Source organism: Methylobacterium sp. J-070, assembly GCF_022829385.1.
Lineage (GTDB): Bacteria > Pseudomonadota > Alphaproteobacteria > Rhizobiales > Beijerinckiaceae > Methylobacterium.
This window is the reverse complement of the sequence record NZ_JAKSXX010000290.1, coordinates 57,035-113,059: the sequence shown is the minus strand read 5'-3', so window position 1 is coordinate 113,059 and position 56,025 is coordinate 57,035. Positions and strand designations below refer to the sequence as shown.

The following is a 56,025-nucleotide window of genomic DNA, read 5'->3' as shown; positions in this document are numbered from 1 at the left end:
AAGTCGAACCTGACCTTCGAGGGCGCGGGCTCGTTCGGGCCGTTCTCGCCCGGCGGCCGCAACCTGCATTTCGGCGTGCGCGAGCACGCCATGGGCTCGATCGTCAACGGCCTCGGGCTCAGCGGCTTGCGCGCCTACGGCGCCACCTTCCTGGTGTTCGCCGACTACATGCGCCCGCCGATCCGCCTGGCCTCGCTGATGGAACTGCCGATCTTCCACATCTTCACGCACGATTCGATCGGCGTGGGCGAGGACGGGCCGACCCACCAGCCGGTGGAGCAGCTGCTGTCGCTGCGCTGCATCCCGGGTCTCGTCACCCTGCGGCCCGCCGACGCCAACGAGGTCGCCGAGGCCTACCGGGTGATCTTCTCGTTGAAGGACCAGCCGGCGGTGCTCGCCCTCTCGCGCCAGCCCCTGCCGACCCTCGACCGCACCCGGTACGGCGCGGCCTCGGGAACCGCCAAGGGCGGCTACGTACTGGCCGACGGCGACGGCACCCCCGACGTCATCCTGCTGGCCTCCGGGTCCGAGGTGCAGCTCTGCGTTGGCGCCTACGAGGCACTGAAGGCCGACGGCGTGAACGCCCGGGTGGTGTCGATGCCGTCCTGGGAGCTGTTCGAGCGCCAGGACGCGGCCTACCGCGACTCGGTGCTGCCGCCCGCCATCAAGGCGCGGGTCGCCGTGGAGCAGGGCAGCGTGATCGGCTGGGACCGCTACGCGGGCACCGAGGGGGCGATCATCGGGATGAACACGTTCGGGGCTTCGGCGCCGATCAAGGACCTGCAGACCAAGTTCGGCTTCACCCCCGAGAAGGTCCTGGAGGCCGCCAGGGCGCAGGTGGCCAAGCACAAGCGGTGATGGCGGATGCGCGACGGTGCCCCTCCCCCCTCTGCGGGGGAGGAGAGCGCCCGGTACGTAGCGATACGCGAGACGAGGAACCGACATGAACGCGCTCAAGGCCCTGCACGCCGAACAGGATCAGGCGGTCTGGCTCGACTTCGTGGCCCGCGGCTTCGTCCAGAAGGGCGAATTGAAGCAGCTTGTGGAGCGGGATGGCCTGCGGGGCGTCACCTCCAACCCGTCGATCTTCGAGAAGGCGATCGGCCACTCGGAAGAGTACGACGAGGGCCTGAAGGCCATGCAGGCACACGGCGACAGCCGCGTCATCGACCTCTACGAAGGCCTGGCGATCGCCGACATCCAGGCGGCCGCCGACGTGCTGCGCCCGGTCTACGACGCGAGCGACGGCGCCGACGGCTACGTCAGCCTCGAGGTCTCGCCCTACCTCGCCCTCGACACCGACGAGACCCTCGCCGAGGCCCGGCGCCTGCACAGGGCGGTCGCGCGCGACAACCTGATGGTGAAGGTGCCCGCCACCCCCGAGGGCATCCCGGCGATCCGGCAGCTCACCAGCGAGGGCATCTCGATCAACGTCACCCTGCTGTTCTCGCAGGAGGCCTACGAGGCGGTGGCCCGCGCCTTCATCGACGGCCTGGACGCCCGGGCGAGGGCCGGCCACGACGTGTCGAAGATCGCCAGCGTGGCGAGCTTCTTCATCAGCCGGATCGACGTCCTGGTCGACAAGCTGCTGGACGAGAAGATCGCACAGGCCAACGACCCCGACGAGAAGATCGCCCTGGAGCAGCTGAAGGGCAAGGTGGCCATCGCCAACGCCAAGCTCGCCTACCAGCGCTACAAGCGCATCTTTTCCGAGGCCAAGTGGACGGCGCTCGCCGAGAAGGGCGCCAAGGCGCAGCGGCTGCTCTGGGCCTCCACGGGCGTCAAGAACAAGGCCTATTCCGACGTCCTCTACGTCGAGGAGCTGATCGGCCCGAACACCGTCAACACGATGCCGCCCGCCACCATGGACGCGTTCCGCGACCACGGCGTGGTGCGCGCCACGATCGAGGAGGACGTGCCGGGCGCCGAGGCCGTGATGGCGCGGCTCGCCCGGACCGGCATCGACATCGAGACGGTGGCCCGGCAGCTGGTGAAGGAGGGCGTCCAGCTCTTCATCGACGCGGCCGACAGCCTGCTCGGCGCGGTCGCGGGCAAGCGCGCCGCGCTGCTCGGGCACCGGCTGGACGGCCAGAGCCTCGTCATGGACGACACCCTCGCCACCGAGGCGAAGAAGACCGTCGAGGCGTGGCGCGCGAGCGGTTCGATCCGCCGGCTCTGGGCGGGCGACGCCTCGGTCTGGTCCGGCCACGACGAGGCGAACTGGCTCGGCTGGCTGCATATCGTCGAGGAGGAGCTGGAGAAGGCCGCCGACTACGCCGCCTTCGCCGAGTGGGTGAAGGCGGAAGGGTTCACCGATGCCGTGGTGCTGGGCATGGGCGGGTCGAGCCTCGGCCCGGAGGTTCTGAGCCTGACCTACGGCCAGCGCGAGGGCTTCCCGAGACTGCAGATCCTCGACTCGACCCATCCGGACCAGGTGCGCGCCCTGGAGGCGAGCATCGACCTGGCGAAGACGGTGTTCATCGTCGCGTCGAAGTCGGGCTCGACGCTGGAGCCCAACGTGTTCCGCGACTACTTCCTGGCCCGCGCCAAACAGGTGCTCGGCGACCGGGCGGGCGACCACTTCGTGGCGGTCACCGACCCGGGTTCCGACATGGAGCGCGCCGCGAAGGCGGACCGGTTCAAGAAAATCTTCTACGGGGTGAAGCAGATCGGCGGCCGCTACTCGGTGCTGTCGGCCTTCGGCCTCGTCCCGGCCGCCGCCATGGGCCTCGACGTCAAGGCGCTGCTGGAGACGGCCCGGATCATGGTCCGCTCCTGCGGTCCCGCCGTGCCGCCGGCCCAGAACCCCGGCGTGCTGCTCGGGACGGCGATGGGCGCGGCGGCGCTGGCCGGGCGCGACAAGGTCACGATCGTGGCGTCTCCCGCGATCGGGAGCTTCGGCGCCTGGGCCGAGCAGCTGATCGCGGAATCGACCGGCAAGCAGGGCAAGGGCCTCGTGCCGGTGGACGGGGAGCCGGTCGGCGTCCCGGCGGTCTACGGCCGCGACCGGTTCTTCATCTATCTCCGCCTCGACGGCCATGCCGAGGCGGCGCAGGACGAGGCGTTGCGGGCCCTGGAGCGGGATGGCCACCCCATCGCCCGCATCACCCTCGATTCCATCGAGCAGCTGCCGCAGGAATTCTACCGGCTGGAGATGGCCACCGCGGTGGCGGGCGCGGTGCTCGGCATCAACCCGTTCGATCAGCCCGATGTCGAGGCCAGCAAGGTCGAGACCAAGAAGCTGTTCGCGGAGGCGGAGCGCGACGGCGCCCTCCCGGCCGAGACGCCCCTCTACGAGGATGAGCAGGTCGCCCTCTACGCGGATCCGAGGAACGCCGAGGGGCTCAAGCCGGCATCGGAGGGGCTCGAGGCCGCCGTCAAGGCACAGGTCGCCCGGCTGAGGGACGGCGACTATCTCGGGCTCCTCGCCTACGTGCCGCGCAACGGGCGGACGGCCGGGATCCTCCAAGAGGGGCGGATCGCCGTGCGGGACGCCAGGAAGGTGGCGACCTGCCTGGAATTCGGGCCGCGGTTCCTGCACTCCACCGGTCAGGCCTACAAGGGCGGCCCGGACACCGGCGTGTTCCTGCAGATCACCGCGGAGCCGTCGCAGGACCTGGCGATCCCCGGCCGGACGCTGGGCTTCGCCACCGTGGTGGCGGCGCAGGCCCGGGGCGACTTCGCCGTGCTCGCCGAGCGCGGCCGGCGGGCGCTGCGGGTGCACCTCAAGGGGGATCTCGAGGCGGGGCTGAAGCGCGTCGCGGCGGCGCTGAAGGCGGCGGTTGCGTAGGTGCGGTAAGCGGGCCAGCCCCCCCTGTCCCGGGCGCACGCAGCGTCAGCGGAATGCGACCCGGGATCCGGCACAGGAAGACACGAAGCGTGCGCAGACTTCGAACTATGCCGCTTTCGCGGCGCCCGGTGTGGTTCGTCCCGGACCACCGTCCTCGACGTTCCAGGTGTCCGGGTAAGCGTTGCGTTTCGAGGGTTAGCCGTCGGTGAAGCCGTAGAACCTCCACCCCCTCCGCGGGGTCGATCGAAGGAAGAGCAGCGATGCAACTCGGCATGATCGGTCTCGGCCGGATGGGCGGCAACATCGTCCGGCGCCTCCTGCGCGATGGGCACACCGCCGTGGCGTTCGACCAGAACCCGGCGGCGGTCGCGGCCCTGGTCGAGGCCGGCGCAGTCGGCGCATCGAGCCTGGAGGATCTGGTCGCCAAGCTGGAGGCGCCGCGCTCCGCCTGGGTGATGCTGCCGGCGGGCGCGATCACCGAGCAGGCGGTCGAGACCCTGAGCGGTCTGATGCAGCCCGGCGACTGCGTCATCGACGGCGGCAACTCCTTCTACGGCGACGATGTCCGCCGTGGCATCGCCCTGAAGGCAAAGGGCCTGCACTACGTGGATGTCGGCACCTCGGGGGGCGTCTGGGGGCTGGAGCGCGGCTACTGCATGATGATCGGCGGCGATACCGAGACCGTCGACCGGCTCGACCCGATCTTCAAGACCCTGGCGCCCGGCATCGGCGACATCCCGAAGACCCCGAACCGGGATGGCCGCGACCCGCGCGCCGAGCAGGGCTACATCCATGCCGGGCCGACCGGCGCGGGCCATTTCGTCAAGATGGTCCATAACGGGATCGAGTACGGCCTGATGCAGGCCTACGCGGAGGGGTTCGACATCCTCCGCCACGCCAATTCCGAGGCGCTGCCGGCCGAGCGCCGCTTCGACCTGAACATGGGCGACATCGCCGAGGTCTGGCGGCGCGGCAGCGTCGTCTCGTCCTGGCTCCTCGACCTGACCGCCCAGGCGCTGGCGGGCGACGAGCAACTCACAGACTTCTCCGGCTACGTGGAGGATTCGGGCGAGGGCCGCTGGACCATCAACGCCGCCATCGAGGAGAGCGTCCCGGCCACGGTCCTGTCGGCCGCCCTCTATCGCCGCTTCCGCTCCCGGGAGCACGAGAGCTACGCCGACAAGCTGCTCTCCGCGATGCGCAAGGGCTTCGGCGGTCACCAGGAGCCGAAGGCCTAGGAACGCCCGCATGAGCCTTCCCACCGGTACCCATGTGCTGCCCGACATGGAGGCGGTCGCCCGGGAGGCGGCCGAACGGCTGATCGTGGCCTGCGGCGAGAACCGGTCCGAGCGGATCGCGATCTGCCTGTCGGGCGGCTCGACCCCGAAGACGCTCTACGGCCTCCTCGCCGGACCGGACTACGCGACCCGCGTGCCGTGGGAGCGGGTCCATTGGTTCTTCGGCGACGACCGGGTGGTCCCCTGGGACGACGCGCGCAGCAACGTGCGCATGGTCCGCGAGGCCTTCGGCCACGGCTCGCGGATCCCCGCGACCCACCTCCACTTCATCCCCTCCGACGAGGGCGCGGAGGCGGGCGCCCGGGCCTACGAGCGCACCCTCCTCGACTACTACGGCGGCGACACCCTGGTGCCCGATCGGCCGCTCTTCGACCTCGTGCTCCTCGGCCTCGGAGAGGACGGGCACACCGCCTCGCTGTTCCCCGGCAAGCCGGCGTCCGACGAGACCCGGAGGCTGGTCGCGCCCGTGCCGGAGGCCGGCCTCGCGCCGTTCGTGCCGCGGATCACCCTGACGTTCCCGGCCCTCGCCTCGTCCCGGCACGTCCTGTTCCTGGTGACGGGCGCGGGCAAGCGCGCGGCCCTCGCCCGCCTCGCCGCCGGGGACGACCTCCCGGCCGGCCGGGTGACGGGCGCGGGCAAGGTCGCGTGGCTGCTCGACGAGGCCGCGGCCGGCTGAGGGCGCCGCGCGCATTAGGGTCCGGCGAGATCGGCGTGGTAGGCAAGGGGAGCACCGCGCCGGTCGGACTCACCGCGTCGCGGCAGCGGCTTGTCGCCACCTGAGCCAGATGCACGCGGGCACCCTCGTCCTCTATACCGACCAGCCCACCCGCCGCACCGACCTCCTGCGCGCGCTTGAGCCGATCGCACCGTGCCTGGTGCTGCGTGCCGCCGAGCCGGCGCCTTCCGTCCCGTGCATCGCCCTCGTCGCCGACCTCGACCTGCTTCAGCCCTCGCCGTTCACCGGCCTGCGCATGCTGATCGCCGCGACGCCGGCGCTGCCGCGGATCTTCCTGATGCGGAGCATGGGCGCGCGCAGCCTGTCCGCGGCGCGCGGCCTCGGGGCGCGGCTCTGCCTGCCCGCCGATACGCCGCCCGCCACCGTGGTCGAGGCGCTGCGGGCGGAGCTTCGACCCCCGGCGCCGACGCGAGGGCCGAGCCCGGCCGTGCCCGGCGCGCCGCAGGTCGCCCGGGCGGCCGACCGGGCCGGCGCCGTCATCGCCACACTCCTCGATTCCGCGCGCACCTCCGGAACCGTCGACGCCGCCCTGATCGACGAGAGCCTCGATCCGATCCTCGGCGCGATCGGCGTCGCCGGTCTGAACGCGTGGCTCGAGACCGTCCGGGCCTACGACGACGCCACCTACCAGCATTGTCTGCTGGTGGCCGGCCTCGCCGCGACCTTCGCGATCGACCTCGGCTTCTCGGCCTCGGACCGCCAGTTGCTCGTTCGGGCCGCCCTGGTCCACGACGTCGGAAAGGCCAAGATCCCGCTGGAGATCCTGAACAAGCCCGGGCCGCTCGATCCCGCGGAACGGGCGGTGATGTGCGAGCACGCGGCCCTGGGGCACGCGATCCTGGTCAAGGCCGGCGGGTTCGACGAGACCGTGCTCGGGGTCGTGCGCCACCATCACGAGATGCTCGACGGCTCGGGCTATCCGGACGGGCTGAAGGGTGCCGCCATCACCGACACCGTCCGGCTGATCACCGTCTGCGACGTCTACGCGGCCCTGGTGGAGCGCCGCCCCTATCGCCCGCCCCTGCCGGCGGTCGAAGCCATGCGGATCCTCCACGGCATGGAGGGCAAGCTCGACGGTGACCTCGTGCGCGCGTTCGCACGTTCGGTCGCGGGGTCCTGATCGCGCCGGGTCCCGGCGTACGGCGCTTCCGACTCGCCTGACGTTGCGCGTCGACGCAGGAACGCCGGCATCGTTTTCGTAGGATGGCCAAGGGGCGCAATGGAATTCGGTCTGCGGCCGCATCGGAGCAATTGGTTTGCGCGCCGCGGGCGATTGGGCGTCGCGTTCGCAACCGGATGCCGGTGCGGACGCGCTACGCTGCGGGCAGCCTGATGAAGGGCGTTCGCGGAGCCCGTCGATGTCGCAGCTGTTCGTTCCGGCCGAAACCGCGGCGCTGATGGCGGACCTGGCCGTATCCGCCCGCCGCTCGCCCGACGCCTATCTCGCCGCCGCCCGGGCGACGCTGAACCGGATCCTCTCCCGCCCGGACCTGCTCGACCCGTCACGGCTGTCAGCCCGGAATCCGGGCCTCAGCCGCAACCTGCTGTTCGGCACGGGGGAGATCAGCGTGTGGGCGATGGTGTGGAGCCCCGGCACGGTCACGCCGGTGCACGATCATCATTGCTCGTGCTGCTTCGGCCTGCTGCGCGGCGCGTTGCGCGAGACCTGGTACCGCCCGATCAGCGACACGCACGCGGTGCCGACCCTGGATGCCGTGCGGGAGGCGGGCTTCGTGGCCTGCATGCTGCCGTCCGGCCCGAACCTGCACCGGATCGCCAATGACAGGCCGGAGGAGGCCGTCTCGATCCACGTCTACGGCTACGATCACCGCACCCAGGATACCTCGATCCATCGGACCTATGAGGTGGCTGCGGGCTGAGCCGCGGCGGACCGCCGGCCCTGCCGGTCCGTGCCCGCGAGGCGATCCGGCCTCACGCCATGTACAGTGTCGGCACGGCGGTCGTGTACTTCATCTCCTCCATGGCGATGGAGGAGGACAGGTTCGAGAATTCGAGCTTGGCGATGAGGCGCTGGTAGAGGGCGTCGTAGGCCTCGATGTCGGGCACCACGATGCGCAGCAGGTAATCGACCTCGCCGGTCAGGCGCCACGCCTCGACGATCTCCGGGAAGCCGGCGACGACCCGGCGGAACGCGTCGGTCCAGTCGGCGGCGTGGCGTGGCGCCTTCACGGCCACGAACACCGTGGTCGACACGTTGACCTTGCGCCGGTCCACCAGGGCGACCCGGCGCCGGATGACGCCCGACGCCTCCAGCTTCTTCACCCGGCGCCAGCAGGGCGCCGCGCTGACGCCGACCCGCTCGGCGAGTTCGGCCACCGGGAGCGTCGCGTCCTGCTGGAGGACGTCCAGGATCTTCCGGTCCACCGCGTCCATAGCGTCGATGCTCCCGCCCGAGACCTGAGGCCGGGCTACAGGACGAAATGCTTGGAGAGCTTGAGCCCCTGGGCCTGATAGTTGGAGCCGGCGCCGGCCCCGTAGAGCGTCTCGGGGAGGTCGAGCATGCGTTCGTACACGAGGCGGCCGACGATCTGGCCGTCCTCCAGCAGGAACGGCACGTCGCGCGAGCGCACCTCCAGCACGGCCCGGGCCCCGGCACCGCCGGCCCCGGCATAGCCGAAACCGGGATCGAAGAAGCCGGCGTAGTGCACCCGGAACTCTCCCACCAGGGGGTCGAACGGCACCATCTCGGCGGCGTGATCGGGCGGGACCTGCACCGCCTCCTTCGAGGCCAGGATGTAGAACTGGCCGGGATCGAGGATCAGGCTGCCCGATCCGTCGGCCGGCAGAGGCTCCCAGAAATCGGCGGCCCGATGCCGGCCCGGGGCGTCAACATCGACGAGGCCGGTATGGCGCTTGGCCCGGTAGCCGACCAGCCCGTCGAAGCCGGCAAGGTCCACCGAGACCGCCACGCCACCCTGGAAGGACGGGATGCCGACATCGACCAGGGCCGAGCGGGCGTGGAGCAGGCCGAGTTCGGTCTCGGTCAGCCGCGGCGTCCCCCGGCGGAAGCGGATCTGCGACAGGCGCGAGCCCGTGCGGACGAGGACCGGGAACGTGCGCGGCGAGATCTCCGCATAGAGCGGCCCGGTATAGCCGGGCTCGACCTGATCGAAGGCCTCGCCGCGATCGGTGATCACCCGGGTGAAGACGTCGATGCGCCCGGTGGAACTCTTCGGGTTCGCCGCCGCCGCCAGGTCGCCCGGCAGGGTCAGGCTCTCCTGGAGTTCGGCGATGTAGACGCAGCCCGTTTCCAGGACCGCGCCGGGGCGCAGGTCGATCGCGTGCAGCGACAGCCGGGCGACGCAGGCCTGAACCGTGCGCCCGGCGCCGGGCAGGAAGCTCGTGCGCACCCGATAGGCCGTGTCGCCCAGGCGCAGATCGAGGCTCGCGGGCTGGATCTGGTCGGCCGCGAAGGCGCGCGCGGTACGGATGACGCCCGCCCGCGCCAGCGCGGCGATCGCTTGGCCCGGCAGGATGCCGCCGCGGCTCTCCGCGCCCGAATCGGCTTTTCCCGTGCCTGCGCCCGCGTTCATCGCGCCCTGACTCCCTCGTGCCCCGCCGGCCGGACCGCGCCAGCCGCCGTTTTCCGACGAGACTGGCTAATGGCGGCTTAACCCGTTCGATCGGCCCCTCCTGGGGCAGGTCCTGCGCCGCCGCGGCGGACCGCGCGACCGGGGCCGCGCGAGGTAGTCCGCCGCAATTGACGGCGATTCCGCAGGCTACTACCACCGCCCCTGACGCGCGTGAGGTTCGGTTCTGGCGAATCGCGCTGTCCGATGAAGGGCCTAACAGGGCGATGTACAAGGCCGAGACTCGGGGAATAAGCGTGACGGTTCAGTCTCGCTTCGTCGAGGAGGAATCCTCACCGAACGAGAGCCGTTACTTCTTCGCCTACACGGTCGAAATCGTGAACAACGGCAGCGAGCAGGTGCAGCTCCGCTCGCGCCACTGGCGCATCATCGACGGCCACGGCGCCTGCCAGGAGGTGCGCGGAACCGGCGTGGTCGGCAAGCAGCCGGTGCTGGAGCCGGGCGAGTCCTTCTGCTACACGAGCGGCTGCCCGCTCAACACGCCCGACGGCCTGATGGCCGGCAGCTACACCATGGCGACGGTGGCCGGCGAAAGCTTCGAGGCCGAGATCCCCGCCTTCTCCCTCGACAGCCCGCACGTCCGCCGCAGCCTGCACTGAGGTCCCGGCATCCGGGGTCTCGCCCTGGAGGAAGTCATGTCCGCGACCGGCGAGCGGTTGAGCCCGCTCGACATGCTCGCCCGCCTCGTGTCCTTCGACACCGAGAGCGACAAGTCCAACCTCACGCTGATCGAGTCCGTCCGCGACTACCTGGACGGCTGGGGCGTTCCCTACCTGCACCTTCCGAACGCGGCCGGCGACAAGGCCGCAATCCTCGCCACGGTCGGCCCGATGGTCGACGGCGGCGTGGTGCTCTCCGGCCATACCGACGTGGTCCCGGTCGCCGGGCAGGCCTGGACCGGCGACCCGTTCACCCTGCGCGTCGCCGATGGCCGGGCCTACGGGCGCGGCGCCGTCGACATGAAGGGCTTCGACGCCCTGGCGCTGGCGCTCGTGCCGGCGATGCTGGACGCCGACCTGAAGCGGCCGATCCACATCCTGCTCTCCTACGACGAGGAGACCACCTGCCTGGGGTCGATGGACGGCATCGCCCGCTTCGGCGCGGACCTGCCGCGGCCGGGCGCCGTGATCGTCGGCGAGCCCACCGGCATGGAGGTGGCGGACGCCCACAAGAGCATCGTCACCTGCCTCACCACCGTCCACGGCCGCGAGGCCCATTCCGCCCGGCCCGCCCTCGGGGCGAACGCGGTGGCGGCGGCGTGCGAGCTGGTCGCCGGACTCAACCGGATCGCCGACCTGATGATTGAGCGCGGCGACCGCTCCGGCCGGTTCGATCCGGCCGCCACCACCGTGCACGTGGGGACGATCCACGGCGGCACCGCCCGCAACATCCTGGCCAAGGAGTGCCGGTTCCACTGGGAGTACCGCGGCCTGCCGGACCTCGACCCCGCCGAGATCCCGCGGCTCTTCGCGGCCGAGGTCGCGCGCGTCACCCGCGAGCGACTGAACCGCTACGGCGATTTCGGCCGCATCGAGACGCTGGAGGAGGTGGACATCCCGGGCCTCGCCCCCGAGCCGGGATCCGCCGCCGAGGGGCTCTGCCTGCGGCTCGCCGGACGCAACCACACCGTGGCGGTGCCCTACGCAACTGAGGCCGGGCGGTTCCAGGCGGCGGGCATCCCGACCGTGGTCTGCGGGCCCGGCGACATCGCCCAGGCCCACCAGCCCGACGAGTTCATCACCCTCGACGCCCTCGGCCAGGGTGAGCAGTTCCTGCGCAACCTGATCGAGGCATGTGCGTCATGAACGCGATCACCGGAATCACCATCAAGCTGCGGCCGCTGGAGCGGGAGGACCTGCGCTTCGTCCACCAGCTCAACAACAACGACAGCATCATGCGCTACTGGTTCGAGGAGGCCTACGAATCCTTCGCCGAACTCCAGCAGCTCTACGAGCGCAACATCCACAATCAGACCGAGCGCCGCTTCATCGTGGCCGATCCCGGCGGCGAGCCGGCCGGGCTGATCGAGCTCGTCGAGATCAACCACCTGCACCGGCGCTGCGAATTCCAGATCGCGATCCACCCGAGCTTCCAGGGGCGCGGCTACGCCTGGCAGGCCACCCGGATCGCCATGGATTACGCCTTCAGCGTGCTGAACATCCACAAGCTCTACCTGCACGTCGACCGCGACAACGCCCGGGCGGTGCGCATCTACGAGCGCTGCGGCTTCCACCCCGAGGGCGTCCTGAGGGACGAGTTCTTCGTGAACGGGCGCTACCGCGACGCCGTGCGCATGTGCCTGTTCCAGCCCGACTACCTGAAGGCCCGGGGCGGGGCCGGCGACATCGCCGAGCCGGTGCTCAAGGTGTGAGGGAGGAGCCCCGAGAGGCCCCTCCCCCGCTGGTTGCAGCCGTTCAGTTGCGGCCGGCACCCGGCTGACCGCCGGCGCGGCCGCCACCCTGGCCGCCCATGGCGCCGTTGCCGCCGGCCGCGCCACCCTGCATGCCGCCGCGCTCGGCGCCGCCCGTCCGGCCGCCCTCTGCGCCGGACTTCATGCCACCCTGCGGGTTGCCGCGATCCGAGGCGTTGCGGATGCCGTCCTGCTGCTTGCCGCGCATGTCGCTGTTGCGCATCCCGTCCTGCTGACCGTCACGGCCGGCCGTCCGGTCCTTGGTGCGGTCGTTGCCGCGCTCCATCCGGCCCTCGTTACGCGACGCGTCGCGAATGCCGTCACGACCGTTCCGCTTGTCGAAATGCGCGCCGGCGCGCTGCTCGGAGCGGAAGCTCGCGCTGACGGCGCCGCCGCCGCTCAGGCGCCGGTACTCGTCGGAGCCGTAGCGAACCCGCTGACCGCGGATCGTCACGAAGCGCTGCTCCTGCACGGAGACGAGCTGTCGGTATTCCGGGGAGCCGTACAGGACCCGGTGCCCGCGGATGACGACGTAGCGCTCGCGCGGTCCGGTCTCGCGGACGCTCACCAGGCGGCGATACTCAGGCGATCCATAGAGCACGCGCTGGCCGCGGATCACGACGTAGCGCTCGCGCGGACCGTGGGTCTCGGTGACGATCAGGCGGCGGTACTCGGGGGAACCGTAGACCACCCGGCGGCCGCCGATGAAGACATAGCGACCTTCGCGGCGGAGGCCGCCCTCGACGCGGCCGCCACGGATATCGGTACGGCTGCTGACGTCGGTCCGCCCACGGATCTCGGTCCGATCGCCGTGACGGTCGCCGCGCTCGGCGCGCTCACCACGGGCGCCGTTCCGGTCGCCGCGCTCGTTCCGCTCGGCGCGGGCGCCATCGCGCGTCTGGTCACGATCGCCGCGCGCGGCGTCGGCCCGGCCGCGATCCTGGGCCATCCGGCCCTCGCCACCGGCATCGCGACCCTGGGCCGACCGCCCGGCCTCACCGCCGCGTCCCGGAGCCGCCTGGCCGCCACCCTGCATGCCGCCGCGCTCGCCGCCGCCGGCCTTCATGCCGGATTCGGCGCCGCCCTGACCGGCGCGGCCGCCCATCCCGGGACCGCGCTCGGCACCCCCCTGCTGCTGCGCATAGGCCGAGGTGCTGATCAGCAGCGCGGCCAACCCAATCGACAATCTCCGCATGGCGAAACCTCCGCATGTTAAATCTGCCGAGGAACGTCGAAGATCGGGAAACGGTTCAGCCTGCGCCGGCCAAAAATTCACGCAACGAATACCTGCATTCGTACGTTTCGCGAGAAGAAGCTTGGCCGTATGGCGACATGAACACCGGGCGCGCGGGTCCCCGGCCCGTGTTCTACTGGCTCGGCTGCCCGGCGATCTCGGCCTCGACCTCCTGGGGATCGAGGTCGTAGCGCCGGGAGCAGAATTCGCAGGTGATGACGATGCGCCCGTCATCCGCCACCATGTCGCGCCGCTCCTGCGGGGCGAACGAGCGGATCATGCCCATCACGCGCTCGCGCGAGCAGCGGCAGGTCTCGCGGACCGGCTGCCGATCGAACACCCGCACCCCGCGCTCGTGGAACAAGCGATAGAGCAGGCGCTCGCTCGACACGTTGGGATCGACCAGCTCGTGATCCTCGATCGTGCCGACCAGGGACCTCGCCTCGACCCAGGCATCGTCCTCCGGGGCCGAACCCGAGAGATGCGCGTGCCCCTCCGGGATGTCGCCCGGGGGAAGGTCGGCGAGGCGGGCCCGGTCCACCGACTGGGGCAGGAACTGCACGAGCAGGCCGCCGGCCCGCCAATGGCCCGCCCCCTCCTCCACGGCTTCGGCCACCGCGAGGCGCACCTGCGTGGGGATCTGCTCCGACTGGCGGAAATACTGGTGCGCGGCCTCCTCCAGGCCCTGGCCTTCGAGGGCGACGACACCCTGATAGCGGCTGGCGGCGGTGCCCTGGTCGATGGTCATGGCCAAGTGGCCGGTCCCGATCAGGGCGGCGTCCATGAGCGGTCCGGAGCCGAGGGCGGCCACCCGCTCCGGGTCGAAGCGCGCGGTGGCGCGCAGGCGGTCCGGCGCCTCGAAATCGACCACGATCATCGTCACCGGACCGTCGGTCTTGGTCTGGAGCTGGAACCGGCCCTCGAACTTCAGCGAGGAGCCGAGCAGCACCGTGAGCGCCGCAGCCTCGCCGAGGAGCCGCGCCACCGGATCCGGGTAGCCGTGGCGGCGCAGGATCGTGTCGACGGCGGGGCCGAGGCGGACGATGCGCCCGCGCACGTCCAGCGCCTCCACGGCGAAGGGCAGCACGGCATCGTCCGTCCCGGCGTGGCCGTTGCCCCCGGGCTGGTGCTGCGGCTGGGACGGCGAGTGTGTTCCTGAGGTCATGCCCTCTCCGATCGATGCGTCCGGCGCCCGGGACGATCCGCCTCCGGATCAGGCAGCCGGCCCGGATTGGCGGGTGGCCGTCCTCCGGGCCGATCGGTCGGAGTCAGGGAGCCGACCATGCCGGAGCGATCGGATCCCTCACCCTGCCCAAGCCCGTGCGGACGACGCGGCGCCCAGCAAACCGCCGTCGCCGGGATGCCGCCTGTCGGCCGCCGTGATGGGGAGGCGGGCGGCGTGGGTCGCCCGCTGCCGTCTATATGGTGCGCCGACGCCTTCGGCGCGAGGGTGGCGGCCGGAGCGGATCAGAGCCCGCTCGCGCGCAGGCACCAGGCCAGGATCCCTTTCTGCGCGTGCAGGCGGTTCTCGGCCTCGTCGAACACCACGGAGCGCGGGCCGTCCATCACCTCGGCCGTGACCTCCTCGCCCCGGTGGGCCGGCAGACAATGCATGAAGATCGCGTCGGGCTTTGCCGCCGCCATCAGCTTGGCGTTGACTTGGTAGGGGTTGAGCAGGTTGTGCCGGTGGGCCTCGTCTTCGTCGCCCATCGAGACCCAGCAATCGGTCACCACGGCGTCGACGCCCTCCACGGCCGCGAACGCATCGGTGGTGACGTGGATGTCGGCGCCTTCCTGCCGCGCCCAGGCGAGCAGGGCGGGCGGCGGCGCGAGCTCGGGCGGGCTCGCGACGTTCAGGGTGAAGTCGAGCCGCGCGGCCGCGTGGACCCAGCTCGCCAGCACGTTATTGGAATCGCCGGACCACGCCACCTTTCGGCCCCGGATCGGCCCGCGGTGCTGCTCGAAGGTCAGCACGTCGGCCATGATCTGGCACGGGTGGGAGACCTTGGTGAGGGCGTTGATCACCGGGACGGTGGCGTATTCCGCCAACTCCAGCATCTGACCGTGGTCCAGGATGCGGATCATGATGGCGTCGACGAAGCGGGACAGCACCTGCGCGGTGTCGCCGATGGTCTCGCCGCGGCCGAGCTGCATCTCGGAGCCGGTGAGCATCAGGGTCTCGCCGCCGAGTTCGCGCATGGCCAGGTCGAAGGACACGCGGGTGCGGGTCGAAGGCCGGTCGAACACCATCGCCAGCGTCTTGCCCGTGAGCGGGCGCTCGGCGGCCCGTTCGCCCTTGCGGCGGCGCGCCTTGATGGCGGCGCTGACATCCAGGACCTGGCGCAGATCCGCACCCGAGAAGTCCTTGAGGTCGAGGAAATGGCGAGGGCCGGCACCGTTCAGGTGCCTGGCCGGGGCCTGCGGCCGGCCGTCAATCTGGGCTTTCATTGCGTCACAATAATTAGAGTCTGCTCAACGATCACCTGATCATGAACCACACTCTACCTCCTAAATGGGCTTTTCCGTCTGACACGGCAGAATCGACCGTATCCGGAAACGCTTCGGGCCGCCCGGCGCGGGGGCGGCGGGCGGTGTCGGTGTCTGTGCGGAATCGGCTCTACTCGGCCGCGCCGCGCACGGCCTCGAAGGTCGACGCGGCCGCGTCCAGGCACCGGACCGCCTCGTCGATCTCGGTCTCGCCGATGGTCAGCGGCGGCAGCAGGCGGACGATGTTGTCGCCCGCCGGAATCACCAGGAGATGCGCGTCCCGGGCGGCTGCGGCGAAATCGGTGTTCGGGACGCCGAGCCTGAGGCCGATCATCAGCCCTTCGCCGCGGATCTCCTCGAAGACGTGCGGGTGCCGATCACGAAGGGCCGCGAGCTTCTGCTTGAGCAGCAGGCCCGACCGGGCGACGCGGTCGAGGAAGCCGTCGGCCAGCACCACGTCCAGCACGGCGTTGCCCACCGCCATGGCGAGCGGGTTGCCGCCGAAGGTGGTGCCGTGGGTGCCGGCGGTCATGCCGCGGGCGGCCTCGCGGGTGGCGAGGCAGGCGCCGAGGGGGAAGCCGCCGCCGATGCCCTTGGCGGCGCTCATGATGTCCGGGGTGATGCCGGCCCATTCATGGGCGAACAGCCGTCCGGTGCGGCCGATCCCGGTCTGGACCTCATCCATGATCAGCAGCAGGTCCTGGGCGTCGCAGAGTTCGCGCAAGCGCCGCAGATCCGCGTGGGGGATGACCCGCACGCCCCCCTCGCCCTGGATCGGCTCGATCATCAGCGCCGCGGTCTCCGGCCCGATCGCCGCCTCCAGCGCCGCCCAGTCGCCGGCCGGCACCTGATCGAACCCCTCGACCTTCGGGCCGAAGCCCTCGATGTATTTCTGCTGGCCGCCGGCCGCCAGCGTGGCCAGCGTCCGCCCGTGGAAGGCGCCCGCGAAGGTCACGATCCGGTAGCGCTCGGGATGGCCGCCGGCCGCGTGATATTTGCGGGCGATCTTGATCGCCGCCTCGTTGGCCTCCGCGCCCGAGTTGCAGAAGAACACAACCTCGGCGAACGTCGCGTCGACGAGGCGCTGCCCGAGGCGCTCGCCGCCCGGGATCTGGAACAGGTTCGAGGTGTGCCAGATGCGATTTGCCTGCTCGGTGAGGGCGCCGACGAGGTGCGGGTGCGCGTGACCGAGGGCGTTCACCGCGATGCCGGCGCCGAAGTCGAGATAGCGCTCGCCGCGCTCCGTCACGAGCCACGCGCCCTCGCCGCGCTCGAAGGCGAGCGGCGCGCGAACGTAGGTCGGCAGAAGGGCTGACGTCACGGGTCCCATCTCCGTTTTCTCGCAGTGGCCCGGAGCAAGCGTTAGCCGGCTCCAAATGAAAGTGCCGCCTCAGTGATGGGCGGCACGCGCGCGATTACTATGAAACAGCCCGCTCCTGTCAACGTTTCGATAATCAGCGGGCACGCGCGGCAGGTCTGCGCGATGCTCGGGAACGCCTGTCTTCTACTCCCGTCGGGCGGTCGTTCCCCCTTGCGCCGCGGGGGGCGGCCGTGCTCCAGCATCGGCGGATTCGACGAACCTGGGAGACCGCGATGAGCACGATCAAGGAGCGCCTTTCGGCGCTGGGCCTGGCCCTGCCCAAGGCGGCGGCCCCGGTCGCCAACTACGTGCCGTTCGTGCGCAGCGGCAACCTCGTGGTCATCTCCGGACAGGTCTGCTTCGGTCCGGACGGCACCATCGCGCCCGAGCACAAGGGCAAGGTCGGCGGCGGCGTGTCGGCGGAAGCCGGCAAGGCGGCGGCCCGCCTCTGCGCGCTCAACGTCCTCGCCCAGCTCGATGCCGCGGTGGGCGATCTCGACCGCGCCGTCGTCCAGTGCGTGAGGCTCGGCGGCTTCATCAATGCGGCGCCGGGCTTCTCGGCGGTGGCCGGGGTGATGAACGGCGCCTCCGACCTGATGGTCGAGCTGCTCGACGACCGCGGGCGCCACGCCCGTTCCACCGTCGGCGTCGCGGAATTGCCCCTCGACGCCGCCGTCGAGGTCGAGGCGATGTTCGAGGTCCGCTGACCGTGGCCGCGCCCGACTGGCTCACCGCGCGCCCGATCGCCCATCGCGGGCTGCATGACCGCGCGGCGGGCCGGCCGGAGAACACCCTGGCGGCGGCCCGGGCGGCGGTCGCCGGCGGCTTCGCCATCGAGTGCGACGTCCAGGCGAGCGCCGACGGCGAGGCCATGGTGTTCCACGACGCCGCCCTCGGCCGGCTGACGGCGGCGCGCGAGGCGGTGGCCGACACATCCGCCGCCGTGCTCGGGACGCTTGCCGTGGCGGGGAGCGCGGAGACGATCCCGACCCTGCCGGCCTTCCTGGCGGCGGTGGCCGGGGCGGTGCCCGTGGTGATCGAGGTGAAGTCCCGCTACGACGGCGACCTGCGCCTCGCCACCCGCGCCGCCGAAGTCGCCGCATCCTACGGCGGGCCGGTGGCGCTGAAGTCCTTCGACCCGCAGGTGGTCGCGGCCCTGCGCGACCTGTGCCCGGCGATCCCGCGGGGGATCGTGGCGGAGACCACCCAGGACGACCCGGCCTACGCGGTCCTGCCGCCGAGTGCGCGCCTCGCCCTGTCCAACCTCCTGCACTTCGCCGAGACCCGGCCCGACTTCCTGTCCTGGCGGGTGGACGATCTGCCCTGCGCGCCGACCTACCTGTGCCGCCTGCTTGGACGGATCCCCGTGATGGCCTGGACCGTGCGGACCGCGGAGCAGCGCGCCCGGGCAGGCGCGCATGCGGACCAGATGGTGTTCGAGGGGTTCGTGCCGTAAGTTTTCCTACGATTCGTCCGATTCGAACGCGTCCGATGAAAGCCGTCCTGCCCGATCCGACAGACTTGCGCCCCCGGTCGGTCCAGCTCTGCTGGGGGGCGGCCGCGACCGACCGGAACTGGGAGCAGGGTCGAACGGCGTTGCCGAACGGCATCCTTGACCGCGAGACGGTGGCGGCAAAGCGGGTGCTTGCGGCTCACGTCACGGCTGTGTGAGATCACTGACGTCCGGGCCGGTCTGACAAGGCCTCCTGCCCTGCCGCGCGCATCCGCCCGCTTGCTCCTGCCCGGGCAGGGATTAGACTCGTTCCCATGAAGCAAGCACCCGGGCCGACGCCGGAAACCCCCACGCTCACCGTGCGGGCGCTGCCCGGACTGAAAGAGATCGGCGCTGCAGACTGGGATGCCTGCGCCTTCTCCCCCGAAACCCTGGCGGGCGGCGACGAGACCCACAATCCGTTCGTGTCGCACGCCTTCCTGTCGGCGCTGGAGGATTCGGGCTGCGTCTCGCGCAAGACCGGCTGGCTGCCGCTCCACGTCTCGGTGGAGCGCGACGGCGAGCGGCTCGGCGTCGTCCCCTGCTACCTGAAATCCCACAGCCAGGGCGAGTACGTGTTCGACCACGGCTGGGCCGACGCCTACGAGCGCGCCGGCGGCGCCTATTACCCGAAGCTCCAGGTCAGCGTGCCGTTCACCCCGGTGACCGGCCCGCGTTTCCTGATCGCGCCGGGCGCCGATCCGGACGAGGCCACCGCCGGCCTCGTCGCCGGCCTGCGGGCGCTGCGGGGCGAGACCAAGGCCTCCTCGATCCACGTCACGTTCATGCGCGTCGCCGAGTGGGACCGGGCGGGGGATGCGGGCTTCCTGCAGCGCACCGACCAGCAGTTCCACTGGGAGAACGACGGCTACGCGACCTTCGACGACTTCCTGGCCGCCCTCGCCTCGCGCAAGCGCAAGACCATCCGCAAGGAGCGGCGCGACGCGCTCGGCCCCGGCATCACCGTGGAGCACCTGACCGGGGCGGACATCACCGAGGCCCATTGGGACGCGTTCTACGCCTTCTACGTGGATACGGGCTCGCGGAAATGGGGCCGCCCCTACCTCAACCGGCGGTTCTTCTCGCTCCTGTCCGAGCGCATGGCCGACCGGGTCCTGCTGATCATGGCCCGCCGGGCGGGCGCCTACATCGCCGGCGCGATCAACCTGATCGGCGATACGGCCCTCTACGGCCGCAACTGGGGCTGTATCGAGGACCACCCGTTCCTGCACTTCGAGGTCTGCTACTACCAGGCGATCGATTTCGCGATCGCCCGGGGGCTGAAGCGCGTCGAGGCCGGGGCCCAGGGGGAGCACAAGCTCGCCCGGGGCTACCGGCCGGTGCTGATGCACTCGGCCCACGACATCGCCGACCCGGCGCTCCGGCGCGCCGTGGCCGACTACTTGCAGCGTGAGCGCGCCCACGTCGCCGAGGCCGTGGACGTCCTCGACACGCTGACGCCGTTCCGGCGGGCGGATCCCGCCTGCGGCGGCGCGACCCTTTCCGAGACCCAACCCCCCGAGAGTTCCGAGACATGAGCCCGATCGACCGCATCTCGACCTATGCCGATGAGCTGACGGCCCTGCGCCGCGACCTGCATGCGCATCCGGAACTCGGCTTCGAGGAGGTGCGCACCGCCGGCATCGTCGCCGACCTGCTGGAAAAGTTCGGCTGCGAGGTCCATCGCGGCATCGGCGGCACCGGGGTGGTGGGTCTGCTCAAGGGCCGGACCGACAACGGACGGCGGATCGGCCTGCGCGCCGACATGGACGCCCTGCCGATCGAGGAAGAGACCAACCTCCCCTACCGCTCGACCTATGCCGGCAAGATGCACGCCTGCGGCCATGACGGCCACACCACGATGCTGCTCGGCGCCGCCCGCTACCTCGCGGAGACCCGGGACTTCGACGGCACGGCGGTGTTCGTGTTCCAGCCCGCCGAGGAGGGCCGCGGCGGCGCCCGGGCCATGCTGAAGGATGGGCTGTTCGAGAAGTTCCCCTGCGACGAGATCTACGGCCTGCATAACCAGCCCGGCGGCGGCGCGGGCACGATCAAGCTGCGGCCCGGACCGATCATGGCGGCGGCCGACTTCTTCGACATCCGCATCCGCGGCAAGGGCATCCATGCCGCCCAGCCCCACCGGGGGGTCGACCCGATCGTGGTCGCCACCGGACTGGCTCAAGCGCTGCAATCGATCGTCTCGCGCAACGCAGACCCGCTCAAGTCGATCGTTCTGTCGATCACCCGGATCGAGGCGGGCTCCGCCTACAACGTGATCCCGGAGACGGCGCATCTGGCCGGCACGATCCGCACCTTCGACAAGGAGATGCGCCTCCTCGCCGGCACCCGCATGCGCGAACTCGCGGCGGGTTTCGGCGCCGCCTACGGCGCCGAGGTCACGGTCGATCTGCAGGACGTGTTCTCGGTGCTGGAGAACGCCCCCGAACAGGCCGCCGCCGCCACGGAGATCGCCACCGAGCTGCTCGGCGCCGACAAGGTCGAGGCGAATGTCGTCCCGAAGATGGGCAGCGAGGATTTCGCCGACATGACCATGGTCGTGCCGGGGGCCTATGTCTGGCTCGGCGCGGCCCCTGGGCCGGGCCTGCACAATGCCGGCTACAACTTCGACGACTCGATCATCCCGGTCGGCAGCGCGTTCCTCGCCCGCATGGTCGAGCGCCGCACGGCCGCCTGATCCGCCCGGGGCTGGCCGCCTCGGCGTTCAGCCCGCGGCGGCGACCCGGGCCCGCAGGGCCGCGATCGCCCGGGCGAAGAGTGCGGGCTCGTCGAGGGCCCGCGCCAGGACGATCGCCCCCTGAATCTGGGCGACGATCTCCTCCGCCAGGGCGACGCTCGCCCCGGCGTCCCGGCCCGACCGCCCGAGGGCATCGGCGAGGGCCGCCACCCAGCGCGCGAAGTAGCTCCGCACCGCCCCGGCGAAGCGGTCGCGCTCCGAGCCGAGCGCCACGACGCCCACGAGACAGACCCGCCGGCCGGAGCGGAAATAGGCCTCGACGGCATCGAACATGACGGAGACGGCCTCCACCGGGCGTTCCGCATCCCGGAGCGGCGCGTACAGGTTGGCCTCGAACCACCCGTCGATCTCCGCGAGGACGCAGGCCGCCATCTCGGCCTTCCCGCCCGGGAAGGCGTGATACAGGCTGCCCTTACCCAATCCCGTCGCCCGGCTGATCAGCGACAGGCTGGCGCCCTCATAGCCGTGCGCGCGGAACACCTCCGCGAGCGCCGGCAGGATCCCCGCGCGCTCCGCCGTGTCGGCCACGGCCTCAGAGGCCGAGGTCGCTCAAGCCCGGATGATCGTCGGGCCGCCGGCCCAGCGGCCAGTGGAACTTCCGCTCGGAGGCCGCGATCGGCAGGTCGTTGATGCTGGCGATCCGGCGCCGCATCAGGCCGTGCCCGTCGAACTCCCAGTTCTCGTTGCCGTAGGAGCGGTACCAGCGCCCGTCGGCATCGTGCCATTCGTAGGCGAAGCGCACGGCGATCCGGTCGCCCCCGAAGGTCCAGAGCTCCTTGATCAGCCGATAGTCCAGCTCCTGTGACCACTTGCGCTGGAGGAACGCCACGATGGCCGCGCGGCCGGCGAGGAATTCGCTGCGGTTCCGCCAGACGCTGTCGGGCGTGTAGGCCAGCGACACCCGCTCGGGATCGCGCCCGTTCCACGCATCCTCGGCCATGCGGGCCTTCTGGGCGGCGGTCTCGGCGGTGAAGGGCGGAAGCGGCGGGCGGTCCGTCATGGCGCAGGTCCTGAAAGGGTTTGTACCGATCGGTACAGGATTGCCCACATCTGGGGTGCCAGGTCAAGGGCGCGGCGCTGTCGCGGAGTCCCGGGCGGTCCGTGTCGACACGCCATCGGATCGATGCGAGTCTCCGCGCTTCGTGCCGCGATCCAACGTGCGCCGAAGGGGGAGTCCATGTCGCCGGAAATACGGGAATCGCGCGCGGCCCTCATCCTGCTGGCCGCCTCGGTGGGGGCGGTGCTGATCTTCGGCGCCTTCACCTTGCTGACGCAGCTCGGGTGACGCGCGACAGCCGCAACCGCGCCTGCAGGGTCAGGACGCCCTGGCCTCGGAGCGTTCCGTCCACCTCGACCCCGCGGAGCGCGGGCCGGTGTTGCGCAGCGTGGCGGCGAGCGCACGGTTGGCCACAGCCGGTTCCGGCAGTCGTTCCGGCCACGATGCACAGCCTGAAGTGGCGTCGTCGTCCGGTTTATTCCCTCAGCTGAGTCCATCCCGTGCGATCCCTGGATCGGGTTCCGGACCGCACTTCAGATCGCGACCACCGGGCGCATCAGCCCGATCCCGGCGGGATCGAAGGCGGCGCTCTTCACGATCGCGTAGACAGGGCGCCCCGTCGCCAGGTCGAGTTCGCGGACTGCCGCGGCGGTCAGCCGGGCCACGATGCGCGCCCCGCGGCAATCGATCTCCACAGCCATCTCGGCTCCCGCTTGGGTCAATCCGCAGACAGTGCCGGACAGGACGTTGCGGGCACTGAGCCCCCGGGGCGGCTCGATCGCCACCAGCACGTCGCGCGCCGGGATCCGCACCCGCAACCGCGTTCCGGGCGGCCACGACAACCCCGGCACCTGCAGCCGCCCGGCGGCGCCGGTCAGGTGGGTCAGACCCGTTTGCGGGTCTGTCGCCGCGACGACCATGTCGAGGAGCGCGCCGGCCTCGGCCTCGTGCACCGGCACCAGGTCGGCCCGGCGCAGGATCGCCTCCGCGGGTCCGGCGGCGGCCACGCGCCCCGTCTCCAGCACCACCACGGTCGTGGCCAGACGCGCGACCTCCGAGACCGCGTGGCTGACATAGACGATCGGCACGCCGGCCTCGTCGCGCAGCCGCTCGATATAGGGGAGGATCTCGGCCTTGCGGGCGTCGTCCAGCGCCGCCAGCGGCTCGTCCATCAGCAGCAGGCGCGGACCGGCGAGCAGCGCGCGCCCGATCGCGACCCTCTGGCGCTCGCCCCCCGACAGGCCCACCGGCTGCCGATCGAGGAGGTGGCCGATGCCGAGCATGCCCGTCACCGCGTCGAGGGTCTCCGGATCGCGGGGCCGGCGCGCGAAGGCGCGGCCGTACCTGAGATTTCCCCGCACGCTGAGATGCGGGAACAGCCGCGCGTCTTGGAACACCACGCCGACCCGTCGCCGGTGGGGCGGCAGGAAGATCCGCGCTGCGGTATCGATCAGCACCATGCCGTCGGCGACGATCCGGCCGCGGTCGGGCCGGGCCAGCCCGGCGATGAGGTCGATCAGCGTCGTCTTGCCGGAGCCGGAGCGCCCGAACAGGGCGGTCAGGCCCGGACCGGCCTCGAAGGCGGCATCGAGCGCGAAGGCGCCCCGCCGCAGTTGCACGTCGACTTGGATGCTCACGCGGCGGCTCTCGGCGGGCTTCGCGGCCGGGCCCTGCGGTCCTGCGTCGGGAGCCTGGCTCCGCCCGAGGATCCGGACGGATGCCGCGCCGGCCCGTCGCCGCGCGCCGGCTTCGGGCTACAGAGGACGCGGCGCATCCCGGCGCCGGCTCGGATGCGCCCGCGATGATCACGGTCCACCACTTGGAGAACAGCCGCTCGCAGCGCGTGCTGTGGCTGCTGGAGGAACTCGGCCTCCCTTACCGGGTGCAGCGCTACGACCGCGATCCGCGCACGCTGCGCGCGCCTCCGGACCTCCTGGCGGTCCATCCGCTCGGCAAATCGCCCGTCATCGCCGACGCGGAGACGGTGGTCGCCGAGACCGGCGCGATCGTGACCCATCTGACCGCGCGGGCAGGCGGCGTGCTGGTGCCCGCGCCGGGCACGGAGGCGCATGCGCGTTACACCTATTGGTTGCACTACGCCGAGGGTTCGGCGATGCCGCCGCTGCTGCTCAAGCTGATCTTCTCCCGCCTGGCGCCGGGCAGCCCCTGGCTGCTGCGTCCCCTGGTCGGCCGGATCGCCGAGCGGGTGCTTCAAGGCTTCGTCGACCCCGACCTGCGCCGGCACGCGGCCTTCTGGGAGTCGGAACTCGCCGGCCGACCTTACTTCTGCGGGCCGGCGTTCACCGCCGCCGACATCATGATGAGCTTCCCGCTGGAGGCCTTCGCGGCGCGCGGCACCGGACCGGGGCCGCAGGTCGAGGCGTGGCTGGCGCGCGTCCAGGCCCGTCCGGCCTACCGGCGCGCCCTGCAGACGGGCGGTCCCTACGCGTATGCGTGAGGGCGCAACCGGGTGCGGGTCGGCGATCGTCACTCAGCCCGTCCCTAGCCGCCGTCCGGCCCGGGCGGCCAGGAACTCAGACACCAGGAGCGCCGTCACCGACACGGCGACCGAGATCAGGGTCAGGCGCAGGGCCGGACTCTCCCCGCCGGGAACCTGGGTCAGGGTGTAGATTGCCGAGGGCAGCGTCTGGGTCTCGCCCGGGATGTTCGACACGAAGGTGATGGTCGCGCCGAACTCGCCCATCGCCTTGGCGAAGGCCAGCACGGCGCCGGCGATGCAGCCGGGCAGGCTCAGCGGCAGCGTGACGGTGAGGAACACGGCAATGGGTCTCGCCCCCAGCGTCGCGGCGGCCTGCTCCAGCCGCCGATCCACCGCCTCGATCGACAGACGCATCGCCCGCACCATCAGGGGGAAACCCATGACCGCGCAGGCGAGCGCCGCGCCGGTCCATCGGAACGAGAACACGATCCCGATCTCCGCGAGGGCGGCGCCGAGCGTGCCGCGCCGGCCGAGGACCAGCAGCAGCAGGTAGCCGGTCACCACGGGGGGCAGGATCAGCGGCAGGTGGACGAGCCCGTCGAGGAGCGCGCGGCCGGGAAACCGCCGCCGGGCCAGGAGCCATGCGACGGCGAGGCCGGGACCGAGGCTCGCGAGCGTCGCCACGATGGCGACGCGCAGGCTCAGGGTGACGGCGGTCCACTCCTCCGGGGTCAGCCCGAGCACGGCCGCGCCCGCCGCTACTGGCTGGCGCCCGGGGTCCCGACCACCGTGAAGCCCTGACGTTCGAAGGCGGCCCGGGCGCCGGGACAGCGCAGATAGGTCAGGAGGGCGGCGGCGTCCGGGTTGCGGGAATCCTTCGTCACGGCCGCCGGATAGACGATCGGCGGGTGGCTGTCGGCCGGGAAGGTCGCCACCACGTGGACGCTCGGATTGGCGGCTGCGTCCGTGGCGTAGACGATGCCGAGCGGCGCCTCGCCGCGGGCGACGAGCAGCAGGGCCGCGCGCACGTTCTCGGCCTGTGCCACCTGACCCTTCACCGCCTCCCAGGCGCCGAGCTTCTCCAGGGCAGCCTTGCCGTACTTGCCGGCCGGGACGGCGTCGATCGTCGCCATCGCGAGTTTGCCGCCGCCGAGCCTTTGTGCCAGCGTCGTGCCCAGGTTCGGCGCCAGGGCGATCTGCGGGTCCGCATTCGCGTTGCTCGGGCCCGGGGCAATCAGCACCAGGGCGTTCCGCAGGAGGTCGGTGCGCGAGCCGGGCTTCAGCAGCCCTGCCCGCTCGACGTAGTCCATCCAGGCCTGATCCGCCGAGATGAACAGGTCTGCCGGCGCCCCCGCGTCGATCTGCCTGGCCAGCGCGTTCGAGCCCGCATAGGCGATGCGGGCGGTCTTGCCGGTCTCCTTCGTCCAGGCGGACGTGGCGTCGTCGAGGGCGTTCTTCAGACTGGCCGCGGCGAACACGAGCACCGCATCCTCAGCGGCCGCCGACCGGAGGGCGGGGATGACCGCCAGGGCCGCGAAGACGAGCGCTGTCAGGATCCGGCGGGGCAGGCGCATGATAGGGTCGATCCCTGTCGCGACCCGCTATATCCGATCGGGTACGACGGCGATCATAGGCATCGCCGCCGCATCGGCCAAGTCAGCCCCGCCCGGCGATCGGGCAGCCCCGCGGACTCAGGCGCTCTGGCTCTCGCTGCGCTCCGGCGGCGCCGTCTCGGCGCGGTGCAGACGGCTCAGGAGGACGAGGAGATGGCCCGGCAGGGGACCGTCCGGCGTCGGACCGCCGAAGATCCGCTCGCGGGGCCGGGACCGGGCCGGGACGCCGTTGACGACCACGGGCCCATTTGGGCTGGAACGCCTGGACTTGGTCACGCTGTACGCACCCTGCTCAATCGCAAATCACGTCGAAAGCCGGCAAAACGCCGCGCCGGGGAGCGGGTTCCGCGCCAAGCGGCGGGGGCATGATTAACGTGTGGACACCGTGCCGCATTCGTATGCGGCCGCCGCCACGAATCGCGCCCGGCGTCCCCGGGACACCGGCGCCCTCACCAGGTCCGGATGTCGCGCCGGTCGGCGATCTCGGCATCCGGCAGGTCGGTCATGTCGGCCGCGACCAGGAGGGCCCAGAGCACGGCGGCACCCGTCGTCATGAGCGCGACGACGACGCTGAAGAGGAGAGGCGAGTTCATGGTGCACTGTCGTCTGTCAAAACAGGCGCGCCCCTGCATGAAGAACGGCGCGCCTGAGTTGAGGGTCTGGCCTTTGGGAAGCCGAGACTGTTTAAGCACACGTCGTCCGGCTGAACACTGACTAAATTCGGTCTCCCAACAAGTCGCCCCGGCTGTGTCCGGCCGGCAACAAACGGCCGTGCCGCCCGGCGGCCGGCGCGTCCGGGGACGGGGCGCCCGGATTTTTCGCGGCGGCCCCCTGTGACGCGGCGCGCGCGGGCGTTACAGCCCGGTCCCATGCTCGAAGGCCTGCCGCCCCACCGCCCGTCCCACGTCCTGTGCCTGCTGACCGACGAACGCTCGGCCCGGGCGATGACCGACCTTCTGGGCGAGATGTTCGATCCCATGGAGACCGCGGTCGCGGCCTTCGAGGATGCGGACGGACGGACTTGGCGGCTCGAGGCCTATTTCTCCGACGCCCCCGACGAGGACTACATCCGCGCGCTGATCCGGCCGGTGATCGGCGACGCGGCCGACGCCGCGGAGTTCCGCACGATCGCGCAGCAGGACTGGGTGCGGACCTCGCTGGAGGGCCTGAAGCCGGTGCGCGCGGGGCGCTTCCTCGTGCACGGCGCGCATGATCGCGACGCCGTACGCGCCAACGACCTGCCCATCGCGATCGAGGCGGCTCTGGCTTTCGGGACCGGCCACCACGGGACGACGCTGGGCTGCCTCCAGGCGCTGGTGGGGGAGTTGAAACGGCGGCGCCCCGCCCATGTGCTGGATGTCGGCACGGGCACCGGCATCCTCGCCTTCGCGGCCGCCAAGGCGCTGCGGCAGCCGGTGGTGGCGGGGGACCTCGATGCCGAGGCGGTGCGCACCGCCCACGAGAACGCCCGGGCGAACGGCCTCGGTCCGTATCTCAGGCTCTATCAGGGGCCCGGCGTGCGTCACCGGCTCGCGGACCGGCCGCGCCATTTCGATCTGGTCTTCGCCAACATCCTGGCGCGGCCCCTTCGGCTCCTGGCGCCGACGCTGGCCCGGGTGGTCGCGTCCGAGGGCGTGCTGGTGCTGTCGGGCCTGATCGAGCGCGACGTGCCGGGCGTGCTCTCGGCCTATCGCCTTCAGGGGTTCTCGCTGGTCCGGCGCGGGGTGATCGAGGGCTGGGTCGCCCTGGTCCTGATGCGCGGCGGTGCGGCCCAGCGCCCCCGGCGTTGAGGGACCGCCCCGCCGAACCGGCCCCGTGCCGGCGCGTTATCATGGCATGAGCCAGTTGTCGCTCCACGATCCGCCATCGGACCCCATCGCGGAGGGCGCCCGCGCCCGGGCGCAGGGCCGGCCCAAGGATGCCTGCCCTTACCCGGCGGGGTCGGCTGCCCGAACGGCGTGGCTGGAGGGCTACGACGGCGCGCCGTTCGATCGCGCCCCGGACCATCCGTTCACGAACGGCTGACCGTCGAGCGCCGCGAACCCGTCCGGTCCGGCGGATACGCGCACGCGCCGTCTGGCGGAACGGCCGCGTGCCTGCGGTCGCGACGCGGCACTAGTCCACCGTGCGGACCCGCCCGGATGGACGCGACCGGCCCACCTCGACCCGAGGCGCCGATGGGGTCGGATCGGCCTGTGCCACCGGGGCGCCCAACGCCGCCATCAGCACGCGCAGGCCGTCGATCCACTCCTCGAGTTCCGCGAGCGACACGAAACCGTCCCGCCTGACGACGGTATCGGGTTCGATCGTCACGACGGCATCGAAGCGGCCGTCCGGTCCGTCGCTGATGCGGTAGGAGACGCGGCGTGGCATCGTTAAGGAATAGACCCTCTTCGGCGGCGTGATAAGATTGGGCGCGATTTCTTCACCCTAAAATTATGGCCTGCCCCGAGGATGCCTGCGCGGTTGCGAGCCGGAGCCGGCGGGCGCTACGCTCGCGGCATGACCGACCCGACCCCTTCCCGCTCGCGCCGCCGCTTCCAGACCTTCGACGACCCGGGACACCGCAAGGGGGCGGAGCGGATCGAGGCCCTGCGCGCCGCTCTGCGCGAGACCGGGCTCGACGGCTTCGTCGTGCCCCGGGCGGACGAGCATCAATCCGAGTACGTGACGGCGGATGCGGAGCGGCTGGCCTGGCTCACCGGCTTCACCGGCTCGGCCGGAACCGCGGTGATCCTGATGGACTCCGCCGCCCTGATCGTCGATGGCCGCTACACCCTGCAGGCGCCCGAGCAGGTCGAAACCGGCCTCGTCACGGTGGTGCCGCTGGCCGAGACCACGCCGGAGGCCTGGATCGGCGCCAACCTCAAGCGCGACCAAGTGCTCGGCTACGACCCCTGGCTGCACACGCCGGACGGGCTCGCGCGCCTGGAGCGCGCGGCCACGAAGGCCGGGGGCTCGGTCCGGGCGGTACCCAACCTCGTCGACGCGGTCTGGGCCGGGCGCCCGAAGCCGCCTGCCGGCCCCGTGGTCGTCCATGCGGACGCCCTCGCGGGCGAAACGGTGGCGGACAAGCTCGCCCGGGTGCGGGCGGCCCTGGCCGAGGGCGGCTGCGATGCCCTGGTGATCTCGGACCCACACAACCTGGCCTGGGCCTTCAACCTGCGCGGTTCCGATGTGGGGCATACCCCTCTGGCGCTCGGCTACGCGGTCCTGCCGCGCGCGGGCGCGGCGCGGCTGTTCCTGGTCTCGTCGAACGTCGATCCGGCCCTGCGCGACGCCCTCGCCCCGGTCGCCGAGATCCTGCCCCGCGGGGGGCTCGACGACGGCCTGGCGTCCCTGGCGAGCGTGCGGGTCCGCCTCGATGCGGCGACCGGCGCCGCGGCGCTGAAGGAGAAGGTCGAGGCGGCCGGCGGTACCGCCGATGTCGGCAAGGACCCGATCACCGGGATGAAGGCGGTAAAGAACGCCGCCGAGATCGCCGGGGCGCGCGCCGCCCACATCCGCGACGGCGCCAGCGTCGTGCGGTTCCTCGCATGGCTCGACGCCGCGACGGCGTCCGGGACGCTCACCGAGATCGCCGCCGTGGAGGCGCTGGAGGACTTTCGCGCCGCCGGCGGGGACCTGCGCGACGTGTCGTTCCCGACGATCTCGGGATCGGGCCCGAACGGGGCGATCGTTCACTACCGGGTGACCCGGGCCAGCGATCGGACCGTGCGGCCCGGCGACGTGTTCCTGATCGACTCCGGCGCGCAATATCCGGACGGCACCACCGACATCACCCGCACGGTCGCGGTGGGCGGCCCAGAGGCCGCCGCGGAGGCCGCCGTGCGCGACCGCTTCACCCGCGTGCTGAAGGGCCACGTCGCCATCGCCCGGGCGGTGTTCCCGGCGGGCACGACCGGCGCACAGATCGACGCCTTCGCGCGGGCGCCGCTGTGGCAGGCGGGCCTCGATTTCGATCACGGCACCGGCCACGGCGTCGGCGCCTTCCTGTCGGTGCACGAGGGCCCGCAGCGGATCGCCAAGACCGGCACGGTGGCACTGGAACCCGGGATGATCCTGTCGAACGAACCGGGCTACTACGCCCGCGGCGCCTACGGGATCCGGATCGAGAACCTCGTTCTGGTGGAGCCCCGCGCCATCGCTGGCGGCGAGCGCCCGATGCTCGGTTTCGAGACCCTGACCCTCGCCCCCTACGACCGGCGGCTGATCCAGCCGGATCTGCTCGACCCCGGCGAGCGGGCTTGGATCGACGCTTACCACGCGCGGGTGCGCACGACCCTGGCCCCCGGGCTCGACGCCGGGACGCGGGAATGGCTGGAGCGCGCGACGGCGCCGCTCCCGGATTGAGGCCCGACCACCCGGGTCTCCGGCGCCGCGCTGATCCGCGCAGGACACGGCCCGGATCAGCGCGCTATAGGTTTCGACCGGCACAGGCCGCTCCCGGCCTGAAGCACCGTGCGTGAAACCGCGACCGCCCCGGGCGCGAAGGGACAGCATGATCCGACGCCTCGCCATCCCGATCCTGGCGCTCGCCGCGAGCCTCTCGGCCGCGGCGGCGCAGGGTGTTTCGCAGGGGTTCCGCACGCCGCCGGACCTCGTGCGGTCGAGCCTCGTCGCCGAGCCGGCCGCCGTGGCGGGGGCGCAGCCCTTCACGCTGGCCGTGCGGATGGAGATGAAGCCCGGCTGGCACGTCTATTGGCGCAATCCCGGGGATTCGGGCCTCCCGCCGGAGGTGACCTGGACGCTGCCCGCGGGTTTCAGCGCCGGGGCGATCCGGTGGCCGGCGCCCGAGCGCATCCCGATCGCCACGCTGATGAACTACGGCTACGAGGGCGAGGTCACGCTCCTCGTGCCGGTCACGCCGCCGCCGAGCCTCGATCCCGCCGAGCCGGTGCAGATCCGGGCGAAGCTCACCTTTCTCGTCTGCGAGACCGAGTGCGTGCCCGGCTCGGCCGACCTCGCCCTTACCCTGCCGGTGGGGGAGCCCAAGCCCGACGCGGCCCGGGCCGCGCTGTTCGCTCGCGCCCGCGCCGCCCTGCCCGCCCCGGCGCCGTGGCCGCTGCACGTCGCCAGCCAGGGCGACACCCTGCGGCTCGACTTCGCCGCGACCGGCCTCCAACCCGAGTCGATCCGCAACGCCGCCTACTTCCCCTATGCCGAGACCGTGATCGACAACGCCGCGGCGCAGCCGATGTCGATCGACGGGACCGGCCTGCACCTCACCCTCGCCCGGGGCAGCCCGACCGATGCGGTCCCCGACACGCTGCCCGGCGTGCTCACGTACGACGCGGTGAGCGCGGCCGGGACCCGCCGCCTCGCCTTCGCGTACGGCGACGAGCCGGCATCCGCGGCGGCCGCATCGGGTCCGCCCGCACCCGTGCCGGTCCCCCAGGCGGTCGCCCCCGACCTCGACACGCTGACCCTCGCGACCGCCGCGGCCTTCGCCTTCCTCGGCGGGCTGATCCTCAACCTGATGCCGTGCGTCTTCCCGGTCCTGTCCATCAAGGTCCTCGGGCTCGTGCGGCATGCGGGCGAGAGCCCGGCCCGGCTGCGGCTGCACGGCTTCGCCTACACGGCCGGGGTGCTGGCGAGCTTCCTGGGGCTGGCCGCGGCCCTGATCGCCCTGAAGAGCGGCGGTGCGGCCATCGGCTGGGGCTTCCAGCTGCAATCGCCCCTGGTGGTCGCGGGGCTCGCCTACCTGCTGTTCGCGATGGGCCTCAGCCTGTCCGGCGTGGTCCATGTCGGCGGCCGGCTCGCCGGTGTCGGCGACGGGCTCGCCCGGCGCACGGGCCTCGGCGGCTCCTTCTTCACGGGCGTGCTCGCAACCCTCGTGGCGACCCCGTGCACGGCGCCGTTCATGGGCTCGGCGGTGGGCTTCGCGCTGACCCAGAGTGCCGGCGTGGCGCTCGCCGTCTTCGCGAGCCTCGGACTCGGGCTCGCCCTGCCCTTCCTGGTTCTGACCCTGTGGCCGCCGGCCCTGCGGGCGCTGCCGCGGCCGGGCGCCTGGATGGAGACCCTCAAGCAGATCCTGGCCTTCCCGGTCTACGCCACCGCGGCGTGGCTGGTCTGGGTGCTGGCGCAGCAGGTCGAGCCGCGAGGGCTCCTGGCGGCTCTGATCGGGCTGGTCCTGGTGGGCTTCGCCGCCTGGGCGTTCGAGCGCGGGCGCAACGCCCCCATGGCGGTCCGATGGACCCTGCAGGCCTTCGCGGCGGCGGCGATGATCGCGGTCGGCGGGATCGCCCTCGGTCTGCAGCAGGACCGCGCCGCCCCGGCCGCGCAGGCCGCCGCCGACGGGGTCGAGCCGTTCACCCAGGCGCGCCTCGACGCGCTGGTGAACGCGCGCCGGCCGGTCTTCGTCAACATGACGGCGGCGTGGTGCATCACCTGCGCGGTGAACGAGACCACCTCGCTCTCCACCCGGGCCGTGCGGGCCGCGATGGCGGAGCGGGGCGTGACCTATCTGAAGGGCGACTGGACCAACCAGAACCCGGAGATCACCCGCCTGCTGGAGACGCACGGGCGCAGCGGCGTGCCGCTCTACCTGCTCTACAGCGGAACCGGGGCGCCGCAGGTGCTGCCGCAGATCCTCACCGAGGGCACGGTCCTGGCGGCCCTGGCCGCGGTGCCGGCCGCCGCGGATCGGAGCGCCGCCCTCGTCCGCTGAACCGGCGCCGCCTCAGGCTTCGAGCGAGAACGTCTCGTCGAAGGCATAGCCGGAGCCGCGGACCGTGCGGATCGGGTCGGTCTGTTGCGGACCGTTCAGCGCCTTGCGCAGGCGCCCGACATGGACGTCCACCGTGCGCTCGTCGATGTAGACGTCGTGGCCCCAGACCCCGTCGAGGAGTTGCTCCCGCGAGAAGACCCGGCCCGGGGCAAGCATGAGGAATTCCAGGAGCCGGAACTCGGTGGGACCGAGGTGCAGCTCCTCGCCGGCCCGGCGGACGCGGTGTCCGGTCCGGTCGAGCTCCAGATCGCCGGCCGCCAGCCGGTCCGACACGTGGGCGGGCTTGGCCCGGCGCAGCAGCGCGCGGATCCGGGCGAGGAGCTCCGGGACCGAGAACGGCTTGACGATGTAGTCGTCGGCGCCCGTGCCGAGACCGCGGACTCGGTCGCCCTCCTCGCCGCGGGCGGTGAGCATGATCACCGGCAGCCGCTCGGTCTCCCGGCGGGCCCGGATGCGGCGGCAGAGTTCGATGCCCGAGAGGCCGGGCAGCATCCAGTCGAGCAGGACCAGATCGGGCGTGCGCTCCGCCAGCAGCAGTTCGGCGTCGTCGCCGCGCGCGGCCGAGTCCACCACGAAGCCCTCGGCCTCCAGGTTGTAGCGCAGCAGCGTGGTCAGCGCCTCCTCATCCTCGACGATCAGAACCTGCATGCTCACGTTGGATGACCCGTTCACGAGGCGGCGCGGTTCGGCCTCAAGACCCGCCCCCGCCTTCCGGAGCGGACGAGCCGGCGGACGGTGCGGGAGGCGCCGCTCAGATTCAACCCGCACCGCCGGCCCGGCGGACGCTGTCCCACGAAACCGAGCGCCCCCGCGCATCGCGGCGCAGCAGCCCAGGGGGACGCCCTTCCCGATCGCGGTGCGATCCGGGACGGTGCCCGTCCCGCGGACGCGCCCCCCTGCGCCGGACCGGCACCCCCTCGACGGAGCGCGCCCTACGGCGCCTGCTTGCCGTCGACAGTCGTGTAGTTCGACGCATCGTTCTTCGGCCGCTCGCCGGCGAGCGTCTCGCCGGTGGCGAGGTAGTGGATCGTCTCGGCGATGTTGGTGGTGTGGTCGCCGATCCGTTCCACGTTCTTGGCGCAGAACAGGAGATGCGTGCAGAACGAGATGTTGCGCGGATCCTCCATCATGTAGGTCAGGAGTTCGCGGAACAGCGAATTGTACAGGGCGTCGATCTCGCCGTCGCGCTCCCACACGTCGTGGGCCGCCTGGATGTCGCGGCTGGCATACGCGTCGAGCACGTCCTTGAGCTGCCCCTCGGCCAGGTCGCTCATGTGCCGGACGCCGAGCACGATCTTCTGGGCGGGGGCGTGGTCGGAGATCGCCACGACCCGCTTGGCGACGTTCTTGGCGAGGTCGCCGATCCGCTCCAGGTCCCCGGAGACGCGGATCGCCGAGATGGTCTCGCGCAGGTCGATCGCCAGCGGCTGACGCCGGGCGATGAGCAGCACCGAACGCTCCTCGATATCCCGCTGCAGCGCGTCCAGGCGCTTGTCGGCGCCGATCACCGCCTGCGCGAGCCCCTCGTCGCGGCGCACCAGGGCATCCGTCGCCTCCGCGGTCATCTTCTCGGCGATGCCGCCCATCTCCGAGATCGAGCGACGCAGATCCTCGAGGTCGGTGTCGTAGGAGCTGACGATATGGCCGGGCATGGTGCATCCTTCGATAGGGGCCCGCGGGACGCGATCCACGGGGTGTGCCGGAGATCCGCCGCCGGGCCGGCGCCGGGGCCGGCGCTGATCGGCGATGCGCGGGGTCGGCGCTTCGGGCGGGTCAGCCGAAGCGACCGGTGATGTAGTCCTGCGTACGCCGTTCCGTCGGGTTCATGAACATCCGGTTGGTCGGACCGAACTCGATCAGCTGGCCCAGATACATGAAGGCGGTGAACTGCGAGATCCGCGCCGCCTGCTGCATGTTGTGGGTGACGATCACGATGGTGAATTCGTCGCGCAGCTGCTCGATCAGCTCCTCGATGCGGCCCGTGGAGATCGGGTCGAGCGCGGAGGTCGGCTCGTCGAACAGGATCACCTCCGGGCGCTGCGCCACCGTGCGGGCGATGCACAGGCGCTGCTGCTGGCCGCCCGAGAGGCCGGTGCCGGCCTGGCGGAGCTTGTCCTTCACCTCGTCCCAGAGGGCCGCCTTGCGCAGCGATTCCTCCACGCGGACATCGAGTTCGGCCTTGGGCAGCTTCTCGTACAGGCGCAGGCCGAAGGCGACGTTGTCGTAGATCGACATCGGGAACGGCGTCGGCTTCTGGAACACCATGCCGATGCGCGAGCGCAGCTCGTTCAGGTCGATCGATGGATCCAGGATGTTCCGGCCGTCGAGCAGGATCTCCCCCTCCGCCCGCTGCTCCGGGTAGAGGCTGTAGATCCGGTTGAAGCAGCGCAGCAGGGTGGACTTGCCGCAGCCGGACGGCCCGATCAGCGCGGTGACCTGCCGGTCGTGGAAGTCGATGTCGACATCCTTCAGCCCGTGGAAGCTGCCGTAGTAGAAGTTCAGGCCCTTCACGGCGATCCGCACGGGGCCGGCCTCGTCGGCGCGGTTGCGGCTGAGATCGACCGTAGGGATCGCGGAGGCGGCGTTCATCGTCGGGTCCTCGAGAAAGGTCTCAGCGCGAAATCTGCGGCTTGATCACGAGGCGCGCGATGATCGACAGCGCCAGGATGGTCGCGGTGATCAGCAGCGCCCCCGCCCAGGCGAGGCCCTGCCAATTGGGATACGGCGACAGGGCGAACTGGTAGATCATCACCGGCAGGTTCGCGACGCCGCCCATCAGGTCGGCCGAGAACCAGGAATTGTTGTTGAGCGCCGTGAACAGCAGCGGCGCGGTCTCCCCGGCGATGCGGGCGAGCGCCAGGATGATCCCGGTCACGATGCCGGCCGAGGCCGCCCGCCAGGTCACGCTCATGATCACCTTCGAGGGCGGGGCCCCCAGGGCCGCGCCGGCCTCGCGCAGGGTGCCGGGCACGAGGCGCAGCATGTCCTCGGTGGTACGCACGATCACCGGCACGGCGATGATGGCGAGGGCGACGCCGCCGGCCCAGCCCGAATAGGTGCCCATCGGGCGGACCATCAGGGTGTAGACGAACAGGCCGATCAGGATCGACGGCGCCGAGAGCAGGATGTCGTTGAGGAAGCGGATCAGCGCCGCCAGCTTCGATCCGCGGCCGTACTCGGCGAGAAAGGTCCCGGCCATGACGCCCACGGGGGTCGCGACCACGATGCCGATCCCGGTGAGCACGAGGCTGCCCAGGATGGCGTTGGCGATTCCGCCGCCCTCGGAGCCGGGGCCCGGGGTCGGGCTGGTGAACATGGTCGGCGTGAAGCCGCGCACGCCCTGGATGATCAGCATCAGCAGGATCGAGCCCAGCACCAGGGCGCCCACCAGGGTGGCGCCGGTGCAGCCGACGCGCAGGATCCGGTCCGCGACGCGCCGGCCCCGGCGAAGCCGGCCGGGACGGCGCTGGGCGGTGGCGGCGATCGTGTTGGAGGCGTCCATCGCGCGAGCTCCTCAGGCGGCCTGGACGCGGCGCGTCAGCAGCCGGGCGATGATGAGCACCACGAAGGTGATCACGAACAGGATGCAGCCCAGGGCCATCAGGGCGTTGAGCTGGAGCCCGTCCGCCTCGTTGAACTCGTTGGCGATGCGGGACGCGATCGTCGAACTCGGGTCGAAGATCGACGCCGAGAGGCGGTTGGCGTTGCCGACCACGAAGGTCACCGCCATCGTCTCGCCCAGCGCCCGGCCGAGCCCGAGCATGATCGCGCCGATGATCGAGACCGCCGCCTGCGGCACCAGCACGTGGCGCACGACCTCCCAGGTCGTGCAGCCGATGCCGTAGGCGCTCTCGCGCAGGACGGTGGGGATCTGGTCGAGCATGTCGCGGGCGATCGACGCGATGAACGGCACGATCATGATCGCCAGGATGATCCCGGCGGTGAGCACGCCGACCCCCGACGGCACCCGGGCGTAGAACAGCGTGCCGACGATCGGCATGCCCTCGACCAGGTTGGAGACCGGGATCTGGACGAAGCGCGCGAAGAGCGGCGCGAACACGAACAGGCCCCACATGCCGTAGATGATGCTGGGTACCGCGGCCAGCAGCTCGATCGTCATGGCGACCGGCTTGCGCGCCCAGCCCGGGCAGAGCTGCGTCAGGAAGACGGCGATCCCCAGGGAGACGGGCACGCCGATCAGGAGCGCCAGGAAGGCCGAGGCGACGGTTCCCATCACGGCGACGAGGGCGCCGTATTGTTCGGTCCCGACGTTCCAGGCGCTGGAGGTCAGGAAGCCGAAGCCGAATTCGCGGAAGGCCGGCCAGCCGCCGTACAGGATCGAGCCGAGGATGCCGGCCAGCACGAGCAGCACCAGCAAAGCCGCGCCGTAGGCGGACGCCCGGAACAGGGTGTCGAGGTTCCGGCTCGGACCCTTGCGCGCCGTGGCCTCACGGGTTCGGCCGAGGGCGATCGTATCTGTCAAGGCGGTCATCCGCGGTTCTCTGCGATCGGTGGCTTGGTAGCGCGATGCGTCCCCGGACGCGAGGGAGGAGGCATTCACCCCCTCCCCGCCACACTCACATGTTGAAGACGGGCTTGCCGTCCTTGCCCTTCACGTCCTTCCACTCCTGATGGATCAGCTCGACGACGTTGTCGGGCAGCGGCACGTAGTCGAGGTCGGCGGCCAGCTTGTCGCCGTTCTTGTAGGCCCAGTCGAAGAACTTGAGCACGTCGCCGGCCTTGGCCGGATCGGCGGCATCCTTGTGGATCAGGATGAAGGTCGCCGCCGTGATCGGCCACGCATCGTCGCCCGGCTGATTGGTGAGCGAGATCCCGAAGCCCGGGGCCGCCTTCCAGTCGGCGCTGGCGGCCGCCGCCTGGAACGCCTTGTCGTCGGGCTGCGGGAACTTGCCGGCCTTGTTCTGCAGCAGCACGTAGGCGAGCTTGTTCTGCTTGGCGTAAGCCGACTCGACGTAGCCGATGGCGTTCGGCACCTGCTTCACGGTGGCGGTCACGCCCTCGTTGCCCTTGCCGCCCTGACCCACCGGCCAGGAGATCGTCGTCGCCGCGCCGTACTCCTTCTTCCAGGGCTCGGAGACCTGGGACAGGTAGGTGGTGAAGATGTTGGTCGTGCCCGAGGCGTCCGAGCGGTAGACCGGCGTGATGTTGGTGTCGGGGAGCTTGAGCCCGTCGTTGAGCTTGGCGATCCGCGGATCGCTCCACTTGGAGATCTTGCCGGCGTAGATGTCGGCCAGCACGTCGCCGGTGAGCTTGAGCTTGCCCGGCTCGACGCCGGGGATGTTCACCACCGGCACGACGCCGCCCATCACGGTCGGGAACTGGACGAGGCCGTCCTTGGCGAGCTGCTCGCCCTTCAGGGGCGCGTCGGTGGCGCCGAAATCGACCGTCTTGGCCTGGATCTGCTTGATCCCGCCGCCCGACCCGATCGACTGGTAGTTCAGGCCGGAACCCGTCTCCTTGCGATAGGCTTCGGCCCACTTCGAATAGACCGGGAAGGGGAACGTGGCCCCAGCTCCGGTGATGTCGGCGGCGAGCGCCGCGGACGCCATCTGAACCGTCGCGAGGCCGACGGCGAGCGCGTAAGCGAAGGGTCTCAAGGGAATCTCCGTTGCCGTCGGGCAAGAGCCTGCGCCGCCCCGCCGGCAAGCCCATGCCTGCGGCAGAGCTGTGCGGCCGATCTTCCAGAAGAGACCCAGCGCCGGCCGCCCGATGGCCGGGCGGTTACGACAGGTAGATGACACCGGCATGACATCGCCCTGCGGAGACGCCGGCACGGTTGGCCGGTCTCGCGCGTTCCTCTCAGGCGGCGGTGCGGAAACGGACGAGGGGAACGTGGGCGGCGAGGATGTCGATGCGACGAGGGAGGCCGATCCCGCGTGGCTGGCGCTGCACGCCGAGCGGGAGGCGCTGGAGCGTGCCCTGACGCTGGCGCAGGCACGCCAGAAATTCAGCTCCGATCCGCAGACGGCGGCCGGGGCGCGGCGCGACGAGGCCGAGCTGCTGGTGAGTCTCGATCGCGTCCTGACGCTGATTCGGGCCGCCGAGTACCGCCGCCGGCCGAACGCCCGGCGCTGGTAGGGACGCCGGTCCGTCAGCCGGCCCGGCGCAGCTCCCGCTCCTTCTGGCGCAGGCGCAGCAGCAACTCCACGTGGGTGTCGGTGATCGGCTGCGTATCGACGCTGCCCTCGTAGACGGACCGGAGCGTGAGGCCGAGCCGGCGCGTGTCGATCGTCCGCGTCCGCGGCTCTGACGCGTGCAGACGCCCCTCGGACTCGACGGCTGTCGGCTTCATGGCTCCCTCCCGCCCGTCAACCGCCTGAACCCTTCGCGGCGCCGGGATCCCGGAACACTCGCGGCGAATGGTTAAAAAACGGTTAATTGCAACTAACGGTTAAGGTTGATGGCGGCTTAATCAGGCTTCCGCAGCCTGGAGAAGGCGGGCCGCGGCCGCGCGGGCCTCGTCGGTCACGGTGGCGCCCGCGAGCATGCGGGCGATCTCCTCCCGGCGCTCCGCCACCGGCAGGCTGGCCACCTGGGTGGCGACCCGGCCGGCGCCCTTCACGGGCGCCTTGGCGATCAGGAAATGGGTGTCGGCGCGGGCGGCGACCTGCGGGGCGTGGGTCACCGCGACCACCTGCACGGTGGCCGCCAGCCGGGCGAGGCGCAGGCCGATGGCATCCGCCACGGCCCCGCCGACGCCGGTGTCGATCTCGTCGAAGATCAGCGTCGGCGCCGAGCCCTTGTCGGCCAGCACCACCTTCAGGGCCAGCATGAAGCGGGACAATTCGCCCCCCGAGGCGACCTTCATCATCGGGCCGGGTTTCGTGCCGGGATTGGTCTGCGCCCAGAACTCGACCCGGTCGGTGCCGGCCGGATCCCGCGATTCCGGATCCGTGGCGATCTCGGTGATGAACCGCGCCCGCTCCAGCTTCAGGGGCGGCAACTCGGCCTTCACCGCGGCGTCGAGCTGCTTGGCCGCCCGGCGCCGCCCGGCGCTGAGCTTCTCGGCCGCCTCCGCGTAATCGGCCTCGGCCCGGGCCTGCGCCTGTTCGAGGCCCGCCAAGGCCGCCTCGCCGGCATCGATCGCCGCCACGTCGCCGGCGTAGCGCTCGGCGAGGGCCGCGAGGTCGTCGGCGGCGACATCGTACTTGCGCGCGGCGGCCCGCAGGGCGAACAGCCGCTCCTCCACCCGCTCCAGGTCCCGGGGGTCGAACTCCGTCTCGGCCACCGCCGCGTCCAGCACGGCCCGGGCCTCGTCGAGGGCGACCAGCGCGGCGTCGAGCGCGGTCACGCAGGGATCCACGAGGGCCGGCAGCTGCGCGGCCCGGCGCTCCAGCTTGCGCAGGGCCGCCGAGAGGTGCGGCACGCCGGAATGCGGGCCGCCCACGGCCTCGAGCGCCTCGTTCAGCTCCCGGGCGACCTTCTCGGATTGCTGCATGATGCTGCGGCGCTCGGCGAGCCTGGCCTCCTCACCCGGCTCCGGGCCGAGATCGGCGAGTTCCTGGACGGCGTGGCGAAGGAAGTCGGCCTCCTTGCGGGCCGCATCCACCCGGGCGCGATGCTCGGCGAGGGCGGTCCGGGCCGCGCGCACCGACCGGGCCGCCGTGCCGACCTTCGCGAGCTGGCCGTGCAGGCCTCCGAAGGCGTCGAGGATCGCCCGGTGCGAGGCCGGATCGGACAGCGCCCGGTCGTCGTGCTGCCCGTGAATCTCCACGAGGGCGGCGCCGATCGCCCGCAGCACCTGCACGCCCACCGGCTGATCGTTGACGAAGGCGCGGGTGCGGCCGTCCGCCATCTGCGTCCGGCGCAGGATCAGGTCGCCCTCGGTGTCGATCTCGGCCTCGGCGGCGATCCGGCGCGCCGGATGGTCGTCGGACAGGTCGAACACCGCGGTCACGACGCCCTGCGCCTCGCCGTGGCGGACCAGGCGGCCGTCGCCCCGCCCGCCGAGGGCGAGCGTGAAGGCGTCGAGCAGAATCGATTTGCCCGCGCCCGTCTCCCCGGTCAGGACGCTGAGGCCCGATCGGAAATTCAGTTCGAGTCTGTCGATCAGGACGATGTCGCGGATCGCGAGCTGCGCCAGCATGCGGCGACGGGGTTTCCTCTGGACGGGACCGCAGACATAAGGCCGCCGCGGTCCGGATTCACCCGAAAAATGCGTCGCACCACCCAGCCGAGGGTCCGCGACGAGAAAAGGCCCGGAGCGGCGGCTCCGGGCCCTCGAACCAGAAACACGTGCCGGGCCGGGCGGCGCCGCCCCCCCGCCTCACTCGGCCGAGGCGGTCTTGCCCGTGACCGTGCGGTAGATCTTCGAGAGGAACGACGACTTCTCCTCGCGGGGCTCGACGCCGCCCTGGGCCAGGAGCGCGTGCGCGTCCTTGTACCAGGAGCTCTCGGGGAAGTTGTGGCCGAGCACCGCGGCGGCGTTCTGCGCCTCCTGGGTGATGCCGAGCGCCCAGTAGGCCTCAGTCAGGCGCTCGAGCGCCTCCTCGGCATGGCGGGTGGTCTGGTACTTGGCGACCACGTCGCGGAAGCGGTTGATCGCGGCCGGGAAGTTGCGCCGCTCCAGGTAGAAGCGACCGACCTCCATCTCCTTGCCGGCGAGCTGATCCCGGGTGATCTGGATCTTCGCCCTGGCGTCGGCGGCGTATTCCGAGGTGGGATACTTCTGGACCAGCTCCTGCAGGGCGACGAGCGCCTTCTCGGACCGCTCCTGGTCGCGGGTCACGTCGGGGATCTGCTTGTAGTTCGACATGGCCATCAGGTACTGCGCGTAGGCCGCGTCCTTGCTGGCCGGATGACGCTGCAGGTACCGCTTCGAGGCGCTGATGGCCTCGTCGTACTTCTGGCCTTCGTAGTTGGCGTAAGCGGTCATCAGCAGCGCCTTCCGGGACCATTCGGAATACTGGTACTGCTTGTCGAGGCTGTCGAACTTCTTGACGGCAGCCTCGTAGTCGCTGTCCTCGAGCTTGGCCAAGCCGTCGCTGTAGAGCTTGTCGGCCGGGACGTCCGGGACGACCTCCGGTTTGTACTTCTCGGCGAAGAGGTTGGTCGGGTCGAAGTCGCAGCCGCCGAGGCCCAGGCCGAGAACGGCCACGAGCGGGGCCGCGAAGGCCATCGCCCGGCGATGACGAATGGTGACAGGCATCTGGCGCTCTTTCCCGAACCGGCGCCGTGCCGCGCCGTCATGCCATCGCGTGGGTGGATCCGGCCCAACCGGGCCGTGCCCGCCGTTCACGGACCGTTAAACCCTGCCGTTCGATTCGGGCACGAAAGCGGCAAGGCTGCGGCGGCCGGGAACGTTTGCCAACTGTGTCCCGCGGACCACAGGTTGTCGTCAGAGGTCGCCCGCGAAGGCCGCGAGCCCCAGGCCCACGCCCAGCTCGGACAGCACGGTCTCGCGCCGCGAGCCCTGGGCCTCGACGATGGCGTAGTTGGCCCGGTCGGAGAACAGGGCGGAGAGCACGCCGACATTCATCCGGTGGCCGCCGCAGAACGAGCGGTAGGCGCCCTGGATCGGCAGGCCGGCCAGGGCCAGGTCGCCGACCGCGTCGAGGATCTTGTGGCGGACGAACTCGTCCGGGAAACGCAGGCCCTCGGGGTTGACCACCGCGCTCTCGCCGACCGCCACGGTGTTCTCCAGGGAGGCGCCCAGGGCGAACCCCGCCTTCCAGTAGCGCTCCACGTCGCGCATCATTCCGAAGGTGCGGGCGCCGGCGATCTCGCGGCGGTAGGAGGCGGGCGACAGATCCATCGCCCTGCGGGAGCGGCCGATCACCGGGCTGTCGAAATCGATCTCGACATCGAGGCGGAAGCCCCGGTCGATGGGGCGGAGCTCGGCGAAGGCCTTGCCGGTCTCGATGCGGACGTGGCGCAGGATCTTCAGCCAGCGCCGGGGCGTGTCGCAGGTGGCGATCCCGGCCGCGTCGATCGCCTGGACGAAGGGGAGCGCGGACCCGTCGAGGATCGGCATCTCAGGCCCGTCGATCTCGATCAGGGCATTGTCGACCCCCAGCCCGTAGAGCGCGGACATCAGGTGCTCGACGGTGGCGACCGCGCCGGTCTCGACGTCGCCGAGGACGGTGCAGAGTTCGGTCGCGGAGACCAGGGCATGATGCGCCTTGATCAGGCGGTCGTTGCCGTGGGTGGTGCCAGTTCGGAGGAAGGCGATGCCGTGACTGGCGGGAGCGGGGCGGATCGTGATCTCGGCGGGGTTCCCGGAATGGACCCCGATCCCCGAAAGAGTCGCCGGCCCCTTGAGGGTCGTCTGTTTATGCGTTCGCATTCCTTAGCCCCCGGGCGCGATCAGGCCCCGCCATCCCGACCGGGAATGGAGAGAAACTGACTGATCCGTCCGCTGCTTGATGCCCCTGGCCACGCTATCAGGTTGTATCCCGGTGCGTGTCTCTTCGGTCTCGACGCTTCTATAGCTGCACCGCACAGGACAGCCAAATCACGGATTCTTACGCTGTGTTACAGACACGCTTGCATCGGCTTCGAAGCAAAAGCTTGCTCCACCAAAGGCTTAAAGGTTGGTTAATGCGTGGCTAACACGCGGCCGTTCTGTGGCGCGGATGCACCAGCGGAGCCCGCGCAACGCATCGATCCGCATGCACAGGCGTCCGGAACCGGCGTGAATTGACAACCAGGAGTTGCTTCCATGCGATGCGGGAGCCGACGGACCACGCCGGCTCCCGCATCCCGATCGAGGTCTGGACCCCTCAGTTCGCCTGGCGGCGCAGGAAGGCCGGGATCTCGAGCTGGTCGTCGTCCATCATCCGGGTCTGCGGCGCCATCCGGCCCTGGGCGTCGAGATTGCCCTGGGCCGGACGGTACTGCGGCACCGCCGGCGGGGCCGGAGCGCGCGGCGCCGGCGGCGCGGGGGGCTGGAGATGGGGCTGGGCCATCTGCGGCTGCGCAGCCGCGGGGGGCGCGGTCCGAGCCGCGGGGGCGTTCTCCAGCTCGTCGCGCCGGCCGCCGGTCCCCAGGGTCGCGAGCCGGCGGAGCAGCGAGGTGCGCTTGGACTCGGGGGCGGGCTCCTCGGCGGCGCGGCTCGCCATGATCTGGGTCTGGGCGATCGGCGGCAGCTCGTGGATCTGCGGCATCCGCGGGGCGCGGGCGAGGGGCGTCCCGGCCGGGGCCGCCGGGCGCGGCGGGACGAACGGACCGGCCTGGAGCGTCTGCGCGGGCTCGGCCGGCAGGGGCGCGGGGGCCGGGACGAACGGCGCGGCGGCGCGCGGCTGGGCGGGGGCCAGGACGACGTCGTCGCGGTTGACCGGCGCGGGGGCCTCGTAGTGGGCCGGGCGCGGCTCCGGCCGCATCTCGAAGCCCGCCTGCGGCGCGGACGGCATCGGGGCGGGGCTCGGCGCCGGAGCGACGTGCTCGGTCCGGATGCTCGGCACCGGCGAGGCCGCGCGGGCGCGGGCCTCGGCGCGCAGGCGCTCGGCGACCTCGGCGATGCGCTGCTCGGTCTCTGCGATGGCCGGGTTGTTCGGCGAGTTGGCCGAGATCAGCAGCGGCTCGATGCCGGTGGCGACCACCGACACGCGGATGATGCCGTCCAGGCTCTCGTCGAAGGTGGCGCCCAGGATGATGTTGGCGTCCTGATCGACCTCCTCGCGGATGCGGGTGGCCGCCTCGTCGAGCTCGTACAGGGTCAGGTCCGAGCCGCCGGTGATCGAGATCAGCAGGCCGCGGGCGCCCTTCATGGAGACGTCGTCGAGGAGCGGGTTGGCGATGGCCGCCTCGGCGGCGCGGTTGGCGCGCTTCTCGCCCGACGCCTCGCCGGTGCCCATCATGGCCTTGCCCATGCCGCGCATGATCGCCCGGACGTCGGCGAAGTCGAGGTTGATGAGACCCTCCTTCACCATGAGGTCGGTGATGCAGGCGACGCCCGAGTAGAGCACCTGATCGGCCATCGCGAAGGCGTCCGCGAAGGTGGTCTTCTCGTTGGCGACCCGGAACAGGTTCTGGTTGGGGATCACGATCAGCGTATCGACCGCGGCCTGCAGGTCCTGGATGCCGGATTCGGCGGTGCGCATCCGGCGGACGCCTTCGAACTGGAACGGCTTGGTCACGACGCCGACCGTCAGGATGCCCATGTCGCGGGCGGCCCGGGCGATGACGGGCGCGGCGCCGGTGCCGGTGCCGCCACCCATGCCGGCGGTGATGAAGCACATGTGGGCGCCCGAGAGCTGATCCCGGATCTCGTCGATCACCTCGTCGGCGGCCGCGGAGCCGACCTCCGGGTGCGAGCCGGCGCCGAGGCCCTGGGTCACGCCCAGGCCCATCTGGATGACGCGCTCGGCCTTCGAGGAGGTCAGCGCCTGCGCGTCGGTGTTCGCCACGACGAACTCGCAGCCCAGAAGGCCCGACTCGATCATGTTGTTGACGGCGTTGCCGCCGGCGCCGCCGACGCCGAAGACGGTGATGCGGGGCTTGAGTTCCCGGATGTCCGGCGCCTGGAGGGTAATGGCCATGGTGTCGAGCCTCTCGCTTACTCTGCTTTCCGTGCAGCGCCGCGGCGCCGGATTCTCTTCGACGCACCCGCCAGAGGCGGATGCGAGAACTTAGAAGCTGTCCTGCAGCCAGCGGCCGACCCGCCGGAAGTAGTTGTCGGTCCCGGTCGCCGCGAAGGCGCCGTGCCCGCGCGGCTCGAAGTGCTCGGCATGCGCGACCTGCGGGTAGACCAGCAGGCCGACGGCGGCCGAGAAGGCCGGACCCTTGGCCGCCTCCGGCAGGCCGCGGATCCCCAGCGGCCGGCCGATCCGCACCTGACCCTGGAGGACACGCCGGGCGACCTCGGGCAGGCCGACGAGCTGGCTGGCGCCGCCGGTGAGCACCACGCGCCGACCTGCCTGGGCGGCGAAGCCGGCATCGCGCAGGCGGTCGCGCACCAGCTCGACCACCTCCTCGACGCGGGGCTTGATGATCCGCACGAGCTGCGAGCGCGGGATGTGGGCCGGGGCCTCGCCCTCGTCCTCGCCGACCCCGTGCACCGCGATCATGTCGCGCTCGTCGGAGGGGGTGGAGAGGGCCGAGCCGTAGAGCGTCTTCAGCCGCTCCGCCGCCGCCATGCGGGTGGAGAGGCCGCGGGCGATGTCCATGGTGACGTGGTGGCCGCCCACCGCCACGGCATCCACGTGCACGAGGTGGCCGCCCGAGAACACGCCGACGCTGGTCGTGCCTCCGCCCATGTCGACGACGCAGACGCCCATCTCGGCCTCGTCGTCGACGAGGGCGGAGAGGCCGGCCGCGTAGGGCGTGGCGATCACCGCCTCGACCCCGAGGTGGCAATGCTCCACCGCCAGCATGACGTTGCGGGCGGCGGCGAGTTCGCTGGTGACCACGTGGAGGTCGACGCTCAGCGCCTCGCCGATCATGCCCGACGGGTCGATCACCGCGCCCTGCCCGTCCAGCGCGTAGCCGGTGGGCAACGCGTGCAGCACCGCCCGGCCGGGGCTGACCCCGTGGGCGCTGGCCGTCTCGAGCACCCGCTCGACGTCGCTGCCGGTGACGGTGCCGGAGCGGACGTTCACCCGCGCCTGGAAATGCTGCGAGGCGAGGCGGCCCCCCGACATGTTGACGATGACCGACTGGACCTCGACCTTGGCCATCCGCTCGGCGGCGTGCACCGCCTGACGGATCGCGCCCTCGGCGGCGGCGAGGTCGACGATGGCGCCGCCCTTGAGGCCGAGCGAGCGCTGATGGCCGATTCCGATGATGCGGGCCAGGTGGGTGCGGCCCCGGAGCGTCGTGAGCGCCTCGGCGGGCTGCAGCTCGGCGATGAGGCAGACCACCTTGCTCGTGCCGATGTCGAGCACCGAGAGGGTGGTCGAGCGTCGGGCCGAGAGCGGCTTCAGGCGCGGCGTGAGGCCGTGTTGGCTGTGCATTGACGCTACCGGACGCGGGGTTCGGGACGGGCGGAGATCACGAGGAAGGGCATCAGCTGGCCGCGCCCTTCTTCTTCGCCTTCTGGGATTCCGCGCGGGCGGCGGCCGCCTCCTCGGTCAGGCGCACCACGAGGCGGTCCGGCATGCGCAGGTCCACCGCGATGATGTCCTTCTCGAGCAGTCCGGCCTCGCGCTCGAACCGGACGAGGCGGGCAAGCGCCGCCGCCGGATCGACCTCGGGCAGGCGCACGTCGACGCCGTCGAGCTTCAGGGTCCAGCGCCGCCCGGACACGTAGGTGCCGGCCTTGATCCGCTCGGCGAGCGGCCCGGCGGCGGCGACGAGGGCCAGGTATTCCGGCAGCTTGGTGTTGGCGTTCTCGCCGACGACCAGGGGCAGGCTGGCGTAGCGGTCGTCGCGCATGGCGTCGATGACGGTTCCGTCGGCGGCGATGACGCTCAGCTCCCCGTTCTTCTGCCAGAGGGCGGCGGGCTCGCGCTCCACCTGGGTGATGGCGATCTCGTTCGGGTAGATCTTGCGGACCGAGGCCTGGGCGATCAGGGGCACGCGCAGCAGCTTCTCGCGGACCGCGCCGACGTCCAGGAACGGGACGGAGGAGCGCCAGTCGATGCCGGCGGCCGCCAGCACTTCACGCTCGTACATCCGGGAGATGCCCGAGATGGTGACCCGCTCGACCCCGAATCCGGCGAGCCGGGCGGCGATGTCGAGGGGGCGGCCCTGATCGGCCACGAAGGCATCGTAGCGCCCGCTCGCGACGAAGCCCGCGAGCGCCACGGCGGCGAAGGCTGCGGAGACGCCGACCATCCCGAGGCCCCGCGGCAGGCGCTCGTTCATGCGCTGGCCGGAGCGGGCCCGGCGGACCGACAGCGCGCGGGTGCGGCGGCCGGTGAGCCGGTCCAGCGCGGCGCCGACGAGGCGCGCGGGCAGGCCGCGACCGGCAGCGTGCGCGCCGCTCAGCGGTTCAGAGATGCGTCCTCCACCATCCATCGGACGAGCTCACCGAAACTCAGGCCCGCATGGGCCGCCATCTCCGGCACAAGGCTCGTCTGGGTCATGCCGGGTTGCGTGTTGACCTCCAGCACCACGAGTCGGCCGGTTCCACCCGGCGAGTCGTCGTAGCGAAGGTCGGCACGGCTGACGCCCCGGCAGCCCAGTGCTTGATGCGCCGTTAACGACAGTTCTTGGACACGCTGGTAAACATTTGGTTTAAGTTCGGCCGGCGGGACGGGGAGCGAGCCTCCGGGCGCGACTTTCGCGTCGTGGTCGTACCGGTCTCCCGTGGCAGCCTCGACCGCGATCACGCCGGGCGCCCTGCCGCCCTTCACCCTGCAGGCCGGCCCGCGGCTGGCTATATCGTAGGTCCTGCAAGCACTTGTCGGCCGAAGGTTCAGACCTCCGTGGCGGGGATCCGGGGCGGGTGCGAACGCCCGGCGCGCAGGGGGACCGCACCCACGGATGATCCCGCCACGATAGGCTCCACCCCGCAGGGTAGCGGCAGGCCGTGCGTCCTGGCGGCGTCGTGACGGTTAACGATCCGGCCTGCCATCCCCTCCGCCGCCGAACTTACGTCCTACCGACTTGCGGATGGCGCGATCATGCCGATCCTTCGGATCTCCCAGCGCAGCTCGACCCCGCTCGTCTCGCGCACCCGGCGGCGGACCTCCTCGCCCAGCCCCTCGATGTCGGCCGCCGTGGCGCCGCCGGTGTTGATCAGGAAGTTGCAATGCATCGGCGAGACCTGGGCGCCGCCCCGGGTCAGGCCCCGGCAGCCGGCGGCGTCGATCAGCTGCCAGGCCTTGCCGCCCTCTGGATTGGCGAAGGTCGAGCCGCCGGTGCGCTCGCGGATCGGCTGGGCCGCCTCCCGGGCGGCCGTGACCCGCTCCATCTCGGCCTCGATGGTGGCGCGGTCCCCCGGTGTCCCGCGGAACAGGGCGCGGGTGAAGATCACGTCCTCTGGCGCATCGGAATGCCGGTAGGAGAAGCCCATCTCGGCGTGGCTGAAGCTGAGAAGCGCGCCCCGGCGGTCGACGCCGCGGGCCTCCACCAGCACGTCGGTGGTCTCGCCGCCATGGGCGCCGGCGTTCATGCGCAGCGCCCCGCCGATCGAGCCCGGGATGCCGCGATAGAAGGCGAGCCCGTCGAGCCCGGCCTCCGCGGCCGTCTTGGCGAGGCGCATGTCGGGCACGGCGGTGCCGACCGTCAGCGTGTCGCCGTCGACCGCGATGGTGCCGAAGGCCTTGCCGCCGAGGCGGATCACCACGCCGGGCACGCCGCCGTCGCGGACGATGAGATTGGAGCCGAGGCCGATCACCGTCACCGGCACGTCCGGTTCGAGGGCGGCGAGGAGGCGCGCGAGGTCCTCTTCGTCGGCCGGGGTGAACAGCACCTCGGCCGGGCCGCCGACGCGGAACCACGTGAGGTCGGCGAGCGGCTGGTCGGCGAGCAGGCGCCCGCGCAGGTCGGATGCGGCGGCGCGGATGCGGTCGTGGAGGGATGCGGTCATGCTAAGCTTCGCGCCGGCAGAACCGGCTTGCGTGAGGGAATCGCGAGGCGATGGATGGGGACGCGGGCAAGTCTCTGGTCTTCACACGCACCGCAGCGCGAAGCCTCAGCCGTTTGCCGAAGGACGCCGAGGATCTGATCCGCGAGTAGCTGCGTCTCTATGCGCGCGATCCCGGAAGCCTCGCCAACAACGTGAAGGCGCTCAAAGGCGACGGTAAGCGGCTGCGCCTGCGTGTCGGCGACTGGCGGGCCATCTTCACCATCGAGCCCGATCGGATCATTGTGCATGCGGTCGGCCCGCGAAGCCCGATCTACGATTAGGACCTCGCCCGTGACGATCGTCAGAACCAGGACGCCCTCCGGAGAGGCGATCGTAATTCTCCCCGAAGCCGAATTCGAGCGTCTGCGCGACTTGGTGGAAGACACACTCGACGCCCGCCTTATCGACGATTCGGCGGCACGCTTGGCGTCCGGCGCGGAAGAGCTTCTCAGCGAGGCCGACCTCGACGCCCTGCGCGCCGCACCGAGCCCTCTGGCCTTCTGGAGGATGCGCCGGGGCGAAAGTACGGCCGCACTGGGGGACGCCTGCGGTCTCGCGGAAGAGGAGGTTGCCGCGCTCGAGACGGGTGCGCGCACCGTCGACACAGCCGTCTATCGCCGGTTGGCGCGGGCGCTCGGCATCGATGCCGAGGACCTCATGCCGGACGCGTCCTGACGCGTCGCCATCCCCTCACCGCCCCCGCGCGGCCAGCTCGTCCGGCAGCGCGTAGGCCCATTGGGTGATGGTGCCCGCGCCGAGACACACCACGTAATCGCCGGGCTTGGCGAGGTCGGCGACGATCCCCGCGAGCTCCTCCGGCCGCTCCAGCGCCCGAGCGTCGCGGTGGCCGCGGGAGCGCAGGCCGGCGACGAGGCTGTCGCGGTCGAAACCCTCGATCGGCGGCTCGCCGGCGGCGTAGACCGGGGCGACGATCACCGTGTCGGCGTCGTTGAAGCAGGTGCAGAAATCGTCGAACAGCGATTGCAACCGGGTGAAGCGGTGGGGCTGCACGATGGCGATCACCCCGTGGTCCGTGGAGGCGCGGGCGGCCTTGAGCACCGCCTTGATCTCCACCGGATGGTGCCCGTAATCGTCGAAGATCGTCGCGCCGTTCCACTCGCCGGTGCGGGTGAAGCGCCGCTTCACGCCGCCGAAGGCGGCGAGCGCGTTGCGGATCGCCTCGGGCTTCACCCCGAGCTCGTGCGCGACCGCGAGCGCCGCCGTGGCGTTGAGCGCGTTGTGCTTGCCCGGCATCGGCAGGACGAGGTCTTCCATCTCCATCCGATAGCCCGGGCGGCGGTCGCGGATCATCACCCGGAAGCGGCTCTGGCCGCCGCGCAGGTCGACGTCGATCAGGCGCACGTCCGCCTGCGGGTTCTCGCCGTAGGTGATGATGCGGCGATCCTCGATATGGCCGACGAGGTCCTGCACCACCGGGTGGTCGATGCACATCACCGCGAAGCCGTAGAACGGGATGTTGTCGATGAAGCGCCGGAACGCGTCCTTGATGGCGTCGAACGAGCCGAAATGGTCGAGGTGCTCGGGGTCGATGTTGGTGACGATCGCCACGTCCGCCGGCAGCTTCAGGAACGTGCCGTCCGACTCGTCGGCCTCCACCACCATCCATTCGCCCGCGCCCATGCGGGCATTGGTGCCGTAGGCGTTGATGATGCCGCCGTTGATGACGGTCGGGTCGAGGTTGCCGGCGTCGAGCAGCGTCGCGACCAGGGACGTGGTGGTGGTCTTGCCGTGCGTCCCCGCGATGGCGACGCAGGACTTGAAGCGCATCAGCTCGGCCAGCATCTCGGCCCGGCGCACCACCGGCAGCCGGCGCTCCCGGGCGGCTTGCAGTTCAGGATTGTCGCGCTGGATCGCCGTCGAGACGACCACCAGGGCCGCCTCCGCGACGTTCTGGGCGTCGTGACCCACGAAGGTCCGCATGCCCTTCTCGGCGAGGCGGCGGACGTTGGCGTTGTCGGAGGCGTCCGACCCCTGCACCGTGTAGCCGAGGTTGTGCATCACCTCGGCGATCCCGGACATGCCGATGCCGCCGATGCCGATGAAGTGGATGGGTCCGAGCTTGTCGGGCAGCTTCATGGGTCGAACCGTCTGGTGGCGGGACCGCCGGTGCGGAATCCCGTGAGGATCAGGTGCGGGCGGCCGTCTCGATGACGACCTCGGCCAGCCGCTCGGCGGCGTCGAGAATACCGGCGCTTCTGGCCGCATCGGCCGCCGCGGTCAATTTTGCCGGCGTCGCGAAGCAGTCGGTGAGGTCCGCCGCGAGGCGCTCCGGGGTGAAATCGGACTGCTTCACGGCCAGCGCGGCGCCGATGGCTGCGAGGGTCGCGGCGTTGGCGGCCTGGTCCTGGTCGAGGGCGCCGGGCAGCGGCACCAGGATCGACGGGCGGCCGATCGCGGCGAGTTCCGAGACCGTCGAGGCGCCCGAGCGTGCCACCACCAGGTGGCTCGCGGCCATGCGGGCCGGCAGGTCCTTGAAGAACGGCGCCGCCTCGATGCCGGCGAGGCCCATGGCGAGGTAGCGGTTCTGCACCGCCGTCAGGTCCTCCGGCCGGACCTGCTGGACGAGGTGCAGGCGGGCCCGCAGGTCGGCGGGCAGGCGCGCGACCGCTTCGGGCACGACCTCGCCCATGACCCGGGCGCCCTGGCTGCCGCCGAACACGAGGAGCCGCAGAACATCGCCGTCACCGAAGGCGGGATACGGGACCTTCGCCGCCTCGATCACCGCCGGGCGGAGCGGGTTGCCGGTATGGACCCGGGGCGCCTTCGCCGTGTCGGGCACGCCGCGCACGTTCTTGAAGCCGGTGGCGATGGTCCGGGCGCCCCGGGCCAGGAAGGCGTTGGCCCGGCCCATCACGGCGTTCTGCTCGTGCAGCACCGTCGGCACCCGCAGGATCTGGCCGGCGAGGACCGGCGGCACGGTCGGGTAGCCACCGAAACCCACGATGGCGGCCGGGTTGATCCGCCGGATCTCCTTGGCGGCGACGCCGAACCCCCGGCCCAGCGTGAGGATGGCGCTCGCGCGCCGCACGAGCGAGCGCCCCGAGGGCGTCGCCGAAGCGATCGTCACCACCTCCGAGGCCGGGAACTCGGACGCGATCGCGTCGACGCGGGCGTCGGTGGCGAGCGCCACCCGCACGCCGCGGGCGCGCAGCGCATGGGCGAGGCTCTCGGCCGGGAACAGGTGGCCGCCGGTGCCGCCCGCGCAGAGGAGGATCGTCGGGGTGAAGACCGTCACCGCATCACCCCGGCGACGGTGGCCGGCGCGGTGCCGGGGGGCTTCTGGCTGAGCAGCACCGTGCGGGGGCGCTTGCGGGTCAGGGCGACGAGGAAGCCGGTCCCCAGCGCCAGGGAGATCAGCGAGGAGCCGCCGTAGGAGACGAAGGGCAGCGTCATGCCCTTGGCGGGCATGAGCTGGGTGTTCACCGCCATGTTGATGCAGGCCTGGAGGCCGAACAGCGTGGTCAGGCCGGTGATCGCCAGGCGCGAGAACGTGTCGTCGGTGCGTCGGGCGAGCTTGAGGCCCCGCAGCACGATGAAGGCGAACAGGGCCACGAGGCAGAGGCAGACGATCACGCCGAACTCCTCGCCGGTGACCGAGAAGATGAAGTCGGTATGGGCGTCGGGCAGATGGCGCTTGGCCACGCCCTCCCCCGGGCCGGTGCCGAACCAGCCCCCTGAGCGGAAGGATTCCCGCGACCAGAAGTCCTGGAAGCCGCCGCCGGAATCCCGGTCGAGGAACTTGTTGAAGCGCTCGCGGACGTGGTGGAAGAACAGGTAGGCGGCGAAGACGCCTCCAAGCCCGAGCGCGCCGAGCACGGCGACCCAGATCAGGTGCAGGCCGGCCACGAAGAACAGCGCGCACCACACCATGGTGATCAGCATGGTCTGGCCGAAATCGGGCTGCAGCAGCAGCGGCACGATGGTGATCGGCAGCAGCAGCAGCGCCAGGATGCCGCCCGGCATGTCGCGGCGCTGCGCGCCTTCGGAAAACGCCCAGGCGGCCACCACCACGAAGGCCGGCTTGACGAACTCGGACGGCTGCAGGCCGAACGGCCCGAACTGGATCCAGCGGTGCGCGCCCTTGATCTCGGGGCCGAACTTCCCCGCCAGGAGGCACAGGGCGACGCCGCAGATCCAGGTGATCAGGGCGACCCGCCGGATGCCGCGCAGCGACAGGAACGACACCGCGCAGATCAGCGCGATGGTCGGCGCAAGATACATCGCCTGCCGGTTGAGGAAATAGAAGGTCGGCAGGCCGATGCGCTCGGCGACCGGTGGTCCGCCGCCCATCAGGAAGACGAGGCCCGCCACCATCAGCGCGAACAGGGCCGCGAGCAGCCCGCGATCCACCGTCCACCACCAATCCGTCAGGGGTGTGCGTTCCGCGCGTGACATCATGCCGGGCAACGACTCCAGGCCGCGCGGATGCCGGTCCGCGCGGGTCGGCGAGATCCTGTGCAGGAATGGTAAACGGACACTTATGATCGATCAGCGGCGTCGCGCGGATCCGGGTCGCGGCTCGGCCCGCCGGCAGCGTCGCGCCGCGCGCGCCTGCGTTGCGCAGAAGTGTATTCATTCGATCGAAATTGATCAGAAGTCACGCTATCTTAATATTCAACATGCAACTACGGCGTGTAATCTCGGGATCGGACGGCGGCGGATCCTGAAGGCCGCGTCGCGACCGCCGACCCGCCACGCGGAAGCACGCCCGATATGTTCGCTGCCCTGAACGCCCGTGAAGCGCACGCCAAGCTCGCGGCCCTCGACCGGGTCCAGGGTATCATCGAGTTCGACCTCGCCGGCCGGATCCTATCGGCGAACCAAAACTTCCTCGACGTCGTCGGCTACACGCTCCCGGAGATCGTCGGCCAGCATCACAGCCTGTTCATGGATCCGGTCCAGCGGGAGTCGCAGGAATACCGGGCCTTCTGGGAGCACCTGCGATCCGGCGCGTTCGAATCCGGGCAGTTCCAGCGGGTCGGCCGCGGCGGCCGCCCGATCTGGATCCAGGCGTCCTACAACCCGATGCTCGATGCCCGGGGCCGCCCGTACAAGGTTGTGAAGTTCGCCACCGACATCACCCGGCAGCGGACCGAGGAGGCCGACCGCGCGGGCCAGATCGCCGCGATCCACAAGGTTCAGGCGGTGATCGCCTTCGACCTCGACGGTACGGTGATCGAGGTCAACGACAACTTCCTGTCCACGATGGGTTACCTCCGTGAGGAGGTCGTGGGCAAGCATCACAGCCTGTTCGTCGAGCCCGCCTATCGCGAGAGCGAGGCCTATCGCACGTTCTGGGCGAGCCTGCGCAACGGCACCTATCAGGCGGCCCAGTTCCGGCGCCTCGGCAAGAACGGGCGCGAAGTCTGGATCGAGGCGTCCTACAACCCGATCCTCGACGCCGCCGGCCGGCCCTACAAGGTGGTCAAGTTCGCCACCGACATCACCGAGCGGGTCCATCTTCTGGCCAACCTGCGCACGCTCATCGACCGGAATTTCGGCGCGATCGACCAGGCGGTGACGCAGTCGACCCGGGCGGCGCAGCTCGCCTCGTCGGCGGCGGATTCAACCTGCGGCAACGTCCAGACCGTGGCGGCGGCGGCCGAGGAACTCGCCGCGTCCGTGACCGAGATGTCGCAGAGCATCGTGCGCTCCCAGGGCGCCACCGATACCGCGTATGCCTGCGTGCAGGACGCCGACGGCCACACCAAGCGGCTCGCCGACACCGCCACCGCGATGACCGGCATCGTCGGCCTGATCCAGAACATCGCCGGCCAGATCAACCTGCTGGCGCTGAACGCCACGATCGAGGCGGCCCGCGCCGGAGAGGCCGGTCGCGGCTTCGCGGTCGTCGCCTCCGAGGTGAAGGCGCTGGCCGATCAGGCGGCCCGCGCCACCGGACAGATCAACGCGGAGATCGCCAGCGTGCAGCGCGTCTCGCAGGAGGTGGTCGGCGCGCTCGGCTCCATCGGCGCCTCGGTCTCGGTGATGCGCGAGACCGTCGTGGCCACCGCGGCCGCCATCGAGGAACAGAGCGCGGTGACCCGCGACCTCGCCGAGAACATGCAGAGCGCCGCCGGGGCGGTCTCGGCGATCACCGGCAACATCGGGGCGATCGTCCAGTCGGTGGCCGACGTGTCCCAGGCGGTGGAGACCACGCGGGACGCCGCCAAGGTGCTGGCGCGCTGAGTCCCGCGGAGCCTCAGGGGAGCGCCCGGACCAGGTCGCGGAAGCGGTCCCCGCGGATCTCGAAGTTCCGGAACTGGTCGTAGGAGGCGCAGGCCGGCGAGAGCAGCACCACCGGCTCGGGGGCTCCCGAGGCGGCGGCGTTCGCGGCGGCCTGCGGGACCGCGACCTCCAGCGTCTCGCAGCGCGTGTAGGGCACGGCGCCTTCGAGCGTCGCCGCGAAGGCGTCCGAGGCGGCGCCGATCAGGTAGGCGTGGGCGACCCGCTCGAAATACGGCACCAGCGGGAAGATGCCGCCGTCCTTGGCCTTGCCGCCGAGGATCCAGTGGATGTCCCGGAAGGCGGTGAGCGCCTTCTCGGTGGAATCCGCGTTCGTCGCCTTGGAATCGTT

General features: G+C 71.3%; 54 protein-coding genes and 1 pseudogene (2 of these 55 only partly in view). 22 read left to right on the top strand and 33 right to left on the bottom strand.

Annotation, left to right across the window (positions count from 1 at the left end; genetic code table 11):
- The 6 genes from tkt to MKL01_RS32530 all read left to right on the top strand — a co-directional run.
- A protein-coding gene (gene tkt, locus MKL01_RS32555; RefSeq protein ID WP_243909303.1) for a transketolase crosses the window boundary here: on the top strand, positions 1–858 show its 3' end. Its footprint begins 1,218 nt before the window's first position; only the last 858 of its 2,076 coding nucleotides appear in the window; the start codon falls outside the window, past its left edge; the stop codon is at positions 856–858.
- Positions 859–943: 85 nt separating this feature from the next.
- Positions 944–3,790 carry a bifunctional transaldolase/phosoglucose isomerase gene (locus MKL01_RS32550; RefSeq protein ID WP_243909302.1) on the top strand — a complete coding sequence of 949 codons (2,847 nt, stop codon included), beginning with the start codon at positions 944–946 and terminating at the stop codon, positions 3,788–3,790.
- A gap of 260 nt (positions 3,791–4,050) precedes the next feature.
- Positions 4,051–5,028, top strand: a complete 978-nt coding sequence (gnd, locus tag MKL01_RS32545) for a phosphogluconate dehydrogenase (NAD(+)-dependent, decarboxylating) (RefSeq protein ID WP_243909301.1) — start codon at positions 4,051–4,053, stop codon at positions 5,026–5,028.
- Positions 5,029–5,038: 10 nt separating this feature from the next.
- Positions 5,039–5,764, top strand: a complete 726-nt coding sequence (pgl, locus tag MKL01_RS32540; protein ID WP_243909300.1) for a 6-phosphogluconolactonase — start codon at positions 5,039–5,041, stop codon at positions 5,762–5,764.
- A gap of 109 nt (positions 5,765–5,873) precedes the next feature.
- Complete coding sequence (locus tag MKL01_RS32535) at positions 5,874–6,944, top strand: HD-GYP domain-containing protein (protein ID WP_243909299.1); 1,071 nt, start codon at positions 5,874–5,876, stop codon at positions 6,942–6,944.
- A gap of 238 nt (positions 6,945–7,182) precedes the next feature.
- Entirely contained in the window at positions 7,183–7,704 is a 522-nt protein-coding gene (locus MKL01_RS32530; protein WP_243909298.1) for a cysteine dioxygenase, read from the top strand.
- Between the two features lie 52 nt (positions 7,705–7,756).
- On the opposite strand, the gene MKL01_RS32525 is transcribed toward MKL01_RS32530, so the two are convergent.
- Positions 7,757–8,218 carry an Lrp/AsnC family transcriptional regulator gene (locus MKL01_RS32525; RefSeq protein WP_243909297.1) on the bottom strand — a complete coding sequence of 154 codons (462 nt, stop codon included), beginning with the start codon at positions 8,216–8,218 and terminating at the stop codon, positions 7,757–7,759.
- 35 nt (positions 8,219–8,253) lie between these two features.
- Positions 8,254–9,378 (bottom strand): 2'-deoxycytidine 5'-triphosphate deaminase, encoded by a 1,125-nt coding sequence (locus MKL01_RS32520; protein ID WP_243909296.1) that lies wholly within the window; start codon positions 9,376–9,378, stop codon positions 8,254–8,256.
- Positions 9,379–9,641: 263 nt separating this feature from the next.
- Between MKL01_RS32520 and apaG the strand changes: the two genes are divergently transcribed.
- Genes apaG through speG form a run of 3 tightly spaced genes read left to right on the top strand, consistent with a single transcriptional unit; the run spans position 9,642 to position 11,806 of the window.
- Positions 9,642–10,034: a Co2+/Mg2+ efflux protein ApaG gene (apaG, locus tag MKL01_RS32515; protein WP_043355208.1), complete on the top strand. Its 393-nt coding sequence runs from the start codon at positions 9,642–9,644 to the stop codon at positions 10,032–10,034.
- 36 nt (positions 10,035–10,070) lie between these two features.
- A complete protein-coding gene (gene argE / locus MKL01_RS32510) occupies positions 10,071–11,240 on the top strand; it encodes an acetylornithine deacetylase (RefSeq protein WP_243909295.1) in 1,170 nt (389 codons plus the stop codon).
- 14 nt (positions 11,241–11,254) lie between these two features.
- Positions 11,255–11,806 (top strand): spermidine N1-acetyltransferase, encoded by a 552-nt coding sequence (speG, locus tag MKL01_RS32505; RefSeq protein WP_313901505.1) that lies wholly within the window; start codon positions 11,255–11,257, stop codon positions 11,804–11,806.
- Positions 11,807–11,849: 43 nt separating this feature from the next.
- Here the strand turns inward: speG and MKL01_RS32500 are convergent, their stop codons facing one another.
- The 4 genes from MKL01_RS32500 to MKL01_RS32485 all read right to left on the bottom strand — a co-directional run bounded on the left by MKL01_RS32500 (position 11,850) and on the right by MKL01_RS32485 (position 16,887).
- Positions 11,850–13,040 (bottom strand): hypothetical protein, encoded by a 1,191-nt coding sequence (locus tag MKL01_RS32500; RefSeq protein WP_243909293.1) that lies wholly within the window; start codon positions 13,038–13,040, stop codon positions 11,850–11,852.
- Positions 13,041–13,212: 172 nt separating this feature from the next.
- Positions 13,213–14,244, bottom strand: coding sequence for an Hsp33 family molecular chaperone (locus tag MKL01_RS32495; protein ID WP_243909292.1), 1,032 nt, complete (start codon positions 14,242–14,244; stop codon positions 13,213–13,215).
- 302 nt (positions 14,245–14,546) lie between these two features.
- Entirely contained in the window at positions 14,547–15,527 is a 981-nt protein-coding gene (gene argF / locus MKL01_RS32490) for an ornithine carbamoyltransferase (RefSeq protein WP_243909291.1), read from the bottom strand.
- A gap of 169 nt (positions 15,528–15,696) precedes the next feature.
- A complete protein-coding gene (locus tag MKL01_RS32485; RefSeq protein ID WP_243909290.1) occupies positions 15,697–16,887 on the bottom strand; it encodes an aspartate aminotransferase family protein in 1,191 nt (396 codons plus the stop codon).
- 272 nt (positions 16,888–17,159) lie between these two features.
- Between MKL01_RS32485 and MKL01_RS32480 the strand changes: the two genes are divergently transcribed.
- From MKL01_RS32480 to MKL01_RS32465, 4 genes are all read left to right on the top strand, one after another.
- The gene (locus tag MKL01_RS32480; RefSeq protein ID WP_243909289.1) at positions 17,160–17,633 is read left to right on the top strand and encodes a RidA family protein; all 474 of its coding nucleotides are present in this window, start codon (positions 17,160–17,162) and stop codon (positions 17,631–17,633) included.
- A gap of 2 nt (positions 17,634–17,635) precedes the next feature.
- Positions 17,636–18,382, top strand: a complete 747-nt coding sequence (locus MKL01_RS32475; protein WP_243909288.1) for a glycerophosphodiester phosphodiesterase family protein — start codon at positions 17,636–17,638, stop codon at positions 18,380–18,382.
- Between the two features lie 311 nt (positions 18,383–18,693).
- Entirely contained in the window at positions 18,694–19,956 is a 1,263-nt protein-coding gene (locus tag MKL01_RS32470; RefSeq protein ID WP_243909287.1) for a GNAT family N-acetyltransferase, read from the top strand.
- On the top strand, positions 19,953–21,113 hold the full coding sequence (locus MKL01_RS32465; protein ID WP_243909286.1) for a M20 aminoacylase family protein: 1,161 nt from the start codon (positions 19,953–19,955) through the stop codon (positions 21,111–21,113). Before MKL01_RS32470 ends, MKL01_RS32465 begins: the two co-directional genes overlap by 4 nt.
- A 27-nt stretch (positions 21,114–21,140) precedes the next feature.
- Here the strand turns inward: MKL01_RS32465 and MKL01_RS32460 are convergent, their stop codons facing one another.
- The 3 genes from MKL01_RS32460 to modC form a co-directional block, all read right to left on the bottom strand.
- Complete coding sequence (locus MKL01_RS32460; RefSeq protein WP_243909285.1) at positions 21,141–21,701, bottom strand: TetR/AcrR family transcriptional regulator; 561 nt, start codon at positions 21,699–21,701, stop codon at positions 21,141–21,143.
- A gap of 4 nt (positions 21,702–21,705) precedes the next feature.
- Complete coding sequence (locus MKL01_RS32455) at positions 21,706–22,173, bottom strand: DUF1348 family protein (RefSeq protein ID WP_243909284.1); 468 nt, start codon at positions 22,171–22,173, stop codon at positions 21,706–21,708.
- 530 nt (positions 22,174–22,703) lie between these two features.
- On the bottom strand, positions 22,704–23,807 hold the full coding sequence (modC, locus tag MKL01_RS32450) for a molybdenum ABC transporter ATP-binding protein (RefSeq protein ID WP_243909283.1): 1,104 nt from the start codon (positions 23,805–23,807) through the stop codon (positions 22,704–22,706).
- A gap of 164 nt (positions 23,808–23,971) precedes the next feature.
- On the opposite strand from modC, the gene MKL01_RS32445 reads away from it, so the two are divergent.
- Complete coding sequence (locus tag MKL01_RS32445; protein WP_243909468.1) at positions 23,972–24,628, top strand: glutathione S-transferase; 657 nt, start codon at positions 23,972–23,974, stop codon at positions 24,626–24,628.
- Between the two features lie 33 nt (positions 24,629–24,661).
- Here the strand turns inward: MKL01_RS32445 and modB are convergent, their stop codons facing one another.
- The 4 genes from modB to MKL01_RS32425 all read right to left on the bottom strand — a co-directional run bounded on the left by modB (position 24,662) and on the right by MKL01_RS32425 (position 26,816).
- Positions 24,662–25,354 (bottom strand): molybdate ABC transporter permease subunit, encoded by a 693-nt coding sequence (gene modB / locus MKL01_RS32440; protein ID WP_243909282.1) that lies wholly within the window; start codon positions 25,352–25,354, stop codon positions 24,662–24,664.
- A gap of 14 nt (positions 25,355–25,368) precedes the next feature.
- A complete protein-coding gene (modA, locus tag MKL01_RS32435; RefSeq protein ID WP_243909281.1) occupies positions 25,369–26,184 on the bottom strand; it encodes a molybdate ABC transporter substrate-binding protein in 816 nt (271 codons plus the stop codon).
- Positions 26,185–26,301: 117 nt separating this feature from the next.
- Entirely contained in the window at positions 26,302–26,463 is a 162-nt protein-coding gene (locus MKL01_RS32430; protein WP_243909280.1) for a hypothetical protein, read from the bottom strand.
- 209 nt (positions 26,464–26,672) lie between these two features.
- Entirely contained in the window at positions 26,673–26,816 is a 144-nt protein-coding gene (locus MKL01_RS32425) for a hypothetical protein (protein WP_243909279.1), read from the bottom strand.
- Positions 26,817–27,092: 276 nt separating this feature from the next.
- On the opposite strand from MKL01_RS32425, the gene MKL01_RS32420 reads away from it, so the two are divergent.
- Entirely contained in the window at positions 27,093–28,013 is a 921-nt protein-coding gene (locus MKL01_RS32420) for a 50S ribosomal protein L11 methyltransferase (protein WP_243909278.1), read from the top strand.
- A gap of 46 nt (positions 28,014–28,059) precedes the next feature.
- Positions 28,060–28,248, top strand: a complete 189-nt coding sequence (gene rmf / locus MKL01_RS32415; RefSeq protein ID WP_243909277.1) for a ribosome modulation factor — start codon at positions 28,060–28,062, stop codon at positions 28,246–28,248.
- A 90-nt stretch (positions 28,249–28,338) separates the two neighbouring features.
- On the opposite strand, the gene MKL01_RS32410 is transcribed toward rmf, so the two are convergent.
- Positions 28,339–28,596 (bottom strand): hypothetical protein, encoded by a 258-nt coding sequence (locus tag MKL01_RS32410; protein ID WP_243909276.1) that lies wholly within the window; start codon positions 28,594–28,596, stop codon positions 28,339–28,341.
- A 129-nt stretch (positions 28,597–28,725) separates the two neighbouring features.
- Between MKL01_RS32410 and MKL01_RS32405 the strand changes: the two genes are divergently transcribed.
- Together MKL01_RS32405 and MKL01_RS32400 are read left to right on the top strand one after the other, a co-directional pair.
- On the top strand, positions 28,726–30,576 hold the full coding sequence (locus tag MKL01_RS32405; protein ID WP_243909275.1) for an aminopeptidase P family protein: 1,851 nt from the start codon (positions 28,726–28,728) through the stop codon (positions 30,574–30,576).
- A 148-nt stretch (positions 30,577–30,724) separates the two neighbouring features.
- Positions 30,725–32,893, top strand: coding sequence for a protein-disulfide reductase DsbD family protein (locus tag MKL01_RS32400; RefSeq protein WP_243909274.1), 2,169 nt, complete (start codon positions 30,725–30,727; stop codon positions 32,891–32,893).
- Between the two features lie 12 nt (positions 32,894–32,905).
- Here the strand turns inward: MKL01_RS32400 and phoB are convergent, their stop codons facing one another.
- The 6 genes from phoB to pstS all read right to left on the bottom strand — a co-directional run bounded on the left by phoB (position 32,906) and on the right by pstS (position 38,571).
- Positions 32,906–33,601 (bottom strand): phosphate regulon transcriptional regulator PhoB, encoded by a 696-nt coding sequence (phoB, locus tag MKL01_RS32395; RefSeq protein ID WP_243909467.1) that lies wholly within the window; start codon positions 33,599–33,601, stop codon positions 32,906–32,908.
- Between the two features lie 284 nt (positions 33,602–33,885).
- Positions 33,886–34,605 carry a phosphate signaling complex protein PhoU gene (gene phoU / locus MKL01_RS32390; protein ID WP_243909273.1) on the bottom strand — a complete coding sequence of 240 codons (720 nt, stop codon included), beginning with the start codon at positions 34,603–34,605 and terminating at the stop codon, positions 33,886–33,888.
- Between the two features lie 121 nt (positions 34,606–34,726).
- Entirely contained in the window at positions 34,727–35,542 is an 816-nt protein-coding gene (gene pstB, locus MKL01_RS32385) for a phosphate ABC transporter ATP-binding protein PstB (RefSeq protein ID WP_243909272.1), read from the bottom strand.
- 22 nt (positions 35,543–35,564) lie between these two features.
- Positions 35,565–36,455: a phosphate ABC transporter permease PstA gene (pstA, locus tag MKL01_RS32380; protein ID WP_243909271.1), complete on the bottom strand. Its 891-nt coding sequence runs from the start codon at positions 36,453–36,455 to the stop codon at positions 35,565–35,567.
- Between the two features lie 12 nt (positions 36,456–36,467).
- On the bottom strand, positions 36,468–37,445 hold the full coding sequence (gene pstC / locus MKL01_RS32375) for a phosphate ABC transporter permease subunit PstC (RefSeq protein ID WP_243909270.1): 978 nt from the start codon (positions 37,443–37,445) through the stop codon (positions 36,468–36,470).
- Positions 37,446–37,530: 85 nt separating this feature from the next.
- Entirely contained in the window at positions 37,531–38,571 is a 1,041-nt protein-coding gene (pstS, locus tag MKL01_RS32370) for a phosphate ABC transporter substrate-binding protein PstS (RefSeq protein ID WP_243909269.1), read from the bottom strand.
- A 235-nt stretch (positions 38,572–38,806) separates the two neighbouring features.
- On the opposite strand from pstS, the gene MKL01_RS32365 reads away from it, so the two are divergent.
- Positions 38,807–39,052, top strand: coding sequence for a hypothetical protein (locus MKL01_RS32365; protein WP_243909268.1), 246 nt, complete (start codon positions 38,807–38,809; stop codon positions 39,050–39,052).
- Positions 39,053–39,065: 13 nt separating this feature from the next.
- On the opposite strand, the gene MKL01_RS32360 is transcribed toward MKL01_RS32365, so the two are convergent.
- From MKL01_RS32360 to murB, 9 genes and pseudogenes are all read right to left on the bottom strand, one after another.
- Complete coding sequence (locus MKL01_RS32360; RefSeq protein WP_243909267.1) at positions 39,066–39,266, bottom strand: hypothetical protein; 201 nt, start codon at positions 39,264–39,266, stop codon at positions 39,066–39,068.
- Between the two features lie 120 nt (positions 39,267–39,386).
- A complete protein-coding gene (recN, locus tag MKL01_RS32355) occupies positions 39,387–41,060 on the bottom strand; it encodes a DNA repair protein RecN (protein ID WP_243909266.1) in 1,674 nt (557 codons plus the stop codon).
- 180 nt (positions 41,061–41,240) lie between these two features.
- Positions 41,241–42,122: an outer membrane protein assembly factor BamD gene (locus MKL01_RS32350; RefSeq protein WP_243909265.1), complete on the bottom strand. Its 882-nt coding sequence runs from the start codon at positions 42,120–42,122 to the stop codon at positions 41,241–41,243.
- A 189-nt stretch (positions 42,123–42,311) separates the two neighbouring features.
- The gene (lpxC, locus tag MKL01_RS32345; RefSeq protein WP_243909264.1) at positions 42,312–43,259 is read right to left on the bottom strand and encodes a UDP-3-O-acyl-N-acetylglucosamine deacetylase; all 948 of its coding nucleotides are present in this window, start codon (positions 43,257–43,259) and stop codon (positions 42,312–42,314) included.
- Positions 43,260–43,695: 436 nt separating this feature from the next.
- A complete protein-coding gene (ftsZ, locus tag MKL01_RS32340) occupies positions 43,696–45,453 on the bottom strand; it encodes a cell division protein FtsZ (protein WP_243909263.1) in 1,758 nt (585 codons plus the stop codon).
- A gap of 90 nt (positions 45,454–45,543) precedes the next feature.
- Positions 45,544–46,866, bottom strand: coding sequence for a cell division protein FtsA (gene ftsA / locus MKL01_RS32335; RefSeq protein ID WP_243909262.1), 1,323 nt, complete (start codon positions 46,864–46,866; stop codon positions 45,544–45,546).
- Positions 46,867–46,918: 52 nt separating this feature from the next.
- On the bottom strand, positions 46,919–47,872 hold the full coding sequence (locus MKL01_RS32330) for a cell division protein FtsQ/DivIB (RefSeq protein ID WP_243909261.1): 954 nt from the start codon (positions 47,870–47,872) through the stop codon (positions 46,919–46,921).
- Positions 47,839–48,425, bottom strand: a pseudogene (locus tag MKL01_RS32325) (D-alanine--D-alanine ligase); the annotation flags it as partial. The gene MKL01_RS32330 and the pseudogene MKL01_RS32325, both read right to left, overlap by 34 nt.
- Positions 48,426–48,455: 30 nt before the next feature.
- Entirely contained in the window at positions 48,456–49,388 is a 933-nt protein-coding gene (gene murB / locus MKL01_RS32320; RefSeq protein WP_243909259.1) for a UDP-N-acetylmuramate dehydrogenase, read from the bottom strand.
- Between the two features lie 191 nt (positions 49,389–49,579).
- Here murB and MKL01_RS35885 point away from each other — a divergent pair, with 191 nt between their 5' ends.
- Together MKL01_RS35885 and MKL01_RS32315 are read left to right on the top strand one after the other, a co-directional pair.
- Positions 49,580–49,708 carry a type II toxin-antitoxin system RelE family toxin gene (locus MKL01_RS35885; RefSeq protein ID WP_279605030.1) on the top strand — a complete coding sequence of 43 codons (129 nt, stop codon included), beginning with the start codon at positions 49,580–49,582 and terminating at the stop codon, positions 49,706–49,708.
- Positions 49,709–49,718: 10 nt separating this feature from the next.
- Positions 49,719–50,102 (top strand): helix-turn-helix domain-containing protein, encoded by a 384-nt coding sequence (locus MKL01_RS32315; RefSeq protein ID WP_243909258.1) that lies wholly within the window; start codon positions 49,719–49,721, stop codon positions 50,100–50,102.
- A 15-nt stretch (positions 50,103–50,117) separates the two neighbouring features.
- Here the strand turns inward: MKL01_RS32315 and murC are convergent, their stop codons facing one another.
- Genes murC through MKL01_RS32300 form a run of 3 tightly spaced genes read right to left on the bottom strand, consistent with a single transcriptional unit; the run spans position 50,118 to position 53,846 of the window.
- On the bottom strand, positions 50,118–51,524 hold the full coding sequence (gene murC, locus MKL01_RS32310; RefSeq protein ID WP_243909257.1) for a UDP-N-acetylmuramate--L-alanine ligase: 1,407 nt from the start codon (positions 51,522–51,524) through the stop codon (positions 50,118–50,120).
- Positions 51,525–51,573: 49 nt separating this feature from the next.
- Positions 51,574–52,683 carry an undecaprenyldiphospho-muramoylpentapeptide beta-N-acetylglucosaminyltransferase gene (gene murG / locus MKL01_RS32305; protein ID WP_243909256.1) on the bottom strand — a complete coding sequence of 370 codons (1,110 nt, stop codon included), beginning with the start codon at positions 52,681–52,683 and terminating at the stop codon, positions 51,574–51,576.
- Positions 52,680–53,846 carry an FtsW/RodA/SpoVE family cell cycle protein gene (locus MKL01_RS32300; RefSeq protein WP_243909255.1) on the bottom strand — a complete coding sequence of 389 codons (1,167 nt, stop codon included), beginning with the start codon at positions 53,844–53,846 and terminating at the stop codon, positions 52,680–52,682. The genes murG and MKL01_RS32300 overlap by 4 nt, the downstream gene beginning before the upstream one ends.
- Positions 53,847–54,161: 315 nt before the next feature.
- On the opposite strand from MKL01_RS32300, the gene MKL01_RS32295 reads away from it, so the two are divergent.
- Positions 54,162–55,637, top strand: a complete 1,476-nt coding sequence (locus MKL01_RS32295; RefSeq protein WP_243909254.1) for a PAS domain S-box protein — start codon at positions 54,162–54,164, stop codon at positions 55,635–55,637.
- Positions 55,638–55,650: 13 nt separating this feature from the next.
- Here MKL01_RS32295 and murD read toward each other — a convergent pair whose 3' ends face one another.
- Positions 55,651–56,025: the 3' end of a UDP-N-acetylmuramoyl-L-alanine--D-glutamate ligase gene (murD, locus tag MKL01_RS32290; RefSeq protein WP_243909253.1), read on the bottom strand. It continues 990 nt past the right edge of the window; only the last 375 of its 1,365 coding nucleotides appear in the window; its start codon lies beyond the right edge, outside the window — the gene reads right to left on this strand; the stop codon is at positions 55,651–55,653.

Coding starts and splice junctions, on each gene's coding strand:
- MKL01_RS32350 (WP_243909265.1), bottom strand. CDS start 42,122: ATGCCTGTCACCATTCGTCATCGCCGGGCGATGGCCTTCGCGGCCCCG.
- phoU (WP_243909273.1), bottom strand. CDS start 34,605: ATGCCCGGCCATATCGTCAGCTCCTACGACACCGACCTCGAGGATCTG.
- recN (WP_243909266.1), bottom strand. CDS start 41,060: ATGCTGGCGCAGCTCGCGATCCGCGACATCGTCCTGATCGACAGACTC.
- MKL01_RS32420 (WP_243909278.1), top strand. CDS start 27,093: ATGCTCGAAGGCCTGCCGCCCCACCGCCCGTCCCACGTCCTGTGCCTG.
- murC (WP_243909257.1), bottom strand. CDS start 51,524: ATGAAGCTGCCCGACAAGCTCGGACCCATCCACTTCATCGGCATCGGC.
- apaG (WP_043355208.1), top strand. CDS start 9,642: ATGTACAAGGCCGAGACTCGGGGAATAAGCGTGACGGTTCAGTCTCGC.
- lpxC (WP_243909264.1), bottom strand. CDS start 43,259: ATGCGAACGCATAAACAGACGACCCTCAAGGGGCCGGCGACTCTTTCG.
- MKL01_RS32300 (WP_243909255.1), bottom strand. CDS start 53,846: ATGATGTCACGCGCGGAACGCACACCCCTGACGGATTGGTGGTGGACG.
- pgl (WP_243909300.1), top strand. CDS start 5,039: ATGAGCCTTCCCACCGGTACCCATGTGCTGCCCGACATGGAGGCGGTC.
- MKL01_RS32465 (WP_243909286.1), top strand. CDS start 19,953: ATGAGCCCGATCGACCGCATCTCGACCTATGCCGATGAGCTGACGGCC.
- MKL01_RS32495 (WP_243909292.1), bottom strand. CDS start 14,244: ATGACCTCAGGAACACACTCGCCGTCCCAGCCGCAGCACCAGCCCGGG.
- rmf (WP_243909277.1), top strand. CDS start 28,060: ATGAGCCAGTTGTCGCTCCACGATCCGCCATCGGACCCCATCGCGGAG.
- MKL01_RS32550 (WP_243909302.1), top strand. CDS start 944: ATGAACGCGCTCAAGGCCCTGCACGCCGAACAGGATCAGGCGGTCTGG.
- MKL01_RS32295 (WP_243909254.1), top strand. CDS start 54,162: ATGTTCGCTGCCCTGAACGCCCGTGAAGCGCACGCCAAGCTCGCGGCC.
- murB (WP_243909259.1), bottom strand. CDS start 49,388: ATGACCGCATCCCTCCACGACCGCATCCGCGCCGCCGCATCCGACCTG.
- MKL01_RS32525 (WP_243909297.1), bottom strand. CDS start 8,218: ATGGACGCGGTGGACCGGAAGATCCTGGACGTCCTCCAGCAGGACGCG.
- pstB (WP_243909272.1), bottom strand. CDS start 35,542: ATGAACGCCGCCTCCGCGATCCCTACGGTCGATCTCAGCCGCAACCGC.
- modA (WP_243909281.1), bottom strand. CDS start 26,184: ATGCGCCTGCCCCGCCGGATCCTGACAGCGCTCGTCTTCGCGGCCCTG.
- pstA (WP_243909271.1), bottom strand. CDS start 36,455: ATGGACGCCTCCAACACGATCGCCGCCACCGCCCAGCGCCGTCCCGGC.
- MKL01_RS32405 (WP_243909275.1), top strand. CDS start 28,726: ATGACCGACCCGACCCCTTCCCGCTCGCGCCGCCGCTTCCAGACCTTC.
- MKL01_RS32535 (WP_243909299.1), top strand. CDS start 5,874: ATGCACGCGGGCACCCTCGTCCTCTATACCGACCAGCCCACCCGCCGC.
- gnd (WP_243909301.1), top strand. CDS start 4,051: ATGCAACTCGGCATGATCGGTCTCGGCCGGATGGGCGGCAACATCGTC.
- ftsA (WP_243909262.1), bottom strand. CDS start 46,866: ATGCACAGCCAACACGGCCTCACGCCGCGCCTGAAGCCGCTCTCGGCC.
- MKL01_RS32470 (WP_243909287.1), top strand. CDS start 18,694: ATGAAGCAAGCACCCGGGCCGACGCCGGAAACCCCCACGCTCACCGTG.
- MKL01_RS32500 (WP_243909293.1), bottom strand. CDS start 13,040: ATGCGGAGATTGTCGATTGGGTTGGCCGCGCTGCTGATCAGCACCTCG.
- MKL01_RS32480 (WP_243909289.1), top strand. CDS start 17,160: ATGAGCACGATCAAGGAGCGCCTTTCGGCGCTGGGCCTGGCCCTGCCC.
- MKL01_RS32425 (WP_243909279.1), bottom strand. CDS start 26,816: ATGAACTCGCCTCTCCTCTTCAGCGTCGTCGTCGCGCTCATGACGACG.
- MKL01_RS32530 (WP_243909298.1), top strand. CDS start 7,183: ATGTCGCAGCTGTTCGTTCCGGCCGAAACCGCGGCGCTGATGGCGGAC.
- pstC (WP_243909270.1), bottom strand. CDS start 37,445: ATGACCGCCTTGACAGATACGATCGCCCTCGGCCGAACCCGTGAGGCC.
- phoB (WP_243909467.1), bottom strand. CDS start 33,601: ATGCAGGTTCTGATCGTCGAGGATGAGGAGGCGCTGACCACGCTGCTG.
- MKL01_RS32330 (WP_243909261.1), bottom strand. CDS start 47,872: ATGGATGGTGGAGGACGCATCTCTGAACCGCTGAGCGGCGCGCACGCT.
- MKL01_RS32400 (WP_243909274.1), top strand. CDS start 30,725: ATGATCCGACGCCTCGCCATCCCGATCCTGGCGCTCGCCGCGAGCCTC.
- ftsZ (WP_243909263.1), bottom strand. CDS start 45,453: ATGGCCATTACCCTCCAGGCGCCGGACATCCGGGAACTCAAGCCCCGC.
- argF (WP_243909291.1), bottom strand. CDS start 15,527: ATGAAAGCCCAGATTGACGGCCGGCCGCAGGCCCCGGCCAGGCACCTG.
- MKL01_RS32445 (WP_243909468.1), top strand. CDS start 23,972: ATGATCACGGTCCACCACTTGGAGAACAGCCGCTCGCAGCGCGTGCTG.
- MKL01_RS32520 (WP_243909296.1), bottom strand. CDS start 9,378: ATGAACGCGGGCGCAGGCACGGGAAAAGCCGATTCGGGCGCGGAGAGC.
- MKL01_RS32455 (WP_243909284.1), bottom strand. CDS start 22,173: ATGACGGACCGCCCGCCGCTTCCGCCCTTCACCGCCGAGACCGCCGCC.
- argE (WP_243909295.1), top strand. CDS start 10,071: ATGTCCGCGACCGGCGAGCGGTTGAGCCCGCTCGACATGCTCGCCCGC.
- MKL01_RS32410 (WP_243909276.1), bottom strand. CDS start 28,596: ATGCCACGCCGCGTCTCCTACCGCATCAGCGACGGACCGGACGGCCGC.
- MKL01_RS32360 (WP_243909267.1), bottom strand. CDS start 39,266: ATGAAGCCGACAGCCGTCGAGTCCGAGGGGCGTCTGCACGCGTCAGAG.